This is a genomic window from Escherichia sp. WS568, from assembly GCF_046486085.1.
In the GTDB taxonomy this organism is placed as follows: Bacteria; Pseudomonadota; Gammaproteobacteria; order Enterobacterales; family Enterobacteriaceae; genus Escherichia; species Escherichia coli.
This window is the reverse complement of the sequence record NZ_JBJQMC010000007.1, coordinates 1-57671: the sequence shown is the minus strand read 5'-3', so window position 1 is coordinate 57671 and position 57671 is coordinate 1. Positions and strand designations below refer to the sequence as shown.

Below are 57671 nucleotides of genomic sequence, written 5' to 3'. Positions count from 1 at the left end.
CATCCTGATAATGTTTTTTCTGCCCGTCCAGCAGCCCTGGAAGTACAATCACCCCCAGCGCCACCAGCACGATCGTGCCCACTAACCGATTCTGAAACTTACTTGCCACCGCTTCTCCTCGCGTCAATCACTTCCATGACATGTGCGACCGTGTGGAACGAACCACACACCAGCACGGTATCTTCCGCTTTAGCGTCCGCCATTGCGGCATCCCATGCCTGCGCCACGCTATCAAATGATTTGCCGTTACCCAAATGCTCAAGCAGTTGTTCTGCCGTGGCACCGCGCGGCCCTTCCAGGGGCGCACAATACCAGTCATCAACCACGCTTTTCAACCAGGCCAGAGTTCCGGCAATATCTTTATCATGTAGCATACCGATAACCGCCAGCACGCGCCCGTTTTTCGGTAGCGCTTTCATACGCCCGGTGAGATATTCCGCCGCATGTGGATTATGCGCGACATCAAAAATAACGCGTGGCGACTCGCTCACAATCTGGAAACGTCCTGGCAAAATTGCGCTGGCAATCCCGTCGCGAATGGCATTTTCACTGACCTCCAGCCCGCTGGCACGCAGTGCCGCCAGCGCCGTTGCGGCATTCGGTTGCGGGACAAGCGGCAACGGCAGATTTTCCAGCGTGCCGTGAGCATCGCTAAACGTCCAGTCATGATCGGTGACGGAATAGTTCCACTCAACGCCCCGACGTTGTAGCATTGCACCTTTTTCCTGCGCCACATCAGCAATGGTAGAAGGCATTTCCGGCTCACCGACAATTGCCGGTTTTTCGCTGCGGAAGATGCCTGCTTTCTCGCGACCAATACTTTCGCGATCTGGCCCCAGCCAGTCGGTATGATCCAGCGCAATGCTGGTTACTACCGCGACATCGGCATCGACAATATTGGTTGCGTCCAGACGACCGCCCAGCCCTACTTCCAGAATCACCACGTCAAGTTGTGCCTGTTTGAACAGCCACAACGCCGACAGCGTACCGTACTCGAAATAGGTCAAGGAAATATCACCGCGTGCCGATTCAATCTCCGCAAAAGAGGCGGTGTGGGCCGATTCCGGCAATTCCTGGCCCTGCACGCGTACGCGCTCGGTATAACGCACCAGATGCGGCGAACTGTAGACGCCCACTTTGTACCCTGCCGCCATCAGAATCGACTCCAGCGTACGGCAAGTGGTGCCTTTGCCATTCGTACCCGCAACGGTAAACACAAATGGCGCTGGTTTCAGAACGCCAAGACGCGCCGCGACCTGGCTCACGCGCTCAAGGCCGAGATCGATAGTTTTACTGTGCAGGTTTTCCAGATAAGAAAGCCACGAAGCCAGAGGCGACGCGGCTTGAGGAGTGCGTTTGATAATCATGGTATCCGCTGATTCGTTACGGTGAGAATAGCAAAAGGGCAGAGCCAGTGGCCCTGCCCTTATCAGTTATCAGGCCTCAGGTTCCTGATCTGGTACCGGTGGCACCACTACGCCTTCACGCGGCGCTTCAGGATTCGGCGCTGGCAGATTCATCAACTTCGCCAGAATACTCGCCAGTTTCAGGCGCATTTCCGGACGACGGACGATCATGTCGATCGCGCCTTTCTCGATCAGGAATTCACTGCGCTGGAATCCTGGCGGCAGTTTTTCGCGAACGGTCTGTTCGATAACACGCGGACCGGCAAAGCCGATTAACGCTTTCGGTTCAGCGATGTTGAGATCGCCCAGCATAGCGAAACTTGCAGAAACACCACCCATGGTCGGGTCGGTCAGCACGGAGATGTACGGCAAGCCGCGCTCCTGCATTTTTGCCAGCGCCGCAGAGGTTTTCGCCATCTGCATCAGCGACATCAGTGCTTCCTGCATACGTGCGCCACCAGAGGCGGAGAAGCAGATCAGTGGGCAGTTATCTTCCAGCGCCTGCTCAACGGCACGCACGAAACGTGCACCTACCACAGACCCCATGGAACCGCCCATAAAGGCGAACTCGAATGCCGCAGCGACAACCGGCATTCCATACAGGGTGCCTTTCATCACCACCAGCGCATCTTTTTCGCCGGTTTCTTTCTGCGCAGATGCCAGACGGTCTTTATACTTCTTGGAGTCACGAAACTTCAGCACATCTTTCGGCTCAAGCTCGCTACCCAGCTCCACAAGGCTTCCTTCATCTAACAGGCTATGCAGGCGATTACGCGCTGTCATACGCATGTGATGGTCACACTTCGGACAGACCTCAAGATTACGTTCCAGCTCAGCGCGGTATAAAACCTGACCGCAGCTATCACACTTAGTCCACACCCCTTCAGGAATGCTCGCCTTGCGGGTGGGAGTAATGTTGCTTTTAATTCGTTCAATCCAGCTCATTAGGGACCTTTCTGTCTGAACCTGGTTCGATGCCAGTTTTATCTTTGGGGACGCATAATGCCATTTTTGCCCCCAACAGACCATGAATGTTGCACATTAAAACATAACAGCCCGAAACTTTGGATAAAAAAGTGGTCGAACCGCGGAGTTACTTTTTATTTTGCGGCGCGTGCCGCAGCGCGTTTGTGGCGAATAAATTCGAAAACACCTGGCAATATTGAAACAAAAATAATGCCAACAATCATCAGTTTAAGGTTGCTCTGAATGAAGGGGAGCGTTCCGAAGAAATAACCCGCGTAGGTAAAAATCAGTACCCATAGCAACGCGCCGATGACGTTAAAAGCGGCGAAATGACGATACGACATGTGGCCCATTCCCGCAACGAACGGCGCGAACGTTCTGACGATCGGCACAAAACGGGCGAGAATAATCGTTTTGCCGCCATGTTTCTCATAAAACTGATGAGTCTTATCAAGATAACTGCGACGAAAGATTTTCGAATCCGGATTACTGAACAGTTTGTCACCAAATAACCGTCCAATGGTGTAGTTCACCGCGTCACCCACAATCGCGGCGATCAGCATCAGCACCACCATCATATGGACGTTGAGATCGTTGGTTTCCAGTGATGCCAACGCACCGGCAACAAACAGCAATGAATCACCCGGTAAAAACGGCGTTACCACCAGACCGGTTTCACAGAACAAAATTAAGAACAAAATGGCATAAACCCAGACGCCATACTCCGCGACCAGTTCTGCCAGATGCACGTCAATGTGCAGGATAAAATCGATGAGGAAATAAATCAGGTCCATATTTGCCTATGCCTTGTACTCGTCATCTTTCAGGCTGTAACTACGTTGGCTACAGCCTGAAATGTTCCGAGCGTTATTCTCGTTAGTCCGCCAGAAATAGCGGGCCCATTGGCGGTTTTGGAAGATCATATCGGTCAGGGTAATCCACCGCGACCAGATATAGCCCTTCCGCTTTTGCCGTTGCTGCCGCCAGCGTTCTGTCCTTTGCCGCCAGCAACTCTGCTATCCAGCTCTCCGGCTGGTTGTGGGCACCGACTTCCATCAGGCTGCCGACAATATTCCTGACCATATGATGTACAAAGGCATTCGCTTTGATATCTACCACCACATAAGGACCGTGACGCGTGACATTAATATGCATAACGTTGCGCCACGGGGTCCGGGACTGACACTGCACCGCACGGAACGAGGTGAAATCATTCTCGCCCAGCAAACATTGCGCAGCCCGATGCATCCGTTCAGCGTCCAGCGGTTCGTAAAAATGGGTTACTCCTTTACTCAATACCGCCGGGCGCAGCCGATGATTGTAGATGATGTAGCGATAACGGCGAGCCGTGGCGCTAAATCGGGCATGAAAATCATCAGGTACAGCTTTAACCCAACGCACGGCGATGTCACCAGGTAAATTCGCATTTACGCCCAACGTCCACGCAGCGTCTTTGCGCTGCGCGGTCGTTTCGAAATGCACAACCTGCCCGGTGCCGTGTACACCTGCGTCAGTACGCCCGGCGCAGAAGACGGTGATGGGTTCGTTCGCCACCTGGGAGAGCGCCTTTTCCAGCTTCTCCTGCACACTGCGGACTTCGTTCTGCCGTTGCCAGCCGTAATACTTACTGCCGTCGTACTCAATGCCCAGCGCAATTTTATAAACTGGCGGTTGTTGCTGGTCGGACATTAGTACAGATACTCCTGCACCAGTTTCTCGGCGATTTTTACTGCCATCAGCGCGCCGCCAAAGCGAACGTTATCGGCCACCGACCAGAACTGAACTTGCTCCGGCATACCGTAATCATTACGTACGCAGCCAACGGAAAGATGCGGCGTACCAGAAGCATCCCCCACCTGAGTCGGGAATTCGTTCTCTTCAGAGAGCACAATATCTTCGCCCTGAGCAAACGCATCACGCGCTTCTTCTGCCGCCAGCGGACGCAGTGCTTCAAAGTTGACCATCTGGGCATGACCATAGAATACCGGTGCCTGGACGACGCTTGCCGAAATCATCAGCCCTTCGTCCTGCAGGATTTTGCGTACTTCGTCAACGATACGACGTTCTTCACGCACGCTACCTTCGCTATCCGGCAGTAACGGCAGCATATTGAATGCCAGTTGACGCCCGAAGAAATCTTCTTCGTCAATCGGAATGCCATTGAGTAATTTAGCACTCTGCCCCGCTAACGCATCGACCGCTTTTTTACCCTGGGCGGAGGCTGAAATCAGGCTGGTAACGCTGATACGTGATAAACCGCCCTGATCAATTAGCGGTTTCAGTGCCGCCAGCAGCTGGCTGGTCAGACTGTCTGGTACGGCGATGACATTCCGGTTGCGGTAATCGGTCAGTACAAACGGGTTTACTTCCGGCACCACCAGCGGTACGTCGGGTTCGAGAGCAAACAATCCGCTGCTGTCGATCACCAGACAACCTGAGTTGGTCGCTTCTTCAACCCAGGCAGCGGTAGCTTCTTTGCCTGCAACAAAAAACGCCAGCTGCGCCTGCGTCCAGTCGAATTCAGCGGCATCCTGCACGGTGATTGTCTTACCACCAAAGCGCAGTTGTTCGCCTGCGCTTTCGTTACGTGCCAGTGCATAAATTTCCCCAACCGGGAACTGACGTTCAGCCAGCGTTTCAAGCAGGGCTTCGCCCACAGCGCCAGTTGCGCCCAGGACGGCAATGTTCCAGCCTTCAGACATGGTGGTTTACTCCAGAAATAGCAAAGCTCCCTGCCAATATTACAGCAGAGAGCATGAAGAAGAGATTAACGTGCCGGATGATGGACGGCGTTAAAACCCAGTTTACACAGCAATGATGCCGCACTGGCGTCATCACAAATTACATACAGAGATGACCATTCACGGCGCTCAAGATAGTTTTTGCGCAGCTTATCGAACTCACCCGGTATCCCGGCGACTTTACGCAGTGGCGCGTCATCGCGGCGCACATCATACACCAAATGCACCAGCCTTTTCAGCGTTGGCTGATCGAGCGGGCCATGCAGCGTAATGCGACCAAACTCTGGCGCGGGCAGTAATGTATCCAGCGCAACGTGCTGTTCATGCCCAATAAACTTGCTATAAGCTTCAAACACTTGCGTAGTACCGCGTGCTTTACCTTCCAGGGTATAGCCTGCGATATGCGGCGTGCCGATATCCACTTTTTTCAGCAATTCCACGTTAAGTTCCGGTTCGCCTTCCCAGACATCCAGCACTACGCTTAACTTCTGGCCTTCGTTCAGGCAGGTCAGCAGGGCGGTATTATCGACAACTGCGCCACGGCAGGCGTTAATCAGAATCGCTCCTGGTTTCAGGCTGCGGATCAGTTTTTCATCCGCCAGATGCAGCGTTTTGTACGGCCCGTCTTTAAAGAGTGGCGTATGGAAAGTCAGAATATCCGCATGCTGAACTAATTCATCCAGCGAGCGGAAATCACCCTCATCTCCACGGTCGGCGCGAGGCGGATCGCAAAGTAAGGTTTTAATCCCTAACGCTTCCAGTCGTGCCTGTAAACGGCGACCAACGTTACCAACGCCCACGATCCCCACGGTACGCTCGTGCAGTGAAAATCCATCGCGTTCGGCAAGCATCAGCAGGGAGGAGAAAACATATTCCACCACCGCAATCGCATTACAGCCAGGTGCAGCGGAAAAACCAATTCCCGCCTGCTTTAACCACGCTTCATCGACATGGTCGGTCCCCGCTGTGGCAGTGCCAACAAATTTAATGGGTTTTCCTGCCAGCAAAGATTCATTCACTTTCGTGACCGAACGCACCATCAGCGCATCCGCGTCGGCCAGTTGAGCGACGGGAATTGGACGCCCGGGAACCGCGGTCACCTCACCCAAACGGCTAAATAAGTCGCGGGCATAAGGCATATTTTCATCAACAAGGATTTTCACGTTTGTGTTACCTGTATGAGACGAGAGTTAACCGGACAAGTGTGCCATAATCTCGCGGCCAGGCATACTTGCGAAGATTTCAGGTATAAGGATACGTAATGATACAACCTATTTCCGGCCCTCCTCCTGGGCAACCACCAGGTCAGGGAGATAACCTGCCGTCTGGCGCGGGCAATCAGCCTTTATCCAGTCAGCAACGTACTTCGCTGGAAAGCTTAATGACGAAAGTGACCTCACTGACGCAACAGCAAAGAGCAGAACTGTGGGCGGGTATCAGGCATGATATTGGTCTGTCGGGAGATTCACCGCTGCTTTCGCGTCACTTCCCTGCCGCTGAGCATAATCTGGCGCAACGTCTGTTGGCCGCGCAAAAAAGCCATTCTGCCCGCCAGCTTTTAGCGCAATTAGGGGAGTATTTACGTCTGGGGAATAATCGTCAGGCGGTCACGGAGTATATCCGTCATAACTTTGGTCAGACGCCGCTTAATCAGCTCTCACCGGAGCAATTAAAAACCATTCTCACCCTGTTGCAGGAAGGGAAAATGGTTATTCCGCAACCACAGCAGCGCGAGGCAACCGACCGTCCTTTATTACCGGCGGAGCACAATGCGCTCAAACAGCTGGTGACCAAACTTGCGGCGGCAACGGGAGAACCCAGCAAACAGATCTGGCAATCGATGCTGGAACTTTCCGGGGTGAAAGATGGCGAGTTAATTCCAGCGAAACTGTTTAACCATCTGGTGACCTGGCTACAGGCGCGTCAGACGCTAAGCCAGCAAAATACGCCGACGCTTGAATCACTACAGATGGCGCTAAAACAACCTTTAGATGCCAGTGAACTGGCGGCGTTATCGACATATATCCAACAAAAATATGGCCTTTCTGCGCAATCATCGCTTTCTTCTTTCCAGGCCGAGGATATTCTTAACCAGCTTTATCAACGGCGGGTTAAAGGGATTGAACCGCGTGATATGCAACCGCTGCTTAATCCTTTTCCACCGATGATGGACACGTTGCAAAATATGGCAACGCGTCCCGCGCTGTGGATACTGTTAGTCGCGATTATCCTGATGCTGGTCTGGCTGGTTCGTTAACCCCGACGAAACGACAGTATCGTGACAATAATTCCCGGCACCGCAGAGATCGCCCCGGCAAGAAATACCGAAGAGTAACCAAACGTGGTCGCCAGCATTCCCGCAAGCGGCCCGGAGACGCCGAGGGCGATATCCTGAAACGCGGCGTAACCGCCCAGTGCGGTGCCGCGAACGTGTGAGGGGACGCGTTTAACCACCTCCACGCCCAGCGCAGGAAAGATAAGCGAACATCCGGCTCCAGTTAACGCCGCGCCTGCTAATGCGACCCACGCCCCTGGGGCTTGCCAGAGCAGCAACAAGCCCACCGTTTCTACAAGCAGAGAGACGATCGCCACTTTCACGCCGCCAAAACGGTCCGGCATCCAGCCAAACATGACGCGCATCACGACAAATGCGCCGCCAAACGCGGTAAGAGTAAAGCCCGCCATCGCCCATCCTTTGCTGGCAAAGTAGAGCGAAACGAAAGTCCCGATAACCGCAAAACCAACGCCTTGTAGTGCCAGACCTAACCCTGGTTTCCAGATAAGCCCGACAACGCTCCACAGCGATGGACGTTCTCCCGCCAGGGCCGGTACTTTGCGCACTGTGCCGTTACAGGCCCACGCCAGTAAGGGTAATGCCATTGTGGTGAGCGCCAGTGCGGCAAAACCGTAATGGCTATGAATCAACAGGCCAAGCGGCGCACCAACAGCGAGGGCACCGTAAATCGCCATTCCGTTCCATGACATCACTTTGCCGGAATGTTTTGGCCCAACGATGCCCAATCCCCAGGTCAGAGCCCCCGTCAGTAACTGGCTTTCACCAAAGCCAAGAATCAAACGTCCAACGACCAACAGAGCAAATTTGAACGGTGCGGAGACGGGCAAAATCGCCGCCAACAGCAGTGCGCCCCCCGCCAGACCACAAGCTAACATCCCCTGAAGCGCCGAACGTTTTGCGCCATATTGATCGGCCAGTCGCCCGGCGTAACCACGCGTCAGCACCGTAGCCAAAAACTGAATGCCGACGGCAATCCCGACCATGGTGTTGCCATAGCCCAGCTCATGATGAACAAACAGCGGGATAACCGGCAACGGTAAACCTACGGTCATGTAGGTGAGAAAAACCGCAAAAGCGATGCGGAAGAGCGAAAAATTGGCAGAAGATCGTGTTTCGGTTTGGCTTACAGCAGTCATGCATTACTCCAGAATGCAGCGCAAGGCGAGGAGTATCCCCGTCTCATCTCTCTGGTTTCAGGGTTACGGTGCGTTGGCAGGATTTAACGCATACGTCTTTTTAGCAGGATATCGACAAAGCGGGAAGTTTGCCTGGAACTGGCGGCGATTGTCAATGATGTGAAAAAGGGAACCATCGGGTTCCCTTTTGCGTTAGTGCCGGAGGCCGCATTGGTGCGTAACCACTCCGAATTAATCTTTCAGCTTGCGCATTACCAGCGTGGCGTTAGTGCCGCCGAAGCCGAAGCTGTTAGACATAACGGTGGTCAGTTCGCGATCGGTCGTTTCGGTCACGATGTTCAGACCCGCAGCCTGCTCGTCCAGCTCTTCAATGTTGATGCTCGGGGCGATAAAACCGTGTTCCAGCATCAGCAGAGAGTAGATAGCTTCCTGTACGCCAGCAGCGCCCAGTGAGTGACCGGTCATTGCTTTGGTTGCAGAAATCGCCGGGCTCTTATCGCCGAACACTTCACGGATAGCTGCCAGTTCTTTCACGTCGCCAACCGGAGTCGAAGTACCATGAGAGTTCAGGTAGTCGATTGGGGTATCAACACCGTGCATCGCCATCTTCATGCAGCGCACTGCACCTTCGCCAGACGGAGCAACCATGTCTGCGCCATCAGAGGTTGCGCCGTAGCCAACGATTTCAGCATAGATGTGAGCACCACGCGCCAGCGCGTGTTCCAGCTCTTCAACCACTACCATACCGCCACCGCCAGCGATAACGAAACCGTCACGGTGAGCGTCGTAAGTACGGGAGGCTTTTTCCGGGGTGTCGTTGTATTTAGTAGACAGCGCACCCATCGCGTCGAATTCGCAAGCCATTTCCCAGCACAGCTCTTCGCCGCCGCCAGCAAACACGATGTCCTGTTTGCCCAGTTGGATCTGCTCTACTGCGTTACCGATACAGTGTGCGGAAGTCGCACACGCGGAGCTGATGGAGTAGTTAACGCCGTGAATTTTAAACGGCGTGGCGAGGCAGGCAGAAACGCCGGATGCCATCGCTTTGGTGACCACATACGGGCCAACCGCTTTCAGGCCTCGCGGGCCGCGCATTGCGTCAGCGCCGAAAACCTGGAAACGCGGGGAACCGCCGCCGGAACCTGCAATCAGGCCAACGCGCGGGTTATTCTGGTAAGCTTCCGGGGAGAGGCCAGCATCTGCAATTGCCTGCTCCATAGAAAGGAATGCATAAATGGATGCGTCGCTCATAAAGCGCACAACTTTGCGGTCAATGAGGCCAGTGGTATCCAGTTTTACGTTGCCCCAGACGTGGCTACGCATGCCGGAATCCTTCAGCTCCTGAGAGAAAGTGATCCCTGAACGTCCTTCACGCAGAGATGCCAGGACTTCCTGCTGGTTATTACCGATGCTGGAAACAATGCCCAGGCCAGTAATCACTGCACGTTTCATTCAATACCTCTGTAAGTCGCACATAGAGTAAGTTTCGCATGCACAATAGCGTACACTTGTACGCCGAACAAGTCCGATCAGCCAATTAATAGAGAAATTTGCGCAGCCTGGCACACATCGCTAAGATCGAGCCACCGCCTGTAAGACGAGTAACTTACGTGAAACACTACGCCATACAACCTGCCAACCTTGAATTTAATGCTGAGGGTACACCTGTTTCCCGAGATTTTGACGATGTCTATTTTTCCAACGATAACGGACTGGAAGAGACGCGTTATATTTTTCTTGGGGGTAACCAATTAGAGGCACGTTTTCCTGAGCATCCACATCCTCTGTTTGTGGTAGCAGAGAGCGGCTTCGGCACCGGATTAAACTTCCTGACGCTATGGCAGGCATTTGATCAGTTTCGCGAAGCGCATCCACAGGCGCAATTACAACGCTTACATTTCATTAGTTTTGAAAAATTTCCCCTCGCCCGTGCGGATTTAGCCTTAGCGCATCATCACTGGCCGGAACTGGCTCCGTGGGCGGAACAACTTCAGGCGCAGTGGCCAATGCCCTTGCCCGGTTGCCATCGTTTATTGTTCGATGAAGGCCACGTGACGCTGGATTTATGGTTTGGCGATATAAACGAACTGACCAGCCAACTGGACGATTCGCTGAATCAAAAAGTAGATGCCTGGTTTCTGGACGGCTTTGCGCCAGCGAAAAACCCGGATATGTGGACGCAAAATCTGTTTAAGGCCATGGCAAGGTTAGCGCGTCCGGGCGGCACGCTGGCGACCTTTACGTCTGCCGGTTTTGTCCGCCGCGGTTTGCAGGAAGCCGGATTTAGCATGCAAAAGCGCAAAGGGTTTGGGCGCAAACGGGAAATGCTTTGTGGGGTGATGGAACAGACATTACCCCTCCCCTGCTCCACGCCGTGGTTTAACCGTACGGGCAGCAACAAACAGGAAGCGGCAATTATTGGAGGCGGTATTGCCAGCGCGTTGTTGTCACTGGCGCTATTGCGTCGCGGCTGGCAAGTAACGCTTTATTGCGCGGATGAGGCTCCCGCACTGGGTGCTTCCGGCAATCGCCAGGGGGCGCTGTATCCGCTTTTAAGTAAACACGATGAAGCGCTAAACCGTTTTTTCTCTAATGCGTTTACTTTTGCTCGTCGGTTTTACGACCAATTACCCGTTAAATTTGATCATGACTGGTGCGGCGTCACGCAGTTAGGCTGGGATGAGAAAAGCCAGCATAAAATCGCACAGATGTTGTCGATGGATTTACCCGCAGAACTGGCTGTAGCCGTTGAGGCAAATGCGGTTGAACAAATTACGGGCGTTGCGACAAATTGCAGCGGTATTACTTATCCGGAAGGTGGCTGGCTGTGTCCGGCAGAACTAACCCGTAATGTGCTGGAACTGGCACAACAGCAAGGTTTGCAAATTCGTTATCAACATCAGTTACAGGATTTATCCCGTAAGGATGACGGTTGGTTGTTGAATTTTGCAGGTGATCAGCAAGCAACACACAGTGTAGTGGTACTGGCGAACGGGCATCAAATCAGCCGTTTCAGCCAAACGTCGTCTCTGCCAGTGTATTCGGTTGCCGGTCAGGTCAGCCATATTCCGACAACGCCGGAACTGGCAAAACTGAAACAGGTGCTGTGCTATGACGGTTATCTCACGCCACAAAATCCGGCGAATCAACATCATTGTATTGGTGCCAGTTATCATCGCGGCAGCGAAGATACGGCGTACAGTGAGGACGATCAGCAGCAGAATCGCCAGCGGTTGATTGATTGTTTCCCGCAGGCACAATGGGCGAAAGCGGTTGATGTCAGTGATAAAGAGGCGCGTTGCGGTGTACGTTGTGCCACCCGCGATCATCTGCCAATGGTAGGCAACGTGCCTGATTATGACGCTACACTCGTGGAATATGCGTCGCTGGCGGAGAAGAAAGATGAAGCGGTAAGCGCGCCGGTTTATGACGATCTCTTTATGTTTGCTGCTTTAGGTTCGCGCGGTTTGTGTTCTGCTCCGCTGTGTGCCGAGATTCTGGCGGCACAGATGAGTGAAGAACCGATTCCGATGGATGCCAGTACGCTGGCGGCGTTAAACCCGAATCGGTTATGGGTGCGGAAGTTGTTGAAGGGTAAAGCGGTTAAGGCGGGGTAATCTGCTCTGGCATTGCTTGCCGGATATGGCGTGAACGCCGCATCCGGCACATTACTTACTGCTGTGACGCCTGCTGAAACAGGTGTTCCCACATATCGGTCACCAGCGCCTGGTCACGCGGCGACAATTCACCGGCACCAATAGCTTTTTCCAGACTCTGGCTAACGGTTGTATGTACCGCCTGAGCGGAGTGGTCGTCACCACTTTCCAGTTCTGCGATGGCTAATGTCAGGTGGCCACGCAAATACCCACTGGCAAACAACTCATCATCACTGGCATAGTCAACCATACCGTCGATTAATGCCAGAATGCGTGATTCAAACTCCGCGATCATCTTCTTTCCTCATTGTAAAACGTGGCGCTGGCTTCAGTTGAGCGCTTCCGGCCACGGGAACTGTTCCGCCGTAAGTTCCGGCGTGTGATAATAATTTTGTAGTGCTTTAATGAAGCGTGCCGGACGTTCGGGAATGCCGTTTGCCAGATAATCCATCACCTGCGCATGTACCCGCCGTTGAAACACCACACGATCCGGTTCGAAATCCCCTTCCAGATTGTCGCAGCTAACATTAAACGGATATCCCGCCGCCACGCAGAACAACCAGTCCAGCGCCTGCGGCTTCACTTCAACATCTTCAAACTGGCTTTGCGTTTGGGCATCGCGTCCGTCCGGGCAATACCAGTAACCGAAATCAACCAGCTCACGGCGCGCTTTCCCGGCAATACACCAGTGCGAAATCTCGTGGATGGCGCTGGCATAAAAGCCATGAGCGAAGACGATTCTGTTATACGGTGCTTCCGCATCAGCAGGAAGATAGATCGGTTCGTCGTCGCCTTTAATCAGACGGGTATTAAATTCATCGGCAAAGCAGCTATTAAAAATCTCAATCAACTGCTCATAGTGGTGTGTACTGTTCATTAGTTCATCCCCAACCAGTGGAGGATCTCCTGTCCGTGGCTATCGTAAAGTAATTTGGCACTCATCACCGCCGAGACGATAACGATCATCGGGCGGATCAGCTTTTGTCCTTTGCTCAACACCAGTCTTGACCCCATGCGCGCGCCGAGGAACTGTCCTACCAACATCACAAATCCTGTCGCCCAAATCACTTTGCCGCCGAGAATAAACAGCAGCAAACCACCGATGTTTGACGTTGCGTTGAGTAATTTGGCGTGGGCCGTGGCTTTGGCGAGGTTGAATCCGCACAGCGTAACAAAGGCCAGCGCGTAAAACGACCCAGCAGCCGGGCCAAAGAATCCATCGTAAAAACCGACGCAGCCCCCCGCCACCAGCGCAAATGGCAGTCCATACATCCGGCGCTGGCGATCTTCTTCTCCCAGTTTTGGCATCAGCAAAAAATAGAGGCCGATACAAATCACCAGGATCGGTAAAATCTGCCGTAAGACATCGGCCTGAACATACTGCACCAACAGCGCGCCGCTCATTGAGCCGACAAAGGTCATGGCGATATTGAGTTTCTGATCGCTTAAGCTAACCACTTTGCGCCGAATAAAGTAGATAGTGGCGGAAATAGAGCCGCCGCAGGCTTGCAGTTTATTAGTTGCCAGCGCGTTAGCCGGAGACATCCCCGCCGCCATCAATGCCGGAATGGTGAGTAACCCACCGCCACCGGCAATCGAGTCGATAAATCCCGCCAGCATGGCGACAAAAAAGAGAACTCCCAGCAACAGCGGGGAAACCATAAACAGGCTATTAAACGTTTCCATTAGATCACGTGCTCATCCAGTAGCGCCTGGCAGGAAGGCGGCAACGGAGGCGGTGTCTTCTTCTCAGGCTTTGTTGTTCCCGGTTTTGGTGGTTCAAACCAGCTTTGCAGTTCTGCCCCGCAACCATCGCCTGGTGGCGGTAAAGGTTGATCTTCACACTCCAGACTATCGGCAGGACAACGTAATCGTACATGCATATGCGCGCGATGCTGGAACCAGGGTCGCACTTTACGTAACCAGTCGCGATCGGTGCCCGCATCAAGGCAAAGTTGTTGTTTAATCGCCGGATTAACAAAAATGCGCGTGACGTCTTTGTCCTGGGCGGCGAGTTTGATCAAGCTGAAAATTTCTGGCTTCCACAGCGCGGGGACAACGTGTTTACCGTCGCGGGAAACTAAGTCCAGAGCTTGCGGGCGCAAGAGCTGCGCGGAGGTCCAGCGTGTTTTCGGCAGTTGCAGGAAGATATCGACATCCAGTCCGGTCTGGTGGCTGGCGTGACCGCCGTTGAAACGACCACCAGCGGGCATCCCCATATCGCCAATCAGCACCGTACCCATGCCCAGATTGCTCACCTGGCGACTCAGACGCTGGATAAACATCACCAGATCCGGGTGCCCGAAATAGCGACGCTGATCGGTACGCATGACCTGATAATGCTCGGACTGTATCGGCAGCGTGTCAGCGCCGACGATACAACCATTGGAAAAACTGCCTATCGATTGTGCGCTACCCGGCACAGGTTGGGTTATTTTTTGCCACGGCGTCGCTGCCAGGCTGGCGCTACTGGCAAGCAGGGCCAGCAGCGCAATCGCGGTTTTGTTCATTTTTTACCAGCGTGGAATATCAGTCTTCACATCGGCATTTTGCGCCCGTTGCCGTAACAGGTGATCCATTAAAACGATCGCTAGCATCGCTTCCGCGATCGGCACCGCGCGGATCCCAACACAAGGATCGTGACGACCTTTGGTGATCATCTCAACTTCTTCGCCAAAGCGGTTAATGGTGCGCCCCGGCACGGTAATACTGGAGGTTGGCTTCAGCGCCATATGGGCAATGATTTGCTGCCCGCTGCTGATACCGCCAAGAATGCCGCCCGCATGGTTGCTCTGGAATCCGTCTTTGGTGATTTCGTCGCGGTTCTGGCTGCCACGCAGCGCTACCACGTCAAAACCATCACCAATTTCTACGCCTTTCACCGCGTTGATGCTCATCAGCGCATGGGCGATGTCGGCATCCAGGCGATCAAAGACCGGCTCGCCAAGTCCGGCGGGGACGCCACTGGCAACAACGGTGACTTTCGCGCCGATGGAGTCGCCCTCTTTTTTCAGCGCGCGCATCAGTTCATCTAACGCGTCGATTTTGTCCGGGTCCGGGCAGAAAAACGGATTTTGCTCGACCTGCGACCAGTCTTTGATTTCCAGCGGAATGTCACCCATCTGGGTCAGGCAGCCGCGGATTTCAATACCAAATTTCTCGGCGAGATATTTTTTGGCAATCGCCCCTGCCGCCACGCGCATGGCGGTTTCTCGGGCGGAAGAGCGCCCGCCGCCGCGATAATCGCGCAGGCCGTATTTTTGTTCGTAAGTGTAATCGGCATGACCTGGACGGAAAACGTCCTTAATCGCACTATAATCCTGAGAACGCTGGTCGGTATTTTCGATCAACAATCCGATGCTGGTGCCGGTAGTAACGCCTTCAAAAACACCGGAGAGAATTTTGACCTGATCCGGCTCACGACGCTGGGTGGTATAGCGCGATGTCCCAGGGCGACGACGGTCGAGGTCATGTTGCAGGTCCGCTTCCGTCAGCGGAATGCCTGGCGGAACACCATCGACGATGCAGCCGAGCGCCAGCCCGTGCGATTCGCCGAAGGTGGTTACGCGAAAGAGTTGTCCAATTGTGTTTCCAGCCATCACGGCTCCGTTATTGTTGTGTTTGCGTGTTTACTTAATCTTTATAAATCGCGAAATGTTCACGGGCCGCCAGCAGCTGCTCTTTGGTGAGCATAAACACACCATCGCCGCCGTTATCAAACTCCAGCCAGGTGAACGGAACATCCGGATATTGTTCCATAAGATGTACCATGCTGTTGCCGACTTCACAAATCAGCACGCCATCATCAGCGAGGTAATCTGCCGCGTTTCCGAGAATGCGACGCGTCAGTTTCAGGCCGTCGGTGCCAGATGCCAGGCCCAGTTCCGGCTCGTGGCGGTATTCGTTTGGCAGGTCGGACATATCTTCCGCATCGACATACGGCGGGTTAGTGACAATCAGGTCGTACTGCACTTTCGGTAAATCACGGAACAAGTCGGAGCGAATCGGAATGACGTTGTGGATCAGACCGTGTTCTTCGATATTCTGTTCGGCAACCGCCAGCGCGTCGGGAGAGATATCAACCGCGTCGACTTCTGCATCCGGGAAGGCATAAGCACAGGCAATGGCGATGCAGCCGCTACCGGTACACATATCTAAAATGTGCTGCGGTTGCTTGCTGATGAGTCCGGCAAATTTATTGTTGATCAGTTCACCAATCGGCGAGCGCGGCACCAGCACGCGTTCATCGACGTAAAATTCATGACCGCAGAACCAGGCTTTGTTGGTCAGGTAAGCCACCGGAATGCGTTCGTTGACGCGGCGGATCACGCGCTCAACAATACGGTGTTTTTCGCTGGAGGTCAGACGCGCGGTGCGCATGTCTTCCGGGATATCCAGCGGCAGGTAGAGTGAAGGCAACACCAGTTGCACGGCTTCATCCCACGGGTTATCAGTGCCGTGGCCGTACCAGATATTCGCCGCGCTGAAGCGGCTCACCGACCAGCGCAACATGTCCTGAATGGTTTGCAGCTCATTTACTGCTTCATCAACGAAAATTTTATCCACGTATTCCTCCAGGGCATGATCGCAATAATTTCGGCGGCTAGTTTGCCATGAAGATGACGATAAATCAGCATTCACGCGCGGTGAGTGAGGAAAAATACGTTTTAAGCGATCGATTGTACGGTGAGTCGGGTAAACTGTAGGAAAATTAAAAATAGAGACAGATAAATGAAAAAGAAAACAACACTTAGCGAGGAGGACCAGGCGCTGTTTCGCCAGTTGATGGCGGGGACTCGCAAGATTAAGCAGGACACGATTGTCCACCGACCGCAGCGTAAAAAAATCAGCGAAGTGCCGGTCAAGCGGTTGATTCAGGAGCAGGCCGATGCCAGCCATTATTTCTCCGATGAGTTTCAACCATTATTAAATACCGAAGGTCCGGTGAAATATGTTCGCCCGGATGTCAGCCATTTTGAAGCGAAGAAACTGCGGCGCGGTGATTATTCACCGGAGCTGTTTTTGGATTTGCACGGTTTGACGCAGCTGCAAGCCAAGCAGGAGTTAGGCGCATTGATTGCCGCCTGTCGCCGCGAACATGTGTTTTGCGCCTGTGTGATGCATGGTCATGGTAAGCATATTTTGAAGCAGCAAACGCCACTGTGGCTGGCGCAACATCCCCATGTAATGGCATTTCATCAGGCACCGAAAGAGTACGGTGGTGATGCGGCATTGCTGGTGTTGATAGAAGTGGATGAGTGGCTGCCGCCGGAATTGCCCTGACATCATGACGGGCATACGCTTTCACTGACAGACGTCGACGGTTAAGTGTAAGATTATCCAAACAGAACTCAACGCAGGGCACTCAATGATGAATATCCGCACGCTTAAGCTCACTAATCTGGGGCGGTTTGAAGAACTTGAAGTTCATCTGGCTCCAGTGGAGGAGTTCAAGAGCAATGTGACCGTTTTTATTGGTAATAATGGTGCAGGTAAAACATCAATATTAAAATCGTTGGCAACCAGCCTGAGTTGGTTCGTTGCCCGAGTTCGTACTGAAAAAGGTAACGGTAGCCCTATTCCTGAAGACGCTATTCTGAACGGTAGGAGTTCGGCGACAATTGAACTTCAGGTACTGAATACGCATCCAGCGACGGAGGCCGCTACGCCCTACCGTTGGTTGCTTGCCAGAACGGCCAGTGGGAAAAAATCGACCACCGCCTCCAGCCTGCAAGAGGCCAGCCAATTGGCTGCGTTTTATCGAGATCAATACACCCAGAATAGCGGGGCATCCTTCCCGCTTATCGCCTTCTATCCCGTAGAACGTGTCGTGCTGGATGTGCCGTTGAAAATAAAAGAACGTCATAATTTTTTGCAACTGGATGGCTACGATAACGCCCTGAATCAGGGTATTGATTTCCGCCGTTTCTTTGAGTGGTTTCGCAATCGCGAAGATGCAGAAAATGAATCGGGCTTACCCCAAGACGTTCTGGATAAGCTCAGTACCAGGATAGATCTCGATAACACCGTCTTAAATGCATTAACGGCAATCATGGCCTCGTCCCGGGATCGCCAGTTGACCGCCGTCAGAACGGCCATTAGTCGCTTTATGCCAGGGTTCAGCAACTTACGCGTCAGGCGTAAACCTCGCCTGCATATGTCGATTGATAAAAATGGCCAGACACTGAATGTGCTGCAATTATCGCAGGGTGAAAAATCACTGATGGCGTTAGTCGGCGATATTGCTCGCCGCCTGGCAATGATGAACCCGATGTTAGAAAACCCGCTAAACGGCGAGGGAATTGTATTAATTGATGAAGTGGACATGCACCTGCATCCAACATGGCAGCGTACAATCATCCAGCGTCTGACGACAACATTCCCACATTGCCAGTTTGTCTTAACAACCCACTCTCCTTTAGTGATCAGTGATTACAAAGATGTGCTGGTTTATTCTCTGGATAATGGCGAATTAACGCAGCTCCCGTCTCTGTATGGGCAAGATGCGAATACTGTGCTTTTGAATGTGATGGATACGGATATTCGCAATGCGACAGTGGCAGAAAAACTTAACGATCTTTTGGATCTGATTCAGAAAAACGACTTTATCAACGCTAACGCTCTTCTGAATACGCTAAGCCTGGAACTTCCTGAAAACCATCTTGAACTGGTGAAAGCCAGAATGCTTCTGCGCAAACAGGAAATTAAACATGCGCGAAATAACTAAAGGGCAACCGCCGGCCAGTTTGCAACAGTGGGTGAGAGCAAAACCACGGGATAAAAATGCCAATCAGTGGTTTCAGGAACTTTATGCGCAAAAAAAATGGGATATCGTTGGCGATCTCAGCCAGCAGTGCGCTCAGGAGCAATTTTATCTCTGTGCTTATTGCTGCGATCGCGTGACAGGTACAAACCGCGATACCGTTAATGAACATGTCGAAGCCAGGGATTTAGCTCCTGCTCGCAGTCTGGAATTCACGAATATCGTTGCAAGCTGCAAAACAAAAGGCCAGTGTGACGACTCGCATAAGAACCAGCCATTGCTGTTAACGCCGCTTATGCCGGAATGTGAAACCGAGTTTATCTTCAAGATCAGTGGTCGAATTGAAGGGACGACGCCGAGAGCTATCGATGCGATTAAGGTACTCAACCTTGGCGATAGTGAACGTAATAATCGGGCATTGATTGAAAAACGTAAGCAGCTTTCCGACAGCCTTCTGTGGGCTAATGGCATTGACCCTTCAGAGGGGCTTGAGGATGACGACCTGCTGCAAGCGGTTATCGACGAATTACTCACCCCCGTCGACGGTTATCTGGCACCTTTCGCTCCCGTGGTGGCGAATATTCTAAAAAACTGGATGACCGCATGACATAACGGATGGCCGATACCCGACCATCCGTACCAGAGTCACTACAATTCATTCAATACATACTGAAAACGACACGTAGAATCAATCGGTTGTCGGCTACTGGTATTCACCTTCACCACAATATCGTGCAGTTGTTTATCCGTTACTGGATGACGTGTAGGGGAAACCGTTACTGTCGATTTATCGCAACCGTAAGAGGTAAAGGTTAACAGTTCCGAGACCACGCGGCAGTATGCTCCTCTGTTATCAAAAACGCTGCCATCACAGAGTTTGCCGTCTTGCATCAGGTAGGTCGAAAGCGTGGTGGTGATGGTCGAGCCATTGGACTGTAACTGCAACGCTTTACTATGGCTGACATAATTCTCATTCCACGAAATATCAAATGAAGTCACCGGAATCGTTGGGCATGCCGTAGCATGATCCGTTGGGCCAGTATATATTCCATATGCATGTTGATCTGATACCTCATAAAAAGAGGCGATCCACGGACAGCCATAATTGTCAGATTGAACGGTAACTTTAAATGTCTCATATGCGCATCGAAACAGCGTCGTATTTATCCCAGGGCAAAACGAGTTATCAGTGCTACTATAGTCAACAAGAGTCAACGTTGGCGCAGGGCCAGACCCCGTCCATGAAACGACCCTCGCGTCAGTGCCTATATACCCGGTAGTATTGTATACCCCATAGGCAACCTCGCCTGGGGTTAACACAGTGACATGTAAGGCTCCTGTGGTGAAACCTGCTCTCCCCATCCCATAGTAAATTTTCACACTATCAAAAGTTGCGCTGGTGAGTTTATCCCTGGCATAACTCTTTGGCGTACCTACACTCATTACGAGCAATATCAGGCTCGCGAAAAACATCATCCATTTTTTCATCTTAAAAATACTCAAAGGTTGCCGTCGCCGTGGCGCTGAAATCACCGGGCGTCACATCCCGCCCACTTTTTGTCTGTAACCAGGCATTGAAGTTGAGAGTGTTACTGCCCTGATTCAGCGGGAACGTCACGCCCGTCGTGTCGTTGATAGGCACCGCTGCGCCCGCCGCCGTTTCAATACCAATCCCGACCCCGGACGCTGACGATGAGGCGTCTATAGCCAGAAATCCGGGCAGTTCGCTGTCTTCCGTTCCCGCCAGCGTCACTCTGACGCTAAACAGCGTAGAGCTTTTGCAATCCTTCAACTGAAAGACCAGCGGCACTCGATCTGACTGCCCAAGATGCATTAAATCGCTGGCGGCAATGGTAGGAAATTGCACCTCCGCCAGCAGACTACCGTTGATCACCGGTGTACAGGATTTACCGAGCAGATTGCCGGTGAAGTGCAGGTTGTCGACCGCCGGAGCAGTACTGCTGCACAGTAACAGCAGACTGCTGATAAAAACCAACGCATGTTTTTTCGTCATTGGTAATCCACCTGTAACGTAGCCCAGGCTTCAAAGTTGGCCTCAGGCAAATCGACGCCGCTCTTTTTGACCGGTACCGCCGTTAACGCCGGCAAAGCCGTTTCATCCACCACCAGTGGCGTATTCAGCTTAAAGCTCTGCCCTGCCTGTTTAAGCCGAATCCCCAGGCCTGCGATGTCCGTGCTTACCGCCGCATCGTCAAAGTCGCTCTGCGTGCCGCTCCAGCTCAAGGTCATTTCCAGTAAAGGGTCACGAACCGGTGTATCGCAAGTAATGCGATACGGCACGATTTGCTCATAATTACTGCCGTTAATGTCGTCGATATTCACGTCCTGAAAGGTTAATTCAATGGTTTCACCGTCGCTAATGGTGCAGTTAGGCGGCTGCACTAAATAACCGTGAAAAGTGACATTTGAGAGCGCCATGGAGCAAAAGCCCCACAGCATAAGAAGTGAGATCCGTTTCATTGGTAATCCACCACAATGGTGGCGCTGGCGCTAAATTCCGCCGCCGTTAACGACGTGCCGCTCTGTTTCACCGGAACCGCTTCCAGCGCTGGTGCGCCCGAGGAGAAATTAAACGGCAGCCATGCGCCAGACGTTAAGTCGAGTATCGAACTATCGCTGGCCTTCTGAATCCGAATACCAAACCCAGGAATCCCCGTGCTGATCACCGTTTCACCGTTAATCACGACCGTTGCCGCCTGCATCTGTAGACGCAGGTCATCCATGGCCAGGTTGTTACAGACAAGCTTGTAATCAATGGGGCGCTTATAATTCACGCCACCAATTCTGGTAATGACAACATTACCGAACTCCACCTCCGCGCCCGTTACCGTACAAGGAGGCGGAGCATCAACAAGCACCCGTAAAATCATATCCACCGATTTGCTCCCTGCCGTCACGGAGCAACTACCGATGCAGCCCACCAGCAACCACGCCCACGATCCTTTCATCCTGGCTCTCCCGTTATCAGCCTTTGCTGCTTTGATCTTCATCCACCTTGCAGGTGTCCCCTTCACAGCGGAAGATCAGCGGCAGGCGCGCGCCGTAGTCGTTGATGTAGGTCAGCACCGGGGCGCTGTCCATTTTTGCCTTTAACGGCTGTGACGTTTTCGGCGACATCACCAGCGGTTTAAACCCGGCTGCGGTCGGCCCTTTCTTCTGTGTGCTGGCATCGCTGATGATGACGTGGTATGGCGTCGGGTTATTGACGGTATAGTCCTGGCCGCTGCGCGTGAGCGTCACCTTAAACTGCCACGGTTTTCTCATGTCAATCTTCTCCAGCGCCTTTGGTCGCCAGAACAGCTTGATGCGCGTTTGCAGGGCAATTTGCAGGGTGTTGGCTTTCCCGGTCTTTGGCGGGATCTCACGCACGTTGTAGTAGAACAGGCTTTCACGGTCAGATGGCAGCGTGTGAATGTCCGGCAGCGCCTGAATCTTCACCTGGCCGTTCATCATGGCGTCAATACGCTGCACCGGCGGCAGTACCGCCAGCGGCGAGGTGATTTTGTTGCCCTTCTCGTCTTCCAGCCAGCTTTGCGCCAGGTAAGGCAGCTTTTCGTTGTTGTTACGCAACGTCACGCTGATCGATTTATCGCTTTCGTTAAACACCAGACGGGTGCGGTCCGGGGTGACCGAGGCGTGCGCCGCCAGGCTGACGGTGGAAAGCAGTGCCGCCAGCGCCGTGCTGACGACCATTGAACTGGATAATTTATAAGACATTGATCGTTCCTTAATCAGATTATTGAGTAGCTGAAATTGACGTCGGCGCTTCCGTTGGTGTGACTTGCCGCGTCTGGTCCTGAATAACAGGCTTAATTTCTGGCGCTGAAGAATCAGGGGCTGCCGTTCCCTTTTGTTCACACGGCAACAACAGGCCGCTGAACAGATCGGCAGGTAGCGGCTTCGGCAATACGATCTCGCATTGTGCGCTGCCTTCCCAGAACACCGTCATATGCTCACCCGCATTGACTCCCGCCAGATAGACATTGCCTTCATCATCCACAATGCCAACCTGCTGCTGCTCGTCGTTTTTCACTTCCGCGCCAAACGGCGGGTAGCTGCCGTCACGCAACCGCAGTACCGCCATCGCTTTTTGCCCGCTGATCACTTTGAATTTGCGATAGCCAATTGCACCTTCCGTCAGGGTTGCCTGTACCACCGACTGGGTGGCTTCCGCATCTTCTGGCAGGTTGTTTAAATCGATATACGCCTGATTGCGATAGTAGTTGTTAATATCGGCGACCACCGCCTTGCCAAACATATTGGTGTACACCGGCGCGCCGTTGCTTTCGACCGGCACATTGGCAATCCCGTCGGCGTCAATCAGCAGGCGCGTACCGCCCATGCTTTGAGTGCGATGCAGCGCCCCACCATGCGCGGTCAGCGTTGCCCCGCCCTGTAAGGCGATCCCCGCCGAGCGGTATTCCCCCTCATGGTAGTTGGCGCTGAGATCAACCTTCGCCAGCGAGCCGTCGTGACTCAGATAACCATCCACGCTGCCGTGCTGTTCGCTGGTACCGACGTTAACCTGGTAGTGCGTTGCGTCATCAACGCGCTTAAAGTAACCGACCTGGCTGCTGTCCGACCCGCTGCCGTAGGAACCGTTGTAGGTCACGGTGCTGCTGTCGCTCCACGGAATGCTCATGCTGAGGTACATCCCCTTATCCGCGTTATCGTCATATTCGTAGCGATAGCCGGTCACCGAGATGCTCACGTTGCGAATGCTCCCCATATTAAAATAGTGGGAAAACATCAGGTTATAGTTTGTCTGTTCCGGGCGATCCCAGTAAGTACGATGGGAGTAGTTGAGATAGATCGAGACACCCGCAGCGGCAAAGTTCTGGTTATAGGTGATCGTATACATCTCTTTGTCGTTACCGGTCCGCGCCATGTCCGACTGGTTCGCGTCCAGATACTCGCTCATGGTCATGAAGTTCTTTTCAGAAAAACGGTAGCCTGCAAAGGTGACGCGGCTGTTGAGTTCGTCAAAGTCTTTGGCATAGCTCACGCGAAAGGAGTTGCCGTCCAGTTTTCCTTTGCCGTATGCGCTGTCATGATCCAGGTTGACGTGCGAGTGAGTCACATCGAACGCCAGCGCGCCAAACTGTGCGAGGTCGCGCCCCACCCCCATCGCCGCCGACTGGTAGTGTTCATCTGCCAGCGCGCCACCGTAGAGCGACCAGCCATCTGCCACCCCCCATGACGCTTCTCCGCCGGAGAAAAAGCCGCCTTCGGTCTTGTGGTTCCAGTCTTCCGGACGCCCCATCATCACTTTGTAACGCACCTGCCCCTGGCGCGTGAGGAATGGCATAGATGCGGTCGTAACGTCATATTCCTGCACCTGACCATTCTGTTCTTCAACGCGGACGTGCAGTGTGCCGGAGACGGAGTCGCCGATATCCTGAATGCGGAATGGCCCGGCGGGAACCTGGGTTTCGTAAAGTACCCGGCCCATCTGGCTAATGGTGACTTTTGCACTGCTGTGCGCCACGCCGGAGACATCCGGCGCATAGCCGCGCAGGTTGGGCGGCAGCATCTGGTCATCGGTGCTGACGCTGCTGCCAATATAGTTAAAGCCGTCGAAAATATCGGAATTGAGATAATCTTCCCCCAGCGACAGCTTCGCTTTTAAAGAGGGTAAGGCCCGCCAGGCGTAATAACGGCTCCAGTCCCAGTTTTTGCTCGTTGTACTGTTACTGCTGTCATCGTCGTCATCGTTGCTGCGGGTGTGCTGATAATCACTTTGCCAGTCTGCGCGGAAACGCCATGCCCCCAGGTTCGCCCCAACGGTACCGTTGCCGCTGATATCATGTGAGTCCTCGCCACCCTGCTCCTGGTGGCGGGTTTGCGCATTGAGGCTGTAGTCGGCAATCAGGCCAGGAATACCGTCGTCCCAGCGTGAGGGTGGGTCCCAGTCGCTGCTGGTATATTCGAGATAAGCCTGTGGCACTGTCAGCAGCAACGCCGACTGGCTTAAATCATTCTCGACTTCCATCCCATCTAATTGCCCCGGTTTAAGGCATTCATCGTTGTGCGTCCACTGCAGGCTTTTTGCTATCCCTTCTTTCAGCCCCAGCGCCGCCACTAACTCAGGTGTCAGGCAGGCATACGTTTTTGTTGGATCGTTTTCAGAAACATACCAGTTAATGTCGTATTCATCAGAAAGGGGTTGTTTATTTATAAATACACGTAAATTATATTTTCCCGCGTCGACATACCCTTTTTTTGAAAACTTACCGAGATCAATTTTCGTGTCGCCCTTTAACTCAAGGAAACGGGGGTCAAATTGAATGGAATCATCAGCCCATGCATTGACTGATCCACCTGAGATTGCCAGCGCAATATAGCAGGCGATTCCCCGCAGCCGAAAATTTGAGTGATTAGGCATACACATATCCGTTTGTGAAACAGTCGTAAATCTGTTGCGTGTTGAAAAACCCCACAGCAGAACGCTGTGGGGTTGTCACATCAGAGATAGGTAATCTGGAATGTGGTCAGGGTTTCGAACTGGCCGAGATCCGGCGCTTCGGTTTCACCCACCAGCCAGGCTTTAAAGTTCAGCGTTTGCTTGTCTTTACCTTTGCTGGTTGAAGCATCCATCACGATTGGCTGAACAATCTTTTCGCCCACTTTATAACCTTTGCCATGGGTATCGCCGATCACCAGGCTCACATTCTTCATGGCAACACCGCTGTCAACGTTGAATAACGCATAGTTATCTGTGTTGGCTGGCCCCGCGTAGTTAGTACCGGTGAACGTGGTCTCCATGTTTGTTTCAGTGGAAAACACGCAGTCCTGTAAACGGATCTGGAAATCTTTCGGTGTGGTGGTGCCACCGCCGGTCAGTTTAGCCGCACCGATGTCACCCATATCGACTTCCAGTTTGTGATCGTCTGGAACGATAGAGCACGGGGAGTCTTCAATGGTGCCGTAGAAGCGCGCGGTACCGTTGTTGCCTGCTGCAAATGCAGAACTGGAAACAACTGCGCCCATGACCATCGCCGCAGCAATGGCTGTTTTGGCAAACTTACTCATTATTTGTCCTTAAATCATTAAGAGTTATAATATAAACACCTGACATAAAATTAATATATATTATGCCCGATATTTATAGTTAGCCATTGAACATATACACTCCAATATAATCATAGAATGTAAACAAGTATTCTCTGGTGTGTCTGTATGTTGGTCTTATCTATAAAAAAACTCAATTTAGTAATACTTAAACACTTTATGTAGATTTTATTAATTAATACATCTACAAAATACTTTCACCACTTTCCAACAAAAAAACATGCGAATTATCAACAAAAAAACAAACTATTATAATCAACAAAAATGAATTGCTTATAAAGCACACTAAAAAAAATTATAATGACCTTACCATCATTTATTGCTAAAATTTAATATTAATTAAATCAATAAATATATATTCAAGACACAAAACCATTATCTTCTTTATTTTATTACGGGATTCAATAATGGGAAAATATAATAACTATCGAGAGTTGTTAAATATTAACAACATTTAGACAAGAAAAAGAATGATTGTATGACGGAGAAACTGCCCGGTGTACGCGCACGCAACCGGGCATTGATTGCTTAAATTGCTTTTGCCATCTTCAAATTACAAGGGCTCATTTGCCAGTTGAATTGGCCTTTTCCGCTTTCATCAAGCGTTACGCTGGCAATCGCTGACGTGGTAAACATAGGCGGCGTTTCGCCCGGACATAACTCGGCAACCAGATACCCGACTAAGGGTAAGTGGGAGATCACCAGTACCGAAGCAACACCTTCATTGGTCAACGCCTGCAAATAGGCACTGACCAGACCAACATCGCCGCAGGGTGTTAACTCCGGCAGAACTTCTGCACTGGAAGGCAGGTTCAGACAATCCCCTACTTCTTCAAGTGTTTGCTCGGCTCGCAGGAACGGGCTCACCAGAACGCGTTCGATTTCCACTTTTTGACCTTTCAGCCAGTTCGCCATCAGGCGAGATTCGTCACAACCGTTAGTAGTCAGAGGACGAACCGAATCACTGGCGGCATCGAGGGCTGCGTCGCCGTGACGCATGATAAAAACTTGCATATTGCACCGCTTTTGTTAACCAGATTCGCCCGTTTTCTTTCATCTGAAACCAGAGAAAGAAAACGGTGGCCGGCATTGTGCCTTATCCATTCACCGAATGAAACGCTGTTTTTTACCTCAATGGCGTAAGTATAGTCAATATGCGTTTACATTTTGAGCAACACTCCGCCATTCAGCGCGGATTCATATAGCTTTGACCTGCTTATTGCAGGTCAGTTGCAGTTGTTTTCCAAAAACTTTCCCCACGCTTGCTCATCTCGACTAAACGCTCGCAAGGGGTAAAACGGGAACCATACTGCGTGGCCAGTCGTTGCATTATTGCAACCACTTCGCCTGCGCCGAGAGAATCGATATAGCGGAACGGTCCACCGAGAAATGGCGGAAAACCAATGCCAAATACCGCGCCAATATCCCCGTCACGTACGCTACGGATAACCTGCTCGTCCAGACAACGTACTGCTTCATTCAGCATCAACATCACACACCGTTCAGCAACCTGCGGTGCGGAGAGTCGCCCCTGCCCTTGTGCGCCAATGAGCGGGTAAATGGCGGGATCGACCTGTTTTTTGCTTTTACGCCCTTTCTGACCATAAAGATAGAAACCCCGACCATTTTTTCTGCCTTTGCGATCGTCGTTCAAAATTGAAGAAACAACATTTGCAGGCGCGCTAAAACGTTCTCCATAAGCGGCTTCCAGTACAGGAATAATTTTAGTCCCGGTGTCGATTCCTACCTCATCCAAAAGTTGGATTGGGCCTACCGGAAAACCAAATTTCACCAGCGCGGCATCGATATGCTCAATACGCTCGCCTTCGGTCAACATGCGGATAGCTTCATTGATGTAAGGCGCTAAGATGCGATTGACGTAAAACCCGGCTTTGTCACGCACGACAATTGGCGTTTTGCCCTGTTTTTTCGCCAGTTTTACCGTGGTGGCGATGGTTTGCGCCGATGTACTCGCATGAGGAATAATCTCCACCAGCGGCATTTTTTCCACCGGACTGAAGAAATGCAGGCCAATAACTTGCTCAGGTCGCGCGGCGTGAGCGGCGATATCGCCAATCGGTAAAGATGACGTGTTCGAAGCAAAGATGGTATGAGTAGCGCAATTTTGCTCCACTTCCGCCACCATCTGTTGTTTTAATTCGAGATTTTCAAACACCGCTTCAATAATCAGATCGCGATGGGCAAAGCCGCAATAGTCCGTCGTTCCGGAGATTAAAGCCAGCTGTTTGTCACGTTCGCTGGCTTTGAGATGACGACGGCGAACTTTGCCCTCCAGCTGATCCCAACTGTACTTCAGCGCATGATTTATGCCCTGCGGGTTGATATCTTTAATTCTGACCGAAAGCCCCGCTTTACAAGCAGTGACATAAGCAATACCGCCGCCCATCAAGCCACCACCGAGAATCCCCACGCTGTTTAATGGCGCAGGCGGCGCATCACTGCCGGAATCTTTCTTCACTTCCGTACTGGCAAAAAAGATATTGCGCAGCGCCTGCGATTGCGGCGTCATCGCCAGTTCGCCAAACGCCCGTGCTTCAGCGTCATAGCCGCTACTGGTGCCCTGCGCTAATCCCGTTTCGACAACCTCCAGGATGCGTTCTGTCGCCGGATAGTTACCCTGAGTTTTGTGTTCTGTTTTCTTGCCGACCATTTTGAACAGCAGCGCACGACCTAACGGCCCCGCCAGAATACGCTCGCGTACAGGTAGAGGGCGTGAAGATGGACGATCCTGCTTTGCCAGCTCAACAGCGGCTTCCAGTAAAATGGATTGCGGAACGACGTCATCCACCAGCCCCAGCTTTAATGCCTGTTTCGCCCGAAGTTGTTTTCCAGTGAGGATCATCTCCAATGCTGTGCTGACACCTATCAGGCGCGGTAAACGCTGGGTGCCGCCTGAACCGGGTAATAATCCAAGTTGTACTTCAGGCAAACCGAGCACCGTTTTAGCATCATCAGTACACACGCGACCGTGGCACGCCAGCGCCAACTCCAGACCACCGCCCAGGCAAGCGCCATGAATAGCCGCGATAACCGGAACGGGCAAAGCATGAATCTCCGCCATTAACTGTTGCCCCTGCCGCGCCAGTACTTCCGCTTCTTGCGCCGTTTTGCAGTTGCCGATCATGTTGATGTCTGCGCCAGCAATGAAGTTGTCTGGTTTCGCGGAGACAAACACCACGCCACGCAACTCTTTGTTTTCACGGAGTTGCTTAATAATGGCGCGTACCTGCGAGGCAAATTCCGCCTTCAGGGTATTCATTTTCTCACCCGGTACGTCGATGGTGATGATAGCAATGTTGTCCAGACGAACATTAAGAGTAAACGCTGATGCCATTTCCATTATTCCGCCTCCACAACCATTGCCGCGCCAAGCCCACCCGCAGCACAGGCGGTCACTAAACCAAATCCACCGCCGCGACGGCGAAGTTCATGCAATGTCTGGGTAATCATCCGCGCGCCGGTCGCCGCGAAGGGATGCCCGTAAGCAATCGAACCGCCAAGCACGTTAAATTTGCTATCGTCCACTTCGCCAGTGGCATGTGCACGCCCCAGTACATCACGAGCAAAACGTTCGCTACCCAGCAACTGAATATTCGCCAGTGTCTGAGCTGCAAAGGCTTCGTGCATATCGATCAAGGTCAGATCGCTCATCGTCAATCCGGCCCGTTCCAGCGCCAGCGGCGTTGACCAGGCCGGACCGAGCAACATGTCCTGCCAGACATCTATCGCAGTAAATGCGTAACTGCGCAGATACCCCAGCGGTACCAGCCCTAATTCTTTCGCCCGCGATTCAGTCATCAGGATCACCGCTGCCGCGCCATCGGTCAGCGGTGTACTGTTTGCTGCCGTTACCGTCCCGTGTTTGCGATCAAACGCCGGACGCAGCTTTGCGTAATCAGCAAGCGTGGAATTACCGCGAATATTGTTGTCTTCGGCAAGCGGTTGTTTATAAGGAGGGATAAAGGCAGTCATCACCTCTTCTTTGAGTTTACCGTCTGACCACGCCTGAGCGGCTCGCTGATGCGAACGGTGCGCTAATGCATCTTGCTGTTCTCGGGTGATGCCGTAGGTTTTCGCCATTTGCTCTGCGGTGTCCCCCATCCGCAAGCCGGTAGAATATTCTGCTACCGCAGGCGGTACGGGCATTAAGTCACGCAAACGTAAGCGAGAAAAAAGTTTCAGGCGCTGGCTCATTGTGCGGGCTTTGTTGACATCAACCAGCACGCGCGCCAGTTTTTTGCTAACGCCAATGGGCAATACGGAAGAGGAATCGGCCCCACCGGCAATCCCCGCGCGAATAGTTCCCGCCATCAGACTTTCTGCGACGTTTGCAATCGCCTGGAAACTGGTAGCGCAAGCGCGGCTGACGCTGTAAGCATCGGTATGGACATTCATTCCGGTGCCAAGAACAATTTCACGCGCAATGTTGGGGGCTTCCGGCATCTGAACGACCTGACCAAAGACCAGTTGTTCAATCACTTCGGCGGGAATTTCGCTGCGTGCTAGTAGTTCGCCTACCACCATCTTCCCTAAATCAACCGCGGGAATGCCATGAAAAGCCGTCGCCTGGCGGGCAAAAGGCGTACGTAAACCGCTAACAATGGCGATACGATCGCCCAGGCGGGTAACCAGCGGTAAAACCTGACCCATAACACTCCCCTGTAAAATAATAAATAAAGTGGTCTGACCTGATCATAGTCTTAACCATTTTTTTACATTTAGCCAAGTGGAGAAAAGGGAAAGTGGGAGCTATGACACAGAGAGAAAAGTAGAAGAGAAAATAAAACGCCCCCGCCAGGAACTGACAGGGGCGTATATACCCGAGAGGAATTAACGCAGACCCAGCTGGAAGATCAGCATTTCAGCTTCGCAGGCAAAAGTGAAATCGATATCCAGGCGCACACCGTCAGACTCTTCAGTGAAAGTCGGGGTGATTTTGCACGGTTCGGATTCCACGCTACGGGCTTTTTCAGTCAGCGCCGCCAGCGTTTGTTCTGCTTCTGCGCGGTTTGCAAACACGCGGCTATAAGACGCGGTGCAGTCGGAGTTGTCCATAATGGTGCCAACATCCATACAGCAGCAAACCGGGGTTTCATCAGCACTACATTTACTCATCGTTGATTTCCTCTGTATGTGCACCCAAGGTGCCAGATAAACGTTGTGGATATTTTACGCTTCCGGAAAGTGCTGCTCCAGTTGTTAATTCTGCAAAATCGGATAAGTGACCGAAATCACACTTAAAAATGATCTAAAACAAAATTCACCCGAATCCATGAGTGCGCCACCTCCAAATTTTGCCAGCTGGATCGCGTTTCTTAGATCATATTTGAAAAAAGATAGAAACATACTTGCAACATTCCAGCTGGTCCGACCTATACTCTCGCCACTGGTCTGATTTCTAAGATGTACCTCAGACCCTACACTTCGCGCTCCTGTTACAGCACGTAACATAGTTTGTATAAAAATAAATCATTGAGGTTATGGTCATGAGCCAGAAAACCCTGTTTACAAAGTCTGCTCTCGCAGTCGCAGTGGCACTTATCTCCACCCAGGCCTGGTCGGCAGGCTTTCAGTTAAACGAATTTTCTTCCTCTGGCCTGGGCCGGGCTTATTCAGGGGAAGGCGCAATTGCCGATGATGCAGGTAACGTTAGCCGTAACCCCGCATTGATTACCATGTTTGACCGCCCGACATTTTCTGCGGGTGCGGTTTATATTGATCCGGATGTAAATATCAGCGGAACGTCTCCATCTGGCCGTAGCCTGAAAGCCGATAACATCGCACCTACGGCATGGGTTCCGAACATGCACTTTGTTGCACCGATTAACGACCAATTTGGTTGGGGCGCTTCTATTACCTCTAACTATGGCCTGGCAACAGAGTTTAACGATACTTATGCAGGCGGCTCTGTCGGGGGTACAACCGACCTTGAAACCATGAACCTGAACTTAAGCGGTGCGTATCGCTTAAATAATGCATGGAGCTTTGGTCTTGGTTTCAACGCCGTCTACGCTCGCGCGAAAATTGAACGTTTCGCAGGCGATCTGGGGCAGCTGGTTGCTGGTCAGATTATGCAATCTCCTGCCAGGCAGACTCCTCAGGGGCAAGCATTAGCAGCTACCGCCAACGGCATCGACAGTAATACCAAAATCGCTCACCTGAACGGTAACCAGTGGGGCTTTGGCTGGAACGCCGGGATCCTGTACGAACTGGATAAAAACAACCGCTACGCATTGACCTACCGCTCTGAAGTGAAAATTGACTTCAAGGGTAACTACAGCAGCGATCTTAACCCGGCTTTTAATAACTACGGTTTGCCAATTCCTACCGCGACAGGTGGCGCAACGCAGTCGGGTTATCTGACGCTGAACCTGCCTGAAATGTGGGAAGTGTCGGGTTATAACCGTGTTGATCCGCAGTGGGCAATTCACTATAGCCTGGCTTACACCAGCTGGAGTCAGTTCCAGCAGCTGAAAGCGACCTCAACGAGTGGCGACACGCTGTTCCAGAAACATGAAGGCTTTAAAGATGCTTACCGCATCGCGTTGGGAACCACTTATTACTACGATGATAACTGGACCTTCCGTACCGGTATCGCCTTTGATGACAGCCCAGTTCCGGCACAGAATCGTTCTATCTCCATTCCGGACCAGGACCGTTTCTGGCTGAGTGCAGGTACGACTTACGCATTTAATAAAGATGCTTCAGTCGATGTTGGTGTTTCTTATATGCACGGTCAGAGCGTGAAAATTAACGAAGGCCCATACCAGTTCGAGTCTGAAGGTAAAGCCTGGCTGTTCGGTACTAACTTTAACTACGCGTTCTGATAACGCGTTCGCCTGGATAAAGTCACCTGCTATGCAGGTGACTTTAACTCCCACACTTCAACGAAAGTTGTTTCCTCATTGCTTGCCTCCTGAGTTTTGCAAACAGCCTGATGGTAGCTTGCCCTTTCAAATCATTAAGTGGTATCCACAGACAAACCTGAAGGGAAAGGCATATTTTCAGGCGTTCTGCTCGTCTTTCTCAAAGAGTTTACTTTTCTGAATTTCCAGGATACTCAAACCACCCTGGCTATTGTGCGCTCATACACTCAAATTAAAGATAGGGTCTAAATAAATGAGCGTTTTTTGATAGTCTATTTTATTAGGTAATATATATTTGTAACAAATCAATCAACATGGAATAAAATCATGCTACCATCTATTTCAATCAACAATACCAGCGCAGCTTACACAGAATCCATCAATGAAAATAACAATGATGAAGTTAATATATTAGTACAAGAGCTCAAAAACCTTTTTAATGGTAAGCAAGGAATAAGCACCTGTGTTAAACATCTACTTGCGCTTATAAAAAACGCCATACGAGGAAACGACAATCCTGATAGATTTAATATTAATAATTCCTCAGTTACTTATATTGATATTGGCTCCAATGATACAGACTATATTACTATTGGTATCGATAACCAAGAAACAATAAAATTACTTGCGAGCTATAAAGACAAAGAACTCGTCCGTGCTATCATTAATGACAACATAGTTGAGAAGACTCATGATGATATAAATAATGCTGACTTTACTGATGGTAGTATCGTTGTTAGTGGTAATGAGGGTGCTATTGACTCCAATGATACAGCCGATATTACTAGTGGTATCTATAATCAAGAACCAATAAAATCACCTACGAACGATGAAAACAAAAAAGTCGGCCAAACCATCATCCATGAAAATGTAGTAGAGAATACTCATGATATCAATAAGAAGGAAATGATCTTCAGCGCATTAAAAGAAATATATGATGGAGATCCTGGTTTTATCTTCGATAAGATATCACAAAAACTCAGACATACGATAACGGAATTTGATGAGAATGGGAAAAGCGAACCAACGGACTTATTTACCTGGTACGGTAAAGATAAAAAAGGCGATTCTCTCGCTATTGTAATTAAAAATAAAAACGGAAATGATTACTTATCTCTCGGTTACTATGATCAGGACGACTACCACATTCAAAGAGGAATTCGTATTAATGGTGATAGTCTCACCCAATATTGTAGTGAAAAAGCCAGGAATGCTTCAGCGTGGTTTGAAAGCAGTAAAGCTATCATGGCAGAATCATTTGCAACAGGTTCCGATCATCAGGTTGTAAACGAGCTCAACGGGGAAAGACTGAGAGAGCCAAACGAAGTTTTTAAACGTTTAGGTCGAGCAATAAGATATAATTTTCAAGTGGACGATGCAAAATTTAGACGCGATAATGTAAAAGAAATAATTTCTACTTTAGTCGATAACGAAGTTGACCGTTCTCAAAATAAATATGACCACTTTAAGGAAATCGAAGATAAAGTTGAAAAAAGGCTTCAAAATCGCCAGGCTAAATATCAAAATGAAATTAATCAACTATCTGCATTGGATGTTAATTTTGATGATAATTAAAATTGTCCAGTTTTTTTGATTTTTCAACGTCTGAATATCGGAAACAGACAATGACGAACATCAGTATTTTTACATAATTATGTCCAGGTCATTGTCGGTTTATCTTCTTTTACTTGGGGTAATTGAGGGATAACAACAAAAAAGGTGAGTTTTGTGACTCACCTTTTTTATTTGTTTCTTATTCAGAATCGATATCTTTTAAATCATCCTGAATCGCTTGCGCGTTCGGATTTTCCTGCGGTTTGAGTTCGCCGCCATTAGCGATGAAATCATGACGCTGGAAGTACGCTTCGCGCACCATAATATAAGGATCGGACGACTGACGCAGCAGACCATCGGAATCCAACAACTGCGCACGAGTTTCTATCCCTTCAAGCGTCCATTTACCCACAGACATCGGCCAGGTCAGCCAGGAAAGAACCGGGTAAAGACCATCCGCCATATCACCACCGTCATCACGCAGCGTGAAGCTACCGTAGAACGGTAACTGAACGTATGGCCCATAACCCACACCATAATGACCAAGCGTACTACCGAAGCGGTGAGGTTCAGTCCGTTGCAGTTTCGGGTTCGCCATCCCTGCAACATCAATAAAGCCGCCCATCCCCAAAATGGTGTTCAGGAAAAAGCGGGTAAAGTGGACCATCCCCTGATAAGGGTCGCCCTGCAAGAAGTAGTTAACCATCACCGCAGGTTCTTCAAGGTTGCCAGTAAAGTTGCTCAAACCGTTACGCGCCGGTTGCGGAACATAATCACGCCAGGCGACAGCGACCGGTCGAACAATATACGGGTCTAATACATTGAAGTTGAAGTTGTACATGGTGCGGTTGAACCCTTCTAACGGGTCAGAACGCCCTTGCTGATCTGTACCGGAACTCGCACACCCCACCAGAAGCGTAGTTCCCAGAGCAAGCGCCGACAGGCGAAGCTTCATAAATGTCTCCCTGTTTTTTTATGGCTTATGCAGTTTGCCATCCATGACGGAACGATACCGTATCCGCCTGTTTAGGTGTGGGCGATTGTAACAGCACGTCAACTGATGTCCAGACGCCCTGATTTGCTGATTTGATCATAGCCTGGTAATCGCCGCCCTGTAGGCTACTTGATTCTATAGAAACAGAAAAAGGCAAACGCGGCCTTTTCTACATTTTCAGAGTAACTCCCGCCAGTTGCGAGCAAAAAAGCCGCTACGCTTTAGCTATACGTGCTAATTCAAGAGAAGAGACCATGGACAACGACAAAATTGATCAACACAGCGACGAAATTGAAGTTGAGAGTGAAGAAAAAGAGCGCGGCAAAAAAATAGAAATAGATGAAGATCGACTCCCCTCCCGGGCGATGGCAATTCATGAGCATATCCGCCAGGATGGTGAAAAAGAGCTGGAACGCGACGCAATGGCACTACTGTGGTCAGCCATTGCGGCGGGTCTGTCGATGGGCGCTTCATTACTGGCAAAAGGGATATTTCATGTCGAACTGGAAGGTGTGCCGGGCAGCTTCTTGCTGGAGAATCTCGGTTATACCTTTGGTTTTATTATCGTCATTATGGCCCGCCAGCAATTATTTACCGAAAATACCGTGACTGCGGTACTACCTGTCATGCAAAAACCGACAATGAGCAACGTTGGCTTACTTATGCGGTTATGGGGCGTCGTGCTGCTGGGTAATATTCTCGGGACAGGTATTGCGGCGTGGGCATTTGAATATATGCCAATCTTCAATGAAGAAACTCGCGATGCATTTGTCAAAATCGGCATGGATGTGATGAAGAACACCCCCAGCGAGATGTTTGCCAACGCGATCATTTCCGGCTGGCTGATCGCCACTATGGTATGGATGTTTCCTGCAGCGGGTGCGGCAAAGATTGTGGTGATTATATTGATGACCTGGCTTATTGCCCTGGGTGACACCACTCACATCGTTGTCGGTTCTGTTGAAATCCTCTATCTGGTGTTTAACGGTACGCTGCACTGGAGCGATTTCATCTGGCCCTTCGCACTACCTACTTTAGCGGGGAACATCTGCGGCGGCACCTTTATCTTCGCGTTAATGAGTCATGCACAGATTCGTAACGACATGAGCAACAAGCGCAAAGCAGAAGCACGCCAAAAAGCAGAACGTGCGGAAAACATTAAGAAAAATGATAAAAACCCGGCATAAATGGCGAGGGTTTAAGCAATCGAGCGGCAGTGTACTTACCCCGCAGTCCATTAGCGGGTATACTCATGCCGCATTGTCCTCTTAGTTAAATGGATATAACGAGCCCCTCCTAAGGGCTAATTGCAGGTTCGATTCCTGCAGGGGACACCATTTATCATCCCCCTCGCAATAACCCACTTACAATCAGTGAGTTATCTTAAAATCCTTAGTATAGTCAACCAGCACTTCGATATGTGAACGCAAATCATCATGCATTCGTGAACTTAACTGGAAACCTCCCCCATTCGATGTCAAAATGACTACCCCAATAAGTTGCCAATAATCAGGCTAATCAATACGGGTCAGTCTTGCTGGTCAGTGATCATAAAAATGTCACCTCATATTAGACACAGCAAATAATTGTGTCGATTAAACATACTACCTTCAGCATAACCGTTCCTGAAAAATTATTATATTCAGTAATCTGAATAAATTACTGGACTGCTATTTTTCTCAGCAACCATATTTAGCAGCAAGCCAGAAAATCTGAATGATTACAGATGCTGGCCTGCTGAATCTCCCTTCTGGAAATCGTCAGAATCTAGTGATTACTTACTTTGTTCTGGTTTCTCTTCATTCTTATTGTGCACTTCCACTTTGGGTAATTTATTAAAAACCAGATTTTCTTTTTCAACCAGAGTCATGACTTCTTTGGTGATATCAGCTGACTCGTTATGCGCAAGCACAACACCTGAAGACAATACGGCAATATTTTTAGGATTGTCTTTTCTCCATGTGCCTATAGCATTATCTATCGCACGGGATAACACCATTTTTGCGCTATTTTCCTCAATAACATATTGTCGTTCCAGTTTTTGTCTGGCATCAAGAAGCAGCGCCTCTTTATTCGCGTTATCTGCGAATACTTTTTGCGCATCCTCATATCCTTTTTCAAGAATACTCTTAACCTCATTCAGATGTTTTCTGGCCATGTCTCCGGCGGCAGACTGATTATAAATAGCATCGATATTAACAACTGCAATTTCTTTTGACTTTTTCATATAAAAAACACCAGTAAGTACAATCAGCAACAGCAGCACTACTGCATTAACAACAGAAAATTTCATTACAGAACTCATTATGACAACCCTGAGGTGGCAGGAGGTCCCCTCCTGCCACTGTGTGATTAGAATATATATTTAATACCCAGCATTGCCTGGGCATCACTGTACCCTTTATCGCCAGCCTGAACACCAACATTGCCCCAGACATTCAGGTTATCTGACAATTTACCCTGAACACCCGTTTTGACTTCAGCAATATTTGTAGCTCCGTCCTGACTGAGTGCCGTATTATCCATTTTGACACCCCAGCTCCGTGTATTATGGATCCAGTTAACTTCCACAAATGGCTCGAACTGATGCGCCTTATTATCATCAGACGCACTCTTACCTTTCAGGTAAGTTCTGACGCCCAGACGACTCTGGATATTACCGTCTCCGCTGAGCTGAACTTTCGTGCCATTCTTCTCCGTATGCTCACTGGCTCTTACATTCATCCACGTGATCTGGGACTGCGGCTGAATATACCAGTCATAGTGACTACCCTGGCTACCGGTAAATTCGCCGGCTTTAAAGGTATAACCCGCTTCCACTGAACCGGTAAATCCACGGGATTTCCAGGACTCCGCAGCCAGTTTTTCACCATTAACGGTATTATTAAACCATCCGTACTGGATCCAGGTATCGACATAAGCCCCGTTGTCATTACCGTCATTCTGCTGCCACGTTCCGTATAAACCGGTGCTGTATCCATTGATCGCACCTTTAGATTTATATCCCGAAAGCGAGGATGTCGTGGAACTCTTCTCATTTCCATAACCGGCCATAATCCCCAGTTGCAGACGGTCCTGACCGTCAGTCCATTGCGCAATGCTGCCACCCAGTTGCACAACATAACGGTTACTTTGCGTATTCAGCTGTGAACTGCTGTCCTTCCAGCGATTATGACCGCCGATATGACGCATCCACATACTTGTTGCTTTCTTCTCACCAGTAAACACATCGGTATAGTAAGTTTCCCCCTCACGATCGTGCATTCTGATGTTGAACAGCGTGTTGGCTGCCGCTATGTTCGCAATATAAGAGCCCGCTTCCGGACGATAGACCTTCTGTACAGGTTTATCCGGCGTGGGGTGTGGCTGTGGCTGCGGTTGTGGCTGCGGCTGCGGTTGTGGTTCTGGCGGCAATTCAGAACGCAGATACCAGTTACCGTCAGTACCACCCGCATTACCTTTATGCAGGAAATATTCCCATGCCCCTGCCACCGCACGGTTCTGCAGTCTGAAGTTACCGTCAGACTGCCCACCGACATGCACAATCTCAATGCCGTCAGCGGTCTGAGCCCCCTGGCCCCGGACATTATTCACCACCACGCCGGTATCACCGGAGGTGTTACCCGTGACAATCAGTTTGTCAGTGGCAGAAGTATCATCCCCCAGCACGGTATTGATAATTAACGTACCGCCACCAGTGTAATCGCCATTTACGGTCAGGGTATTTCCTGTCTTACCACCGGCCAGACGAATGACGCCGGTATTGGTCAGTGAGCCAACGGTAAAATTGCCCGCCTCTGCCGTTTCATAACCTGAGAGAGCATTCAGTGATGCCAGTGTTCCCTGGTTATTAACCTGACCCGAAACGGTCCCCAGCCCACTCAGTGTGCCGCCATTAAGAACATGAATGTTTTTGGATCCTGACAACGTCGCGCCAGCGGCACGGGTGACTGAATCATCACCGACAATCAGAACGCCATTCTCAACCGTGGTATCACCGGTATAAGTCAGCTCATGATTAATGATCAGATTACCCGCCCCCTGTTTCACCAGAGCGCCGGAGCCAGTAATATCATTCTTCAGTAACCAGTTTCCACTGGCGGTAAGCCAGGTGACACCATCACTGTCAATCAGCCCGGTGCCCAGGTGTTTTTCATCTGAAGCCCGCAGAGCAGCATCTTTCTGCACACGGAATTCACCGCTGAAATTACGGTTATCTCCGGAAAGTGTCAGATCAGTGGTGTTCAGTATGCCCACTGAACCTTTTCCGGAAAGCGATTTACTCAGGTTACTGCTGACTCCGCTACCGTCGGCGATATCAATCGCCAGGCGATCATTAAGGCTTTCAAAGCTGATGGAGCCCTGGCTTCCCAGCCCCTGTGCGCCGTTCATTTCAACCAGCGAACCCCGGGTAAGGCTGACATTACCGGTGAACCCGATATTGGTGCCATGTACCGTCAGATTGCTGCCCGTGACAGCCAGCGTACCGTCTCCGGTCAGCACATTGTTTTCAATGATGCCACCATTATCATCGCCCGGCTGACGCTGCGTGCCGCTGACCGTGAGTACACTACCGCTATCAAGCTGAATGTGCGCTCCCGTTTCTGTCTGCAGTGCACCCACCGTCTGGCTGTATCCGTCTGTTCTGAAGACGGCATTGCTGGCAACGTTCAGGCTACCTGTAGCGCCAAGCACATTATCATTTGCCATCTGCAGTGTGCCGCTGCGCACCAGCGTATCCCCGGTGTAGTTATTACCGCCGTTAGACAGTGTGACAACCTGCCCCGCAGCTTCGATGGCCAGATCCCCTGCCCCCGTTAACTGTGCACCAAGATCTGTCTGCAGTCCCTGGGCATTCGCTCTCGGTGTCAGCACCAGCGCTTTATCACCGGTTCCCTGTAAATCCAGCGACTTCAGCCCATAGCCTATGTACAGTCCGTCACCTTTAACACCGTCGGAGCTTCCCAGCAGCTTATAGTCATAATTTCCCTGAGCTACAACTTCACCGCCCTGAGTGACATCAAACGTCTGACTGTGAGAAATAGCCTGCCCGTTTTCATCCACCAGTTGCAGTTGCCCGCCAGTACCGGTGACGGTACCCGCTGCATTCACCAGTGTGACCAGGGTCTGCGCATCATCCTGCTCCAGCAAATTCTTACGGGTATCAACAGCCGGAATATCATTAATCACTTCATCTGGCATGGTGACCTGAATTGTGCCTTTCCCCCGGATATCCAGCGTACCTGCAGCAGAGGTTTCAATACTGTTGCTGGCAATGGTATCGCCCGGCATAACGGAACCAAAAATCAGCGTTCCGCCATTGAACCCAAGACCGCCAATCTGCTGAACACCGGAGCCAACCGTTGTGATATTCCCGGTTTCAGACATCAGCATTGCATGGGTTAACCCGCTCGTATTCAGCCCTTCCAGAGCAAAGCTACTGGTACCCAGCTTCAGAGTTCCGGCAAATTGATCCCCGACGTTATGGCTGAATTCAAAAGCAGATGTGTCGGCATCAAGACGGGCAGACAGTGTTCCTTTGCCTGTTAACAGTGGATCAAAGGTAAAGTTGCCTGCAACTGCGGGAATAATGGCCAGTTCGCTGCCCGATTCAATATCGACGGAACCCGGGCCGGTCCCCCCATCGGTCAGCACAAGAGCTTCCTTCAGAGTGACAAGCGAACTGTTCTTCAGCCCGACATGTTCAAAATTCCGTAGTTTTACAGCAGAATCCAGCGTATGAATGGCGTTATCAAAAATCAGGGAATCAGAATCTCCCTGCCCGCCATCCAGCAGGTTCCAGGTTGCCCCTTCGCCTTTAATGGTGAAGGTGTTCTTCCCGGTACCGGCAGTAACCTTATCAACATGAGCCTTACCATTGAGCGTTACATTGTTATTGCCATTTCCTGCAGCCACTTCTCCTGTCAGTATGCTGCCATCATCAAATAAAAATGTATTGTTACCCTCTTTTGCACTGACGGTTCCGGTAATACTGCCTTTATTGGTGAATGTGTTATCACCGCCGTTCAGAGCCACAACCCCCTGAATTTCAGCACCGCTGTCATTCAGTACGGTGGTATTCACGGCGTCATCAAACGCCATTGCAGTCCCGGTGGCGGACGCAGCTTTAATCTGACCTTTATTGGTAAAGGACTGTGCTTTTGAAGCATCCACTACGGCATGACTCAGAGAAGCAGAGATGAGATTACCGCTCTGAACCACTTCACTGGCCGCATTGTTAACCACCAGAGCGGAACCGCCATCGGCCTGTGTAACATTGACACTTGCACCACTCTTCACGACAGCACCATCTTTAGTGTTGGCGAAAATACCCGTGCCGCCCGTGCCTTTCAGATTAATGACTAATCCGCCGGAGTCAGACATATCCAGGTTATTATCGGTTTCACTTCCGTCAGCTTTCTGGAACGCCAGTGCAATTCCACTGCCGTCTACATTAATAGTGCCGCTGTTGGTCTTGGCCAGAGAAGCAGAAGTTCGCACACCAATGCCATCAGCCACATTAATTTCAGTCGTATTGGTTAACTGAATGCCTTCAATTTCTGCACGGTTCTCAATCCCGTGACCGACCGCACCTGCAGCATTAACATTGATTTTCGCACCATCAATAACCAGCCCCACAGCCCCTGTATCCAGCAGGATGCCATGCGCATTTTTCTGACCTTCGATCGTTCCCAGGCCACTCCCTGCCAGGTTCAGTGACGCGCCCGCCCCCAGCTTAATGGCAGCCTCACCATCCACAGCGACGATATCCCCTCCCGTGCTGGTAATCTGAGCGTGTTCACCTTCAACAAATAATGCAACGCCATTGACCGCTATACGGCTTCCTGTATTTTCAAAACGACCATTATCAACCCAGACGCCGATATTATCTGTACCGGTAGTGAAATCAATGTTGCCGCTGTTAATCAACAGTCCCTGATTACGCGTAATAAAGCCCTTGGCATTATTCAGCGGCGAAGAGATATCTGCCTCATTGGTAATAACCGAGCCAGTATTCGTTTGTGTAATACTGCCATCCAGAGCGTATTCATTTCCGTCAACTTCCGCGACAACAGCGCCATCCCCTACAAGGTTAACTGATGCCCCCTGTTTCAGCGTCGCTGTCGCACCACCAGTTACATATAATCCCTGAGCCTGAGCGCCCAGGATCTGGAAATCACTGCCAGCATCAGCCAGGACATTGCTCCCTTTCCCTGTGGCCCAGATACCACGGCTGCCTGTCCCGGAGGTTTTCATCAGCAAAGAGCCGGCCTGTTTTGCCCCATCTTCAATACGGAAAAGTACAGAACGTTCCCCACTGGCATCCAGCAGAGTTCCCGGTGCAATATTCGTCTTAATGGTTGCACCATCTCCGATAATACGAAAAGCAATCTGATCGGTAATACCAGAGCCGTCAGAAGCAAAGTTCGGTACTGCCGAGCCATCAAGGTTAACAGTCCCTTTATTGCTGGCCTCAACGCCAATCGCCCCCTGTCCCTGCAAAGATATAGTACCCGCGGTCATATTAACCGTTGTTGTTGTACCAGATGCTTTTATACCCGTTGTACGGTTAGCATTATCTCCCCCCTTGAGAACGAGATTTCCCGAGTTATTAATCGTTGTAACATCTTGTGTGGCATTAGCAATTAGTCCCACACCACCATCCTGAACTGTAATATTTCCGCTGTTGGTACCAACAGCACCCTCCTCAACCCGGACGCCCACTGTATTCTTTCCAGTAAAGATGATATTACCGGTATTATTTAGAGTGGCCCCATTACGGGCGATATACCCGGTCACTTTATCCTGGGTGGAACTTAACTGAGCCCCCGCCGTTAATAGTGTGGTCTTGTCCTTCGGATTAATGAGTTTGCCGGAAATATCATAGCCATTGCCATCCGCAATACCGGCTATTGCACTGGCATTATCCATATTGATAATGGCATTACTTTCAATTGTGCCCTGCGCTCCCCCTTCAATTAAAGTCGCTGTAGCCCCCTCCCCCGTCAGGTTGATGGTCATTCCTCCAGACGTTACTGTCGAGGCCACACCGCCATCCGATTTCCCCGTGGCAATAAGTGCATAAGAGTTCTTACCAGACGCCGTAAGTGCAGAAGAAGCATCTGCAGTTCCCTGGAATGTCGCACCGCTGGCAATACGGAATAATGTTGAGTTTTCAGTGGACACATCCATAACACCGCTTCCGGTATTATGAATGGCAGAGTCCTTTCCATAGACATAAAAGCCTATCTGATCGCTGCTGCCAAATAGCACTGCACCATTGCCTGACAAGGTAAGACTGCCGCCATCTTTGGCAAAAACCCCCACAGCACCAGTACCGGAAAGATTGATTTTTCCGGATACATTAACATTGCTTCTGGCACCTTCCACCCAGGCACCATAGTTACGGAAACCACTACTGATACCCTCGCCGCCAACATTTATCGTACCGTCAGAATTTAATTGCCCTGCATTGATTACCTGTAGCCCGGTACTGTTCAGACCATTAACATTGATAATCCCGGAGTTTTTCATCCCGGAGCTATTATTTGCCAGCATGCCAACATTCAGTGCAGGTGCATCACTGTCATAACCGTCAATAGTGATAGTCCCTTTATTTACCACATCAACACTCCCGGCATCCTTTGCCAGGATTCCGTAGTTCCCCTGAGCCCCCCTGCCCAAAAAAATAGTACCTTCATTAACGACTTTGTTTGCACCATTTTGTACTTCAATCGCAACAGAACCCACAGCCGAATGAGTCGCAGTTTTATCCTCCGCAATACCTACATTGATGCTCCCGAAGGCCGAGTTAATAAAAGAGCCTCCAGCTCCAACATTTACACCTCGTGTTTTGCCATTATTATCATTAGTTGATGCATCGGCAGTAATATTTATTGTGCCTTTATTTGTTGCCATGCCCCCATTACTAACAACAATTGCGGTGTTAATCCCCTCTGGAGCGAAAGCATTTTTAAATGGGCGAATATTAATAACACCATTATTAATGGCTGAAGAACCATTACTACCGGCAACCATCCCCTCTGCCTGGAGAGCATATTTATCATTATTATCCCAAACAAAAAGTGTACCATCGTTAACAATGGTACTGTCTTGATAGGCAATCATTTCAGTACCAATGGCATCAATGACCCCTTCATTAACACCGGTCCCACCATTAGTTGCAACGATCCCTCCTCCATTCCCATAGGCAGGAAGAACTCCAGTTAATTTACCCGTTTTACCTAATATTGCTCGTGCGTTATTGGTTGCATGGAGAACAGCAAGCAGCCCTACATTTTCTTTGTAAGGAGTTGAGTCTATACGTCCCCCAGCGGTCATATCCACATTGTAATTATGCTTGGTGACAATAAGGGCCTTATTAAATTCAGCATCATACTGCTTATAAGAAAGCGTTTTGTCCTCTAGTGACTTTATCAAATATTGATTATATTGCTTTAAATCATCAAGAGAGTTAATATGGTGTACTTTTCCCGCCCAATCAGTAATTGTTCCAGCATATTTCATTGAGTCAATGATTTTTTGAGTAACGCCGCCCCCCTGCATGGTTGCACCAGGCTGAAAATAAAAATCATTGACCGAGTTCCATACAACAGAGGAACCTTCTCCATCAGCTACAGCAAGCTGTGTATTTTTAAAAAAATTACCGATTGCTGGTGAACCCACATCCAAAATAGCTGTACCGCCATTATTGGCTGTTACAAAACGTGTCGCATTGAAAAAATCTGCAGTGCCACTAAAACCAGGAATGGTTTCATTTCCTCCAGTCCCCGCATCGCGTTGTGAGAAAGAGTCAGTATCAAACACTTGAAGTGTTTGATAAGCGCCAGTAACCTCATCCTTCACTGTAATGGTTTTTGTTTTTTCTCCGGTATTGACGTAAATCAATCCGGATAAATTATCTCCAGTGGTGTAACCATTTAAAATTGCCTGTTCTACAGTCATCCAGATAAGACCTGACCCACCAGACTGGACGACATTTGGACCAGTGATGTATTCGGTTTTACCACTTACTGTTGCAGCCCCAACACCCGAGTTATTCGTACCCGGACGCCAGTCTGGTGACAATATGACATCTGCCATTGCGTTATTGCAATTAATTGCAATAGCGCCCCCCAGAACCATTGCTGATAAAGCAATTCCTAAGCGAGTTGATTTACATTTTTTTCTACAACTCGTCAATTCTGAAACAACATCCCATTTTTGGGTTGTATGGTTCCAAATGACTTTATATATCTTATTCATAACACTAATACTCTTGAACGTACATTATAATTGAATATTTTCACTAATAAGGGAACGCGGAATATTTATAAATTGATGTAAACGTTTTACCCCGAGTTTATCCATAGCTCTACGACGATGCGTCCACACAGTCTTACTGGATATACCCAAGGTGTTAGAGATCCATGCAATATCTTTTCCTTCCTTGGTATATATAAAGATACTTTTCTCCCTCGGGGATAATTGTCGTTCTAAAAAAGAAACTTTATGACTCGCGCGAATATTTTTTTTGCACCTCCAGCCATTGATAAATTTATCTATATAGAAACAAAATTGCTCTGCTGTTAATTTCCACGGTATGGAAGGTATGCCTTTATTACTAACTACACCATTATCCCCCCATGCCAGGCACGGAATATTGACAGGCTGGCTTTTTAGCCATTGGTGAATGAAATACAGTGAGCGTATACAGGTAGTAGAATCATTATCAGGGAATACAGGTAACAACAACGATTGCTCATCCCGAAAGCAAGATGTGCCAAAATCACGAATCAGAGAAGAATAGTCGTCCACAGCGATGACTTTCACGTACGAAAAACCCCGCCAACGCATACTCTTAATTGCTTGAATTATAAAAATATTTTTTGTCGTCGTAATCAAAACCATGCAATCAATTTCCTGTTATCCCCTTTCCCAATTTCCTTTTGCTTTGCACACCGGGGGGAGACAAACCTTGAGGCACAGGTTTACAAAATGACCCATTTTGACAACATCAATTTAATTAACTATAAATAGCACAAAACGCAGGTAAAAAACCTGCGTATTTATTTTAATTCAGAATATAATTTTGATTATTATTTACATTTTGGCTTTATACGCCAAAGATTAAAAAGAAGACAAACCTACCTCTTTATGTGTAGATTGACGTCACACATTGATCTAAATCAGTAAATTTAATGTTTTTTATAGAAAAAAATGTTTTTCTATACGAGAATTTCTAAACAAAGATTGGGTTTACATTTTGGGTCAAAATGTTGCTTTTTTGCGTCACCTCTCCCCCACATTTTTTCAAATCTCATTGAATTAGAAGCAGTATAAATTACCGTATGCCTGATATTACGATGCCCGAGATAGTCCTGAATAAGACGGGTATCCACACCATTATCTGCTAGTGAATAACCACATGCATGGCGTAACATATGTGGATGAACTTTAATATTTAAACCTGCATTTTTACCCGCAGCAGAAACTATGTTATAAAATCGTTGTCTCGATAATGGTTTTCCTGTTCGGGAAACAAATAACCACGGGTTATCATTGAAATGTTTAACATTTAATGAATTCCTTTCATTCAGCCAGTTTGTTATTGCAATCACCTCTTCCTTTTGAAGTGGATGGACTGTACTGAATCCATTTTTTATCCGTTGAATATATATTTTTTCTGTAGTTAGTTCTAAATCCGACAACTGCAGAGATAAGAGCTCACTAACACGCAGACCATGAAAATAAGCCAATAAAATCATGCAAACATCGCGTGAAGAGCAACTCTTTTGTCTTACAGATTGAAGTAGTAAATTAATTTCATGATGCGTTAAAAATTTTCTGTTTTGCATAAATCACCTCTATTTATATAAAATAACCATGTCAACTATGATGAAAGAATTACATTTAGTCAATAATATAATTCATATAGTTGCTGTATGATTATAGATTAATTTATTAAAATTCACCTAATCTAATTAATCGCTTGTAAACGCATATAAACAACCTTCGTTATGTAACTATCGTTCAAAACCCTCCTGTAAATATAAAGAGCCCTATAAGATGATTATAAAAAAGTCCTACAACCCGAAATAGTATTCCCTCATAAAATTAAGCTCAACATCGGCATATTTAAAAAGTATCCAATGCAATTAATATTTTATCTAAAATTAACATTGTATCTTGTATATATTACATCCATGAATGTATGAATTTTTTTATTTAAAAATTAATGCACTATAACAAAAAACATCACCGAGTGTTAAAACTAACACAACAATTAACCAAAATAATATGACTGTTTATTTTTCATCCGTAAACAAAAAGGTACAAATATTTTCACCACAAAAAAACCACCAGCATGTCATTGAATTACTATTCGCAATACACACCTCCTTGTGCTTATTTATGCTCATTGGTTGACTAATAATGATCTATGCCCGCTGGGCAACTATCTCTCTGGCGGGGTATTGATGAATATCCATTTAGTGGCATAATTTAAACCCCAGCTCATTATTTGCTTATAAAAAACAAGCAATAATACCAGGCTCTGGTATTTATAGTTTATTTTTTAACTTAATTAGTATAACCGATAATATTATGCGCAAATTTATTACTCATAGTGAATGGTTGTTATTTTTTGAAGCCATCAACGGTTCAAAAAATGAAATTAGAGATAAAGCCATGTTACAAATGGCATATGTACATGGTCTTAGGGTAAGCGAGCTTATTGCACTAAAGATTAGCGACATTGACTTTTCAGAGTCAGCAATATATATCAAGCGTTTAAAAAATGGATTATCCACAGTACATCCCCTGCAAAAAGAAACTGTTCTGTTATTAAAAAAATGGCTAGCACTACGTGATAACATAGTAAAAAAACCTTTTGAAGACTCTTTATTTCTTTCTTGTCAAGGAAATAAAATCTCGAGACAATATGTGTATAAGATGTGTAAGAAATATAGTCACAATATGAATATTAATATTCATCCTCACATGCTTAGGCATGGTTGTGGGTATGCTTTAGCTAATCAAGGGTTAGACACCAGACTAATACAAGATTATTTAGGGCACAGAAATATACATCATACGGTATTATATACAGCCAGTAATGCAGCAAGATTTAAACGAGTATGGGAGGGTGATGTGTTAGATATAAAGAAGATATAACCCCTGTTCTAAAGGCCTCAATTCATTGAGGCTTTTAGCCTCTCATTTTTATGACATACAACTGATAATCATAATGGATCCTCAATATTAATCAAAATGAGAAATAAATCACCTTTTTATTAAAAATTAATTTTTTTAAAGTCACAAACCAACACATATAATATTTAATAAAAATGCCACCAGCAAATATATTGCCACTTATCTTTTCTCTGGTAATCTAGTTTACTATAAATTATCGCTCTCCAATATTCGACGCCAAGAAGATGTGGTTATTTTATTTATCCTTTTCGTAACTATTGACAAAACAATTCCCATATAAAAATTGCAATTTATAAAGCCAACATACACTTACAGTGCATAATAAGGTTATTTAGGAACCAGATGATTTAATGTATTATAAGGTATAACATTCATATTGACTTACCTGTTCTCTTAACCAAGTAATAAATGCCTCAATTTTTGGCCACTGCCTGCCCGGTAATGTGGTGATGTAATAATGCTGATGGCATTTCACCGTCATATCGCCAAACGGCGCGACGAGCTCACCACTGGCAAGCCTTTTTTGTACCAGGCGTTTTCTTCCCATCGCTACCCCAATATGATTCATCGCAGCGATAACAGCTAAATCAGAACGATCAAAGCCAATCCCAGAAGATGTCGGCAAATTAACCGCATAATGTTGCGCCCAACTATGCCATTCATCCGTACCGGAGTCGTTGCTCCATGCCTGTCTGTCATGGAGCAACGTACAGTGGCGCAGGTTAATTACCTGGTTGGTTAAAGCATGTCTTTGAGCGTATTCCGGGCTACATACAGGCAAGATTTCTTCATCCATCAGAAAGTGATGAGCCAATTGCGCTGACGGCGCATCATCAAAGTAGATCGCCAAATCGATTCCGGCACGTTGCAAATTGACATTGTCATTACCAGTGAGCACGGTGAGCGAAATAGACGGATATCGGCGTGTAAAGTCACCTAATGCGGGCACCAACCAGCATTGGGCGATAGAGGGCCGGGAATACAGCGTTAACGTTCCCGATAATTCCTGATTTTTGATATCAAGAATTTCCTGGTTCAGGGTATCCAGCGACGATTTTAGCGCCCAATAAACGCGTTTCCCCTCGTGCGTTAATTCCACTTTGCGATGGGAACGAACAAACAACTGAATACCTAATTCTTCTTCCAGCTGATTGATACGGTGACTTACCGCACTGGGGCTCAGCGACAATTCCTCTGCCGCAAGGGCGAAGGACTGATGCCTGGCAGCCACTTCAAAAGTATGCAGTTTTGATAGTTGCCAGCCGTTAAGCAGTCGATTTCTTATTTCACGAAGGGGTTCCATAATCACCTCATTTTTCTCTTAAGTGTAAAAAAATAGCGGCAAAATTTCAGCTGTAAGGTGAGCTAAAGTGAACCATATCTCAATTCACCTTCATTTTTAGATGTAAATCACTCCCTTGATGCAATTTAGCTCATGTGAAAGGCAAATTTTATCGTTTGTCAGCCTGCGTTGTTTTTTTGTCCAATATCATCAGGTTAATCACAGGGGAAGGTGAGATATGCACTCTCAAATCTGGGTTGTGAGCACGCTGCTTATCAGCATCGTGTTAATTGTACTGACCATCGTGAAGTTCAAATTCCACCCGTTTCTGGCGCTGTTGCTGGCCAGCTTCTTCGTGGGAACGATGATGGGTATGGGACCACTGGATATGGTAAATGCTATTGAAAGTGGAATTGGCGGAACGCTGGGGTTCCTTGCTGCGGTTATCGGCCTGGGCACGATACTGGGAAAAATGATGGAAGTATCCGGGGCCGCAGAAAGAATTGGTCTGACACTTCAACGCTGTCGCTGGCTTTCAGCTGATGTCATTATGGTGCTGGTTGGCCTGATTTGCGGCATCACGCTATTTGTTGAAGTGGGCGTCGTGCTATTGATTCCTCTGGCTTTTTCAATTGCCAAAAAAACCAATACCTCATTGTTAAAGCTGGCCATTCCGCTATGTACCGCATTGATGGCAGTGCACTGCGTGGTTCCCCCACATCCGGCTGCTTTATATGTTGCCAATAAGCTGGGCGCAGATATCGGTTCGGTGATCGTCTACGGTTTGCTGGTTGGGCTGATGGCATCACTGATCGGTGGCCCACTTTTCCTTAAATTTCTGGGTCAACGACTGCCCTTTAAACCTGTACCCACAGAGTTTGCCGATCTCAAAGTTCGCGATGAAAAAACACTACCGTCATTAGGCGCAACGTTATTCACCATACTGCTACCCATTGCGCTGATGTTGGTTAAAACGATTGCCGAATTGAATATGGCGCGTGAGAGTGGTTTGTATACCTTGCTTGAGTTTATTGGCAACCCTATTACTGCCATGTTTATCGCCGTGTTTGTCGCCTATTATGTGTTGGGTATACGCCAGCATATGAGCATGGGGACAATGCTCACACATACGGAAAATGGCTTCGGTTCTATTGCTAATATTTTGCTGATTATCGGGGCCGGAGGCGCATTCAACGCCATTTTAAAAAGCAGCAGTCTCGCTGATACGCTGGCAGTTATTCTCTCCAATATGCATATGCACCCGATTCTTCTGGCCTGGTTGGTGGCACTTATTCTGCATGCTGCAGTGGGCTCCGCTACGGTGGCAATGATGGGGGCAACGGCAATTGTTGCACCCATGCTGCCGCTGTATCCCGACATCAGCCCGGAAATTATTGCGATTGCTATCGGTTCAGGTGCGATTGGCTGCACGATCGTTACGGACTCGCTTTTCTGGCTGGTGAAGCAATATTGCGGCGCTACGCTCAATGAAACATTTAAATACTATACGACCGCGACATTTATCGCTTCGGTCGTCGCTCTGGCGGGCACATTCCTGCTGTCATTTATCATCTAAGCGCAAAGAGACGTACTATGGAAAACGCTAAAATGAATTCGCTCATCGCCCAGTATCCGTTGGTAGAGGATCTGGTTGCTCTTCAAGAAACCACCTGGTTTAATCCTGGCACGACCTCATTGGCTGAAGGTTTACCTTATGTTGGCCTGACCGAACAGGATGTTCAGGACGCCCATGCGCGCTTATCCCGTTTTGCACCCTATCTGGCAAAAGCATTTCCTGAAACTGCTGCTACTGGGGGGATTATTGAATCAGAACTGGTTGCCATTCCGGCTATGCAAAAACGGCTGGAAAAGGAATATCAACAACCGATCAGCGGGCAACTGCTACTGAAAAAAGATAGCCATTTGCCCATTTCCGGCTCCATAAAAGCACGCGGCGGGATTTATGAAGTCCTGGCACATGCAGAAAAACTGGCTCTGGAAGCGGGGTTGCTGACGCTTGAAGATGACTACAGCAAACTGCTTTCCCCGGAGTTTAAACAGTTCTTTAGTCAATACAGCATTGCTGTGGGCTCAACCGGAAATCTGGGGTTATCAATCGGCATAATGAGCGCCCGCATTGGCTTTAAGGTGACAGTGCATATGTCTGCTGATGCCCGGACGTGGAAAAAAGCGAAACTGCGCAGCCATGGCGTTACAGTCGTGGAATATGAGCAAGATTATGGTGTTGCTGTCGAGGAAGGACGTAAAGCAGCGCAGTCTGACCCGAACTGTTTCTTTATTGATGACGAGAATTCCCGCACGTTGTTCCTTGGGTATTCCGTCGCTGGCCAGCGTCTTAAAGCGCAATTTGCCCAGCAAGGTCGTATCGTCGATGCTGATAACCCTCTGTTTGTCTATCTGCCGTGTGGTGTTGGTGGTGGTCCTGGTGGCGTCGCATTCGGACTTAAACTGGCGTTTGGCGATCATGTTCACTGCTTTTTTGCCGAACCAACGCACTCCCCTTGTATGTTGTTAGGCGTCCATACAGGATTACACGATCAGATTTCTGTTCAGGATATTGGTATCGACAACCTTACCGCAGCGGATGGCCTTGCAGTTGGTCGCGCATCAGGCTTTGTCGGGCGGGCGATGGAGCGTCTGCTGGATGGCTTCTATACCCTTAGCGATCAAACCATGTATGACATGCTTGGCTGGCTGGCGCAGGAAGAAGGTATTCGTCTTGAACCTTCGGCACTGGCGGGTATGGCTGGGCCTCAGCGCGTGTGCGCATCAGTAAGTTACCAACAGATGCACGGTTTCAGCGCAGAACAACTGCATAATGCCACTCATCTGGTGTGGGCGACGGGAGGTGGAATGGTGCCGGAAGAAGAGATGGAGCAATATCTGGCAAAAGGCCGTTCATAACGTTTCAACGCAGCATCGCCATCCTTTCCCTGGGTGAGCGATGCTGCCGATGGCGCAGACTTAAGATCCCCGGTCTTACCCGCTATAACCCCTTGCTTTTACCATCACCCAACGCCTTTCGCTGTAAACGGCGGTTTCGCAAACCAAACCAAAACCGTAAGTAAGATAAAAGCAATAGCCGCCATACGGAAAATCTCATTTGCAGAAATAGAAAGTGACTGCTGGGTTATTTCATTATTAATTTCATTAAGAACTCCTGAAAGCGAACCATAGTATTTATCCATAATTTGTGACGATGAATTAAACACGGGGTTAAATTGATCGATGGTTGCTGTCAACTGACTATGGTGTAATGATTCTCGGCGTCCCCACAGCGTCATTGTCAACGACGTACCAACTGATCCTGACAAGGTGCGAAAAAAATTACTCATACTCGAGGCATTGGCAAATTTATTATCTGGCAAGCCTGAAAACGAAATCGTTGTTAAGGGTAAAAAGAAACAGGCAACGGCGAATCCCTGAAAAAACTGTGGCAAAATGATGCCTGTAAAATCAATCGTTGGCATAAATGTCACAGAACGCCAGTAATAGCAAACCGCATACATCAAAAAACTAAATGTCACCAACAACCGCATATCTATTTTGTTGCCATAACGTCCTATCAAAGGTGATATTAATAGCGGCATGATACCGATGGGCGCATAAGCAAGCCCGGCCCATATCGCATTATACCCCATCGTTTCCTGGAGTAACTGCGGCATAAGGACGATCGCTCCAGAGTAAAATAAATACGCGCATGTGATACTCACAATACCAATGGTGAAATTACGGGACTTAAACAAACTGAGATCAAGAATCGGGTTCTCTGAGGTCGACTCCCAAATGACTAAAGAGATCAGAGAAATAACTGATACTACTGTTAGTATTATTATTGTACTCGAGTTGAACCAATCCAGATCGCGCCCTTTATCAAGCATAATTTGCAAGCCACCAACACCGAGCACTAACAGGGTCAGTCCTGGTAGATTCATTTTGACCGGTGAAGTCTCGGTTTCTCTTCCTTTAAGTAAGGTTAAGCATAATGTCAGGACGATAATCCCCATAGGGACATTGATTAAAAATATCCAACCCCAGCTAAAGTTATCACAAATATAACCGCCCAATATCGGCCCACATATCGGCGCGATAATCACGGTCATAGACCATAATGCCAGAGCAAATGTTCTTTTTTCTGGTGGATAATTCCTTAATAATAAACTCTGTGACAGTGGAATTAACGGCCCCGCCATTAATCCCTGAACGACTCTAAAAAATATCAGCACATCAAGATTGGTCGATAAACTACACATTAAGGAAGACAGCGAAAAAAAAGTGACTGAAAGTAAAAATAACCTTAATTCGCCTATTCTTTGTGCCAGCCTGCCGGTAACAGGGATCGCAATGGCATTTGCTACGCCAAACGAAGTGATAACCCAGGTGCCTTCGTCTGTTGATGCTCCCAGAAAGCCAGATATTGTCGGTATTGCGACGTTAGAAATAGTGGAATCCAACATTTGCATAAACGTCGCTAATGACAATGCAATAGTAACGCACCATAACGTCCCACCGGTTAATGGTGCCGGAGTTGATTTAGTGATTGCCATTAAAGTTGTCCATTATGCGAAATAATGTTGCTAATTTCTTTTTCTATCGGACTGGTATCGATAATTAAAGCCTTACTGGTATAAGCAGGCATGGACGTCACGGTTGAAGCCAGATCGGGCATATCGGCAATGTCTTCGTTCCTGGTATCAATAGTTGCAGTCATCGATAAACCAATGCGCAAGGGATGTTCCATGAGTTCTTTTGGATCAAGAGAAACCTCAACCGGTACACGCTGAACGATTTTGATCCAATTCCCTGTCGCATTTTGTGCAGGTAATAAGGAGAACGCATTGCCGGTTCCCATATTGATCCCTGTCACCCGACCATGAAACACAACATTTTCACCATAAAGATCGCTAATAATATTGACCGATTGACCAATCCGCACATCCGTGAGTTGTGTTTCTTTAAAGTTGGCATTAACCCACATTTGACGTGCCGGTACGACAGCCATTAACGATTGTCCGGGACTCACTGTTTCGCCGACCTGAACACTTCGCTGGGCAATATAGCCGGTAACCGGACTCTTAATATCCGTACGTTTAAGCGCCAACCAGGCTTCTTTGGTTGCATCCGCCGCTTCAACGACTTGTGGCTGACGGTTTAATGGTGTGTTCATTACTAAAGCTTTATTCGCTTTATAAGCCTGAATAGCAGCATTCAATGCCGCTTTGCTACTTATTAACGTATCTTTGGTATGCTCCAGCGTTTCTTTTGAAATAACCCCCTGCTTCGCTAAAGGTACACGACGGTTATAATCTTCTAAAGATTGTTGATACTGAATACGAGCTGAAGCGACTTCGGCACTGTATTGTTTATCCTGTAAGTACAGTTTATTCGTTTGCCGAACAATATTGGCCAGATTATTTTTAGCTTTATTGAGTGCGATAGTGGCATCAGTCTTATCCAGTGAGACTAAAATGTCACCCTGTCGAACGTAGTTCGTATCTTTATGATTAACGACAGTGACGCTGCCTGAAACTTGTGCAGAAATTGGATCTGCATTTCCCGTGACATAGGCGTCATCTGTACTAATCATGTCTTCTAATTCCATTGACCAATAGGCATAGGCACCTGAAAACGCAATAAATAAAACTACCGCTAACAAAGCAAAATATTTTTTTCTGTCAGAATGTTTTTTATTTGAATTAATCTGTTCCACTTTTATCTCTCATTTCGCATAGATGAAATTTATGAATTGAATGAAAAGAGTATTCATTCTTCATATCAAACACAGTGCATGTGTTGCACATTATCCCAGGAACGTTGGAGGCCTAATTTAAATGAGGTGCAAAAAAAACAACAGAGGACTAAACCGTGGCTTTTGCAATACAATTCTTACGCCTGTAGGATTAGTGAGAAGACTTATAGTGCTAATGTGAAACTATAAATCATCGGTACAATCCCTGATTTTATTGTTGACATTTCATATATGCCGACTATTTATATGGTATACTTGTCGAATTATCTTAAAGGAAGCTCAAATTTTCTTATTTTTATTGAGAAAATGAGATGATGCCTTATGTCTGTATTACTACAGGGAGAAGGGAGATGCTTCATTGCAAAGGGAATAATCTATGAACGCAATAATTATTGATGACCATCCTCTTGCTATCGCAGCAATTCGTAATTTATTGATCAAAAACGATATTGAAATCTTAGCAGAGTTGACTGAAGGCGGAAGTGCCGTTCAGCGGGTGGAAACACTTAAGCCTGATATCGTCATCATTGATGTCGATATCCCCGGAGTTAACGGTATCCAGGTGTTAGAAACGCTGAGAAAGCGCCAATATAGCGGAATTATTATTATTGTCTCCGCTAAAAATGACCATTTTTACGGGAAACATTGTGCTGATGCTGGCGCTAATGGTTTCGTGAGTAAAAAAGAAGGCATGAACAATATCATTGCGGCTATTGAAGCTGCAAAAAATGGCTACTGCTATTTCCCCTTCTCTCTCAACCGGTTTGTTGGAAGTTTAACGTCCGACCAGCAAAAACTCGACTCCTTATCGAAACAAGAAATTAGTGTCATGCGGTATATTCTTGATGGCAAGGATAATAATGACATTGCTGAAAAAATGTTCATCAGCAACAAAACTGTCAGCACGTATAAAAGTCGCTTGATGGAAAAATTAGAATGCAAATCACTGATGGATCTTTACACATTCGCACAACGTAACAAAATCGGCTAACCACATGAAGTTTTTACCCTATATTTTTCTTCTCTGTTGTGGTCTTTGGTCGACCATAAGTTTCGCAGACGGAGATTACATCGAATATCGTGGCATCAGTAGTAACAACCGTGTCACACTTGATCCACTACGTCTGAGCAACAAGGAATTACGTTGGCTAGCGAGCAAAAAAAATCTTGTGATTGCAGTACACAAGTCCCAAACAGCTACGTTGTTGCATACCGATTCGCAGCAACGGATTCGTGGTATTAATGCTGATTATTTAAATCTTTTAAAAAGAGCGTTAAATATCAAATTAACACTCCGGGAATACGCAGATCATCAAAAAGCAATGGACGCGCTGGAAGACGGTGAAGTTGATATAGTGTTATCACATTTAGTTGCTTCGCCGCCTCTTAATGATGACATTGCTGCAACTAATCCTCTGATAATTACCTTTCCGGCGCTGGTCACTACCCTTCACGATTCAATGCGACCGCTTACCTCATCAAAACCAGTAAATATTGCTCGAGTAGCAAATTATCCCCCAGACGAGGTAATTCATCAATCATTTCCAAAAGCAACAATTATCTCTTTTACAAATTTATATCAGGCATTAGCATCCGTCTCAGCCGGACAGAATGATTACTTTATTGGTAGTAACATCATTACCAGCAGTATGATTTCCCGTTATTTTACTCACTCCTTAAATGTAGTGAAGTATTATAACTCACCGCGTCAATATAACTTTTTATTAACCAGAAAAGATTCAATCGTTCTTAATGAAGTACTCAATCGATTTGTTGATGCTTTAACAAATGAAGTTCGCTATTGGATTTGCCCCTATATTTCCAGACACCTGTTATCACTTAACCCATTACTGGCCTGCTGCCGCAGATATTCCCGTGGCGAGCGATAACCCAGTGCACTATGCGGATGCCAT

46 protein-coding genes, 1 tRNA gene and 1 pseudogene (1 of these 48 running past the window's edge) are annotated in these 57671 nt (G+C 48.6%); 14 read left to right on the top strand and 34 right to left on the bottom strand.

The features are described 5' to 3' along the window. The 7 genes from dedD to pdxB all read right to left on the bottom strand — a co-directional run. Positions 1–109 carry the 5' end (the start) of a cell division protein DedD gene (gene dedD / locus ACJHWR_RS09895; RefSeq protein WP_000157003.1) on the bottom strand. The gene continues 554 nt to the left of window position 1, outside the view, so 109 of the gene's 663 nt are visible here — the first part of the coding sequence; its start codon is at positions 107–109; the stop codon falls past the left edge of the window. Next, positions 99–1367: a bifunctional tetrahydrofolate synthase/dihydrofolate synthase gene (gene folC / locus ACJHWR_RS09890; RefSeq protein ID WP_000584585.1), complete on the bottom strand. Its 1269-nt coding sequence runs from the start codon at positions 1365–1367 to the stop codon at positions 99–101. The genes dedD and folC overlap by 11 nt, the downstream gene beginning before the upstream one ends. A 69-nt stretch (positions 1368–1436) precedes the next feature. Then, positions 1437–2351: an acetyl-CoA carboxylase, carboxyltransferase subunit beta gene (gene accD / locus ACJHWR_RS09885; RefSeq protein WP_000118404.1), complete on the bottom strand. Its 915-nt coding sequence runs from the start codon at positions 2349–2351 to the stop codon at positions 1437–1439. Positions 2352–2506: 155 nt separating this feature from the next. Beyond that, positions 2507–3166 carry a DedA family protein gene (locus ACJHWR_RS09880; protein WP_000364327.1) on the bottom strand — a complete coding sequence of 220 codons (660 nt, stop codon included), beginning with the start codon at positions 3164–3166 and terminating at the stop codon, positions 2507–2509. A gap of 82 nt (positions 3167–3248) precedes the next feature. After that, positions 3249–4061 (bottom strand): tRNA pseudouridine(38-40) synthase TruA, encoded by an 813-nt coding sequence (gene truA / locus ACJHWR_RS09875; protein WP_001283590.1) that lies wholly within the window; start codon positions 4059–4061, stop codon positions 3249–3251. After that, positions 4061–5074 carry an aspartate-semialdehyde dehydrogenase gene (locus ACJHWR_RS09870; RefSeq protein ID WP_001289165.1) on the bottom strand — a complete coding sequence of 338 codons (1014 nt, stop codon included), beginning with the start codon at positions 5072–5074 and terminating at the stop codon, positions 4061–4063. The genes truA and ACJHWR_RS09870 overlap by 1 nt, the downstream gene beginning before the upstream one ends. A 65-nt stretch (positions 5075–5139) precedes the next feature. Further along, a complete protein-coding gene (pdxB, locus tag ACJHWR_RS09865) occupies positions 5140–6276 on the bottom strand; it encodes a 4-phosphoerythronate dehydrogenase PdxB (protein ID WP_000699135.1) in 1137 nt (378 codons plus the stop codon). Positions 6277–6374: 98 nt separating this feature from the next. Between pdxB and flk the strand changes: the two genes are divergently transcribed. Further along, entirely contained in the window at positions 6375–7370 is a 996-nt protein-coding gene (gene flk, locus ACJHWR_RS09860; protein WP_000615827.1) for a flagella biosynthesis regulator Flk, read from the top strand. On the opposite strand, the gene ACJHWR_RS09855 is transcribed toward flk, so the two are convergent. Both ACJHWR_RS09855 and fabB read right to left on the bottom strand, forming a co-directional pair. After that, positions 7367–8545 (bottom strand): MFS transporter, encoded by a 1179-nt coding sequence (locus tag ACJHWR_RS09855; RefSeq protein ID WP_410226695.1) that lies wholly within the window; start codon positions 8543–8545, stop codon positions 7367–7369. The genes flk and ACJHWR_RS09855 overlap by 4 nt on opposite strands. A 231-nt stretch (positions 8546–8776) precedes the next feature. Further along, positions 8777–9997 (bottom strand): beta-ketoacyl-ACP synthase I, encoded by a 1221-nt coding sequence (fabB, locus tag ACJHWR_RS09850; protein WP_000817178.1) that lies wholly within the window; start codon positions 9995–9997, stop codon positions 8777–8779. A 158-nt stretch (positions 9998–10155) separates the two neighbouring features. Between fabB and mnmC the strand changes: the two genes are divergently transcribed. Continuing rightward, positions 10156–12162 carry a bifunctional tRNA (5-methylaminomethyl-2-thiouridine)(34)-methyltransferase MnmD/FAD-dependent 5-carboxymethylaminomethyl-2-thiouridine(34) oxidoreductase MnmC gene (gene mnmC, locus ACJHWR_RS09845; protein ID WP_410226694.1) on the top strand — a complete coding sequence of 669 codons (2007 nt, stop codon included), beginning with the start codon at positions 10156–10158 and terminating at the stop codon, positions 12160–12162. Between the two features lie 55 nt (positions 12163–12217). Here mnmC and ACJHWR_RS09840 read toward each other — a convergent pair whose 3' ends face one another. The 6 genes from ACJHWR_RS09840 to prmB are packed head-to-tail and all read right to left on the bottom strand — an operon-like array spanning position 12218 to position 16767. Then, positions 12218–12496 carry a YfcL family protein gene (locus tag ACJHWR_RS09840; protein ID WP_000559766.1) on the bottom strand — a complete coding sequence of 93 codons (279 nt, stop codon included), beginning with the start codon at positions 12494–12496 and terminating at the stop codon, positions 12218–12220. A gap of 33 nt (positions 12497–12529) precedes the next feature. Beyond that, positions 12530–13078: an elongation factor P hydroxylase gene (gene epmC / locus ACJHWR_RS09835; protein WP_001089227.1), complete on the bottom strand. Its 549-nt coding sequence runs from the start codon at positions 13076–13078 to the stop codon at positions 12530–12532. Beyond that, entirely contained in the window at positions 13078–13887 is an 810-nt protein-coding gene (locus tag ACJHWR_RS09830; RefSeq protein ID WP_000447366.1) for a sulfite exporter TauE/SafE family protein, read from the bottom strand. Before ACJHWR_RS09830 ends, epmC begins: the two co-directional genes overlap by 1 nt. Next, complete coding sequence (mepA, locus tag ACJHWR_RS09825; protein ID WP_001043802.1) at positions 13887–14711, bottom strand: penicillin-insensitive murein endopeptidase; 825 nt, start codon at positions 14709–14711, stop codon at positions 13887–13889. The genes ACJHWR_RS09830 and mepA overlap by 1 nt, the downstream gene beginning before the upstream one ends. Before the next feature lie 3 nt (positions 14712–14714). After that, a complete protein-coding gene (gene aroC, locus ACJHWR_RS09820; RefSeq protein WP_001297933.1) occupies positions 14715–15800 on the bottom strand; it encodes a chorismate synthase in 1086 nt (361 codons plus the stop codon). Positions 15801–15834: 34 nt separating this feature from the next. Further along, positions 15835–16767: a 50S ribosomal protein L3 N(5)-glutamine methyltransferase gene (gene prmB, locus ACJHWR_RS09815; protein WP_001309606.1), complete on the bottom strand. Its 933-nt coding sequence runs from the start codon at positions 16765–16767 to the stop codon at positions 15835–15837. A gap of 165 nt (positions 16768–16932) precedes the next feature. Between prmB and smrB the strand changes: the two genes are divergently transcribed. The 3 genes from smrB to ACJHWR_RS09800 all read left to right on the top strand — a co-directional run bounded on the left by smrB (position 16933) and on the right by ACJHWR_RS09800 (position 19571). Beyond that, positions 16933–17484, top strand: a complete 552-nt coding sequence (smrB, locus tag ACJHWR_RS09810; protein ID WP_000730805.1) for an endonuclease SmrB — start codon at positions 16933–16935, stop codon at positions 17482–17484. Positions 17485–17569: 85 nt separating this feature from the next. Beyond that, positions 17570–18928, top strand: coding sequence for an AAA family ATPase (locus ACJHWR_RS09805; protein ID WP_000981121.1), 1359 nt, complete (start codon positions 17570–17572; stop codon positions 18926–18928). Then, positions 18912–19571: a hypothetical protein gene (locus ACJHWR_RS09800; protein WP_001206999.1), complete on the top strand. Its 660-nt coding sequence runs from the start codon at positions 18912–18914 to the stop codon at positions 19569–19571. Before ACJHWR_RS09805 ends, ACJHWR_RS09800 begins: the two co-directional genes overlap by 17 nt. Before the next feature lie 41 nt (positions 19572–19612). Here the strand turns inward: ACJHWR_RS09800 and ACJHWR_RS09795 are convergent, their stop codons facing one another. The 11 genes from ACJHWR_RS09795 to ACJHWR_RS09745 all read right to left on the bottom strand — a co-directional run bounded on the left by ACJHWR_RS09795 (position 19613) and on the right by ACJHWR_RS09745 (position 31192). Further along, positions 19613–20452, bottom strand: coding sequence for a StfH/YfcO family fimbrial adhesin (locus tag ACJHWR_RS09795; protein ID WP_012311634.1), 840 nt, complete (start codon positions 20450–20452; stop codon positions 19613–19615). A 1-nt stretch (position 20453) separates the two neighbouring features. Then, positions 20454–20978, bottom strand: coding sequence for a fimbrial protein (locus ACJHWR_RS09790; protein WP_000162156.1), 525 nt, complete (start codon positions 20976–20978; stop codon positions 20454–20456). Further along, positions 20975–21445 carry a fimbrial protein gene (locus ACJHWR_RS09785; protein WP_000822661.1) on the bottom strand — a complete coding sequence of 157 codons (471 nt, stop codon included), beginning with the start codon at positions 21443–21445 and terminating at the stop codon, positions 20975–20977. The genes ACJHWR_RS09790 and ACJHWR_RS09785 overlap by 4 nt, the downstream gene beginning before the upstream one ends. Beyond that, positions 21442–21933 carry a fimbrial protein gene (locus ACJHWR_RS09780; RefSeq protein WP_000678931.1) on the bottom strand — a complete coding sequence of 164 codons (492 nt, stop codon included), beginning with the start codon at positions 21931–21933 and terminating at the stop codon, positions 21442–21444. Before ACJHWR_RS09780 ends, ACJHWR_RS09785 begins: the two co-directional genes overlap by 4 nt. 16 nt (positions 21934–21949) lie before the next feature. Continuing rightward, positions 21950–22702: a fimbria/pilus periplasmic chaperone gene (locus ACJHWR_RS09775; protein WP_000120674.1), complete on the bottom strand. Its 753-nt coding sequence runs from the start codon at positions 22700–22702 to the stop codon at positions 21950–21952. A 19-nt stretch (positions 22703–22721) separates the two neighbouring features. Next, entirely contained in the window at positions 22722–25370 is a 2649-nt protein-coding gene (locus ACJHWR_RS09770; RefSeq protein WP_012311581.1) for a fimbrial biogenesis outer membrane usher protein, read from the bottom strand. Between the two features lie 80 nt (positions 25371–25450). Next, positions 25451–26017 carry a fimbrial protein gene (locus ACJHWR_RS09765; protein WP_000032634.1) on the bottom strand — a complete coding sequence of 189 codons (567 nt, stop codon included), beginning with the start codon at positions 26015–26017 and terminating at the stop codon, positions 25451–25453. 567 nt (positions 26018–26584) lie between these two features. Beyond that, positions 26585–27070 (bottom strand): phosphohistidine phosphatase SixA, encoded by a 486-nt coding sequence (sixA, locus tag ACJHWR_RS09760; protein ID WP_001195818.1) that lies wholly within the window; start codon positions 27068–27070, stop codon positions 26585–26587. A gap of 202 nt (positions 27071–27272) precedes the next feature. Next, entirely contained in the window at positions 27273–29417 is a 2145-nt protein-coding gene (fadJ, locus tag ACJHWR_RS09755) for a fatty acid oxidation complex subunit alpha FadJ (protein WP_000425025.1), read from the bottom strand. Continuing rightward, complete coding sequence (gene fadI / locus ACJHWR_RS09750; protein WP_000531913.1) at positions 29417–30727, bottom strand: acetyl-CoA C-acyltransferase FadI; 1311 nt, start codon at positions 30725–30727, stop codon at positions 29417–29419. The genes fadJ and fadI overlap by 1 nt, the downstream gene beginning before the upstream one ends. 180 nt (positions 30728–30907) lie before the next feature. Next, a complete protein-coding gene (locus ACJHWR_RS09745; RefSeq protein ID WP_001296261.1) occupies positions 30908–31192 on the bottom strand; it encodes a YfcZ/YiiS family protein in 285 nt (94 codons plus the stop codon). A gap of 371 nt (positions 31193–31563) precedes the next feature. Between ACJHWR_RS09745 and fadL the strand changes: the two genes are divergently transcribed. Further along, a complete protein-coding gene (fadL, locus tag ACJHWR_RS09740; RefSeq protein ID WP_001361541.1) occupies positions 31564–32904 on the top strand; it encodes a long-chain fatty acid transporter FadL in 1341 nt (446 codons plus the stop codon). Between the two features lie 366 nt (positions 32905–33270). Beyond that, positions 33271–34518, top strand: a complete 1248-nt coding sequence (locus tag ACJHWR_RS09735) for a hypothetical protein (RefSeq protein WP_000937808.1) — start codon at positions 33271–33273, stop codon at positions 34516–34518. Between the two features lie 178 nt (positions 34519–34696). Here ACJHWR_RS09735 and mlaA read toward each other — a convergent pair whose 3' ends face one another. Continuing rightward, positions 34697–35452 (bottom strand): phospholipid-binding lipoprotein MlaA, encoded by a 756-nt coding sequence (gene mlaA, locus ACJHWR_RS09730; RefSeq protein WP_000776768.1) that lies wholly within the window; start codon positions 35450–35452, stop codon positions 34697–34699. A gap of 293 nt (positions 35453–35745) precedes the next feature. Between mlaA and ACJHWR_RS09725 the strand changes: the two genes are divergently transcribed. Next, positions 35746–36678: a formate/nitrite transporter family protein gene (locus tag ACJHWR_RS09725; protein ID WP_000368131.1), complete on the top strand. Its 933-nt coding sequence runs from the start codon at positions 35746–35748 to the stop codon at positions 36676–36678. 75 nt (positions 36679–36753) lie between these two features. Beyond that, a tRNA-Arg gene (locus ACJHWR_RS09720) sits at positions 36754–36828 on the top strand. 437 nt (positions 36829–37265) lie between these two features. Here the strand turns inward: ACJHWR_RS09720 and ACJHWR_RS09715 are convergent. From ACJHWR_RS09715 to ipuA, 4 genes are all read right to left on the bottom strand, one after another. Further along, on the bottom strand, positions 37266–37796 hold the full coding sequence (locus ACJHWR_RS09715) for a hypothetical protein (protein WP_000100042.1): 531 nt from the start codon (positions 37794–37796) through the stop codon (positions 37266–37268). A gap of 47 nt (positions 37797–37843) precedes the next feature. Then, a complete protein-coding gene (locus ACJHWR_RS09710; RefSeq protein ID WP_012311963.1) occupies positions 37844–45757 on the bottom strand; it encodes a phase-variable autotransporter adhesin UpaE in 7914 nt (2637 codons plus the stop codon). Positions 45758–45781: 24 nt separating this feature from the next. Next, entirely contained in the window at positions 45782–46402 is a 621-nt protein-coding gene (locus tag ACJHWR_RS09705) for a helix-turn-helix transcriptional regulator (protein WP_000243052.1), read from the bottom strand. A 317-nt stretch (positions 46403–46719) separates the two neighbouring features. Continuing rightward, positions 46720–47349, bottom strand: coding sequence for a tyrosine-type DNA invertase IpuA (gene ipuA, locus ACJHWR_RS09700; protein WP_001181154.1), 630 nt, complete (start codon positions 47347–47349; stop codon positions 46720–46722). Positions 47350–48097: 748 nt separating this feature from the next. Between ipuA and ipuB the strand changes: the two genes are divergently transcribed. Then, complete coding sequence (gene ipuB / locus ACJHWR_RS09695) at positions 48098–48667, top strand: tyrosine-type DNA invertase IpuB (protein WP_001224626.1); 570 nt, start codon at positions 48098–48100, stop codon at positions 48665–48667. A gap of 394 nt (positions 48668–49061) precedes the next feature. On the opposite strand, the gene dsdC is transcribed toward ipuB, so the two are convergent. Then, the gene (dsdC, locus tag ACJHWR_RS09690) at positions 49062–50009 is read right to left on the bottom strand and encodes a DNA-binding transcriptional regulator DsdC (RefSeq protein ID WP_001361861.1); all 948 of its coding nucleotides are present in this window, start codon (positions 50007–50009) and stop codon (positions 49062–49064) included. A gap of 217 nt (positions 50010–50226) precedes the next feature. Here dsdC and dsdX point away from each other — a divergent pair, with 217 nt between their 5' ends. Together dsdX and dsdA are read left to right on the top strand one after the other, a co-directional pair. Beyond that, entirely contained in the window at positions 50227–51564 is a 1338-nt protein-coding gene (gene dsdX, locus ACJHWR_RS09685) for a D-serine transporter DsdX (protein WP_000556036.1), read from the top strand. Positions 51565–51581: 17 nt separating this feature from the next. Further along, positions 51582–52913 (top strand): D-serine ammonia-lyase, encoded by a 1332-nt coding sequence (dsdA, locus tag ACJHWR_RS09680; protein ID WP_000426401.1) that lies wholly within the window; start codon positions 51582–51584, stop codon positions 52911–52913. A gap of 104 nt (positions 52914–53017) precedes the next feature. Here dsdA and emrY read toward each other — a convergent pair whose 3' ends face one another. Both emrY and emrK read right to left on the bottom strand, forming a co-directional pair. Continuing rightward, positions 53018–54556: a multidrug efflux MFS transporter permease subunit EmrY gene (emrY, locus tag ACJHWR_RS09675; RefSeq protein ID WP_001018714.1), complete on the bottom strand. Its 1539-nt coding sequence runs from the start codon at positions 54554–54556 to the stop codon at positions 53018–53020. After that, entirely contained in the window at positions 54556–55719 is a 1164-nt protein-coding gene (gene emrK, locus ACJHWR_RS09670) for a multidrug efflux MFS transporter periplasmic adaptor subunit EmrK (protein ID WP_000435153.1), read from the bottom strand. The genes emrY and emrK overlap by 1 nt, the downstream gene beginning before the upstream one ends. A gap of 415 nt (positions 55720–56134) precedes the next feature. Here emrK and evgA point away from each other — a divergent pair, with 415 nt between their 5' ends. Together evgA and ACJHWR_RS09660 are read left to right on the top strand one after the other, a co-directional pair. Then, a complete protein-coding gene (gene evgA, locus ACJHWR_RS09665; protein WP_000991370.1) occupies positions 56135–56749 on the top strand; it encodes an acid-sensing system DNA-binding response regulator EvgA in 615 nt (204 codons plus the stop codon). Positions 56750–56753: 4 nt separating this feature from the next. After that, positions 56754–57560: pseudogene (locus ACJHWR_RS09660) on the top strand (transporter substrate-binding domain-containing protein); the annotation flags it as partial. Positions 57561–57671: the final 111 nt, after the last annotated feature.

Coding starts and splice junctions, on each gene's coding strand:
- ACJHWR_RS09780 (WP_000678931.1), bottom strand. CDS start 21,933: ATGAAAGGATCGTGGGCGTGGTTGCTGGTGGGCTGCATCGGTAGTTGC.
- ACJHWR_RS09705 (WP_000243052.1), bottom strand. CDS start 46,402: ATGGTTTTGATTACGACGACAAAAAATATTTTTATAATTCAAGCAATT.
- dsdA (WP_000426401.1), top strand. CDS start 51,582: ATGGAAAACGCTAAAATGAATTCGCTCATCGCCCAGTATCCGTTGGTA.
- fadJ (WP_000425025.1), bottom strand. CDS start 29,417: ATGGAAATGGCATCAGCGTTTACTCTTAATGTTCGTCTGGACAACATT.
- ACJHWR_RS09710 (WP_012311963.1), bottom strand. CDS start 45,757: ATGAATAAGATATATAAAGTCATTTGGAACCATACAACCCAAAAATGG.
- ACJHWR_RS09735 (WP_000937808.1), top strand. CDS start 33,271: ATGCTACCATCTATTTCAATCAACAATACCAGCGCAGCTTACACAGAA.
- ACJHWR_RS09805 (WP_000981121.1), top strand. CDS start 17,570: ATGATGAATATCCGCACGCTTAAGCTCACTAATCTGGGGCGGTTTGAA.
- ipuA (WP_001181154.1), bottom strand. CDS start 47,349: ATGCAAAACAGAAAATTTTTAACGCATCATGAAATTAATTTACTACTT.
- ACJHWR_RS09870 (WP_001289165.1), bottom strand. CDS start 5,074: ATGTCTGAAGGCTGGAACATTGCCGTCCTGGGCGCAACTGGCGCTGTG.
- epmC (WP_001089227.1), bottom strand. CDS start 13,078: ATGAACAGTACACACCACTATGAGCAGTTGATTGAGATTTTTAATAGC.
- ACJHWR_RS09790 (WP_000162156.1), bottom strand. CDS start 20,978: ATGACGAAAAAACATGCGTTGGTTTTTATCAGCAGTCTGCTGTTACTG.
- ACJHWR_RS09795 (WP_012311634.1), bottom strand. CDS start 20,452: ATGAAAAAATGGATGATGTTTTTCGCGAGCCTGATATTGCTCGTAATG.
- aroC (WP_001297933.1), bottom strand. CDS start 15,800: ATGGCTGGAAACACAATTGGACAACTCTTTCGCGTAACCACCTTCGGC.
- ACJHWR_RS09765 (WP_000032634.1), bottom strand. CDS start 26,017: ATGAGTAAGTTTGCCAAAACAGCCATTGCTGCGGCGATGGTCATGGGC.
- accD (WP_000118404.1), bottom strand. CDS start 2,351: ATGAGCTGGATTGAACGAATTAAAAGCAACATTACTCCCACCCGCAAG.
- ACJHWR_RS09840 (WP_000559766.1), bottom strand. CDS start 12,496: ATGATCGCGGAGTTTGAATCACGCATTCTGGCATTAATCGACGGTATG.
- smrB (WP_000730805.1), top strand. CDS start 16,933: ATGAAAAAGAAAACAACACTTAGCGAGGAGGACCAGGCGCTGTTTCGC.
- ACJHWR_RS09855 (WP_410226695.1), bottom strand. CDS start 8,545: ATGACTGCTGTAAGCCAAACCGAAACACGATCTTCTGCCAATTTTTCG.
- ACJHWR_RS09830 (WP_000447366.1), bottom strand. CDS start 13,887: ATGGAAACGTTTAATAGCCTGTTTATGGTTTCCCCGCTGTTGCTGGGA.
- ACJHWR_RS09745 (WP_001296261.1), bottom strand. CDS start 31,192: ATGAGTAAATGTAGTGCTGATGAAACCCCGGTTTGCTGCTGTATGGAT.
- ACJHWR_RS09770 (WP_012311581.1), bottom strand. CDS start 25,370: ATGCCTAATCACTCAAATTTTCGGCTGCGGGGAATCGCCTGCTATATT.
- ACJHWR_RS09775 (WP_000120674.1), bottom strand. CDS start 22,702: ATGTCTTATAAATTATCCAGTTCAATGGTCGTCAGCACGGCGCTGGCG.
- ACJHWR_RS09880 (WP_000364327.1), bottom strand. CDS start 3,166: ATGGACCTGATTTATTTCCTCATCGATTTTATCCTGCACATTGACGTG.
- fabB (WP_000817178.1), bottom strand. CDS start 9,997: ATGAAACGTGCAGTGATTACTGGCCTGGGCATTGTTTCCAGCATCGGT.
- ACJHWR_RS09725 (WP_000368131.1), top strand. CDS start 35,746: ATGGACAACGACAAAATTGATCAACACAGCGACGAAATTGAAGTTGAG.
- ipuB (WP_001224626.1), top strand. CDS start 48,098: ATGCGCAAATTTATTACTCATAGTGAATGGTTGTTATTTTTTGAAGCC.
- dsdC (WP_001361861.1), bottom strand. CDS start 50,009: ATGGAACCCCTTCGTGAAATAAGAAATCGACTGCTTAACGGCTGGCAA.
- dsdX (WP_000556036.1), top strand. CDS start 50,227: ATGCACTCTCAAATCTGGGTTGTGAGCACGCTGCTTATCAGCATCGTG.
- folC (WP_000584585.1), bottom strand. CDS start 1,367: ATGATTATCAAACGCACTCCTCAAGCCGCGTCGCCTCTGGCTTCGTGG.
- evgA (WP_000991370.1), top strand. CDS start 56,135: ATGAACGCAATAATTATTGATGACCATCCTCTTGCTATCGCAGCAATT.
- ACJHWR_RS09785 (WP_000822661.1), bottom strand. CDS start 21,445: ATGAAACGGATCTCACTTCTTATGCTGTGGGGCTTTTGCTCCATGGCG.
- ACJHWR_RS09715 (WP_000100042.1), bottom strand. CDS start 37,796: ATGAGTTCTGTAATGAAATTTTCTGTTGTTAATGCAGTAGTGCTGCTG.
- mepA (WP_001043802.1), bottom strand. CDS start 14,711: ATGAACAAAACCGCGATTGCGCTGCTGGCCCTGCTTGCCAGTAGCGCC.
- sixA (WP_001195818.1), bottom strand. CDS start 27,070: ATGCAAGTTTTTATCATGCGTCACGGCGACGCAGCCCTCGATGCCGCC.
- ACJHWR_RS09800 (WP_001206999.1), top strand. CDS start 18,912: ATGCGCGAAATAACTAAAGGGCAACCGCCGGCCAGTTTGCAACAGTGG.
- fadL (WP_001361541.1), top strand. CDS start 31,564: ATGAGCCAGAAAACCCTGTTTACAAAGTCTGCTCTCGCAGTCGCAGTG.
- flk (WP_000615827.1), top strand. CDS start 6,375: ATGATACAACCTATTTCCGGCCCTCCTCCTGGGCAACCACCAGGTCAG.
- emrY (WP_001018714.1), bottom strand. CDS start 54,556: ATGGCAATCACTAAATCAACTCCGGCACCATTAACCGGTGGGACGTTA.
- fadI (WP_000531913.1), bottom strand. CDS start 30,727: ATGGGTCAGGTTTTACCGCTGGTTACCCGCCTGGGCGATCGTATCGCC.
- truA (WP_001283590.1), bottom strand. CDS start 4,061: ATGTCCGACCAGCAACAACCGCCAGTTTATAAAATTGCGCTGGGCATT.
- mlaA (WP_000776768.1), bottom strand. CDS start 35,452: ATGAAGCTTCGCCTGTCGGCGCTTGCTCTGGGAACTACGCTTCTGGTG.